This is a genomic window from Desulfallas sp. Bu1-1 (assembly GCF_015594625.1).
In the GTDB taxonomy this organism is placed as follows: domain Bacteria; phylum Bacillota; class Desulfotomaculia; order Desulfotomaculales; family Desulfallaceae; genus JADNRQ01.
Genome location: NZ_JADNRQ010000003.1, coordinates 113,732 through 171,402, shown reverse-complemented (window position 1 = coordinate 171,402; position 57,671 = coordinate 113,732). Strand labels below are relative to the sequence as shown.

Annotated in this window: 47 protein-coding genes and 1 pseudogene (1 of these 48 cut by a window edge); 15 read left to right on the top strand and 33 right to left on the bottom strand. The window is 53.8% G+C overall.

Annotated features, from left to right (window positions below; translation table 11 throughout):
- From IT084_RS05005 to IT084_RS04945, 13 genes are all read right to left on the bottom strand, one after another.
- Positions 1 to 682, bottom strand: partial view of an FtsW/RodA/SpoVE family cell cycle protein gene (locus tag IT084_RS05005; protein WP_195711710.1) — the 5' portion only. The gene continues 578 nt to the left of window position 1, outside the view; only the first 682 of its 1,260 coding nucleotides appear in the window; the start codon lies at positions 680 to 682; the stop codon falls past the left edge of the window.
- The gene (locus IT084_RS05000) at positions 683 to 1,399 is read right to left on the bottom strand and encodes a Stp1/IreP family PP2C-type Ser/Thr phosphatase (protein ID WP_195711709.1); all 717 of its coding nucleotides are present in this window, start codon (positions 1,397 to 1,399) and stop codon (positions 683 to 685) included. It lies immediately after the preceding gene.
- Positions 1,350 to 1,904: an FHA domain-containing protein gene (locus tag IT084_RS04995; protein ID WP_195711708.1), complete on the bottom strand. Its 555-nt coding sequence runs from the start codon at positions 1,902 to 1,904 to the stop codon at positions 1,350 to 1,352. The genes IT084_RS05000 and IT084_RS04995 overlap by 50 nt, the downstream gene beginning before the upstream one ends.
- Positions 1,905 to 1,906: 2 nt before the next feature.
- Complete coding sequence (locus tag IT084_RS04990) at positions 1,907 to 2,668, bottom strand: DUF3662 and FHA domain-containing protein (protein ID WP_195711707.1); 762 nt, start codon at positions 2,666 to 2,668, stop codon at positions 1,907 to 1,909.
- 50 nt (positions 2,669 to 2,718) lie between these two features.
- Positions 2,719 to 3,789 carry a 23S rRNA (adenine(2503)-C(2))-methyltransferase RlmN gene (gene rlmN / locus IT084_RS04985; RefSeq protein WP_195711706.1) on the bottom strand — a complete coding sequence of 357 codons (1,071 nt, stop codon included), beginning with the start codon at positions 3,787 to 3,789 and terminating at the stop codon, positions 2,719 to 2,721.
- Between the two features lie 133 nt (positions 3,790 to 3,922).
- Positions 3,923 to 5,332, bottom strand: coding sequence for a 16S rRNA (cytosine(967)-C(5))-methyltransferase RsmB (gene rsmB, locus IT084_RS04980; protein WP_195711705.1), 1,410 nt, complete (start codon positions 5,330 to 5,332; stop codon positions 3,923 to 3,925).
- A 30-nt stretch (positions 5,333 to 5,362) separates the two neighbouring features.
- A complete protein-coding gene (locus tag IT084_RS04975) occupies positions 5,363 to 6,130 on the bottom strand; it encodes a DUF116 domain-containing protein (protein ID WP_243276777.1) in 768 nt (255 codons plus the stop codon).
- A 2-nt stretch (positions 6,131 to 6,132) separates the two neighbouring features.
- Positions 6,133 to 7,095, bottom strand: coding sequence for a methionyl-tRNA formyltransferase (gene fmt, locus IT084_RS04970; protein ID WP_195711704.1), 963 nt, complete (start codon positions 7,093 to 7,095; stop codon positions 6,133 to 6,135).
- A 24-nt stretch (positions 7,096 to 7,119) separates the two neighbouring features.
- The gene (gene def / locus IT084_RS04965; RefSeq protein WP_195711703.1) at positions 7,120 to 7,572 is read right to left on the bottom strand and encodes a peptide deformylase; all 453 of its coding nucleotides are present in this window, start codon (positions 7,570 to 7,572) and stop codon (positions 7,120 to 7,122) included.
- A 32-nt stretch (positions 7,573 to 7,604) separates the two neighbouring features.
- On the bottom strand, positions 7,605 to 9,884 hold the full coding sequence (gene priA, locus IT084_RS04960; protein ID WP_313885423.1) for a primosomal protein N': 2,280 nt from the start codon (positions 9,882 to 9,884) through the stop codon (positions 7,605 to 7,607).
- An 87-nt stretch (positions 9,885 to 9,971) separates the two neighbouring features.
- The gene (locus tag IT084_RS04955) at positions 9,972 to 10,310 is read right to left on the bottom strand and encodes a hypothetical protein (protein ID WP_195711701.1); all 339 of its coding nucleotides are present in this window, start codon (positions 10,308 to 10,310) and stop codon (positions 9,972 to 9,974) included.
- A gap of 176 nt (positions 10,311 to 10,486) precedes the next feature.
- Entirely contained in the window at positions 10,487 to 11,944 is a 1,458-nt protein-coding gene (locus IT084_RS04950; RefSeq protein ID WP_195711698.1) for an ATP-binding protein, read from the bottom strand.
- A complete protein-coding gene (locus tag IT084_RS04945) occupies positions 11,945 to 12,649 on the bottom strand; it encodes a response regulator transcription factor (protein ID WP_313885426.1) in 705 nt (234 codons plus the stop codon).
- An 818-nt stretch (positions 12,650 to 13,467) separates the two neighbouring features.
- Between IT084_RS04945 and IT084_RS04940 the strand changes: the two genes are divergently transcribed.
- On the top strand, positions 13,468 to 13,725 hold the full coding sequence (locus IT084_RS04940) for an SHOCT domain-containing protein (protein ID WP_195711694.1): 258 nt from the start codon (positions 13,468 to 13,470) through the stop codon (positions 13,723 to 13,725).
- Between the two features lie 189 nt (positions 13,726 to 13,914).
- On the opposite strand, the gene IT084_RS04935 is transcribed toward IT084_RS04940, so the two are convergent.
- Complete coding sequence (locus IT084_RS04935) at positions 13,915 to 14,949, bottom strand: hypothetical protein (RefSeq protein WP_195711692.1); 1,035 nt, start codon at positions 14,947 to 14,949, stop codon at positions 13,915 to 13,917.
- Between the two features lie 344 nt (positions 14,950 to 15,293).
- On the opposite strand from IT084_RS04935, the pseudogene IT084_RS18970 reads away from it, so the two are divergent.
- Positions 15,294 to 15,593: pseudogene (locus IT084_RS18970) on the top strand (GGDEF domain-containing protein); the annotation flags it as partial.
- 29 nt (positions 15,594 to 15,622) lie between these two features.
- On the opposite strand, the gene IT084_RS04925 reads toward IT084_RS18970, so the two are convergent.
- Positions 15,623 to 18,085, bottom strand: coding sequence for a heavy metal translocating P-type ATPase (locus tag IT084_RS04925; RefSeq protein ID WP_195711690.1), 2,463 nt, complete (start codon positions 18,083 to 18,085; stop codon positions 15,623 to 15,625).
- 366 nt (positions 18,086 to 18,451) lie between these two features.
- A complete protein-coding gene (cysK, locus tag IT084_RS04920; RefSeq protein WP_195711688.1) occupies positions 18,452 to 19,375 on the bottom strand; it encodes a cysteine synthase A in 924 nt (307 codons plus the stop codon).
- A 77-nt stretch (positions 19,376 to 19,452) separates the two neighbouring features.
- Between cysK and IT084_RS04915 the strand changes: the two genes are divergently transcribed.
- Positions 19,453 to 19,920 (top strand): MarR family transcriptional regulator, encoded by a 468-nt coding sequence (locus tag IT084_RS04915; protein ID WP_313885422.1) that lies wholly within the window; start codon positions 19,453 to 19,455, stop codon positions 19,918 to 19,920.
- A gap of 14 nt (positions 19,921 to 19,934) precedes the next feature.
- On the opposite strand, the gene coaBC is transcribed toward IT084_RS04915, so the two are convergent.
- The 9 genes from coaBC to dapF form a co-directional block, all read right to left on the bottom strand.
- Positions 19,935 to 21,158 carry a bifunctional phosphopantothenoylcysteine decarboxylase/phosphopantothenate--cysteine ligase CoaBC gene (coaBC, locus tag IT084_RS04910; RefSeq protein WP_195711686.1) on the bottom strand — a complete coding sequence of 408 codons (1,224 nt, stop codon included), beginning with the start codon at positions 21,156 to 21,158 and terminating at the stop codon, positions 19,935 to 19,937.
- 12 nt (positions 21,159 to 21,170) lie between these two features.
- The gene (rpoZ, locus tag IT084_RS04905) at positions 21,171 to 21,389 is read right to left on the bottom strand and encodes a DNA-directed RNA polymerase subunit omega (protein WP_195711855.1); all 219 of its coding nucleotides are present in this window, start codon (positions 21,387 to 21,389) and stop codon (positions 21,171 to 21,173) included.
- 48 nt (positions 21,390 to 21,437) lie between these two features.
- A complete protein-coding gene (gene gmk / locus IT084_RS04900) occupies positions 21,438 to 22,076 on the bottom strand; it encodes a guanylate kinase (RefSeq protein WP_313885421.1) in 639 nt (212 codons plus the stop codon).
- Positions 22,063 to 22,332: an extracellular matrix/biofilm regulator RemA gene (gene remA, locus IT084_RS04895; RefSeq protein WP_195711685.1), complete on the bottom strand. Its 270-nt coding sequence runs from the start codon at positions 22,330 to 22,332 to the stop codon at positions 22,063 to 22,065. The genes gmk and remA overlap by 14 nt, the downstream gene beginning before the upstream one ends.
- Before the next feature lie 18 nt (positions 22,333 to 22,350).
- Positions 22,351 to 23,238, bottom strand: a complete 888-nt coding sequence (locus IT084_RS04890; protein ID WP_313885420.1) for a YicC/YloC family endoribonuclease — start codon at positions 23,236 to 23,238, stop codon at positions 22,351 to 22,353.
- A 268-nt stretch (positions 23,239 to 23,506) separates the two neighbouring features.
- Positions 23,507 to 24,070: a Uma2 family endonuclease gene (locus IT084_RS04885; RefSeq protein ID WP_195711683.1), complete on the bottom strand. Its 564-nt coding sequence runs from the start codon at positions 24,068 to 24,070 to the stop codon at positions 23,507 to 23,509.
- A gap of 103 nt (positions 24,071 to 24,173) precedes the next feature.
- On the bottom strand, positions 24,174 to 25,367 hold the full coding sequence (locus IT084_RS04880) for a pyridoxal phosphate-dependent aminotransferase (RefSeq protein ID WP_195711682.1): 1,194 nt from the start codon (positions 25,365 to 25,367) through the stop codon (positions 24,174 to 24,176).
- Positions 25,368 to 25,385: 18 nt separating this feature from the next.
- Positions 25,386 to 26,564: an LL-diaminopimelate aminotransferase gene (locus IT084_RS04875; protein WP_195711853.1), complete on the bottom strand. Its 1,179-nt coding sequence runs from the start codon at positions 26,562 to 26,564 to the stop codon at positions 25,386 to 25,388.
- A 132-nt stretch (positions 26,565 to 26,696) separates the two neighbouring features.
- Positions 26,697 to 27,539, bottom strand: a complete 843-nt coding sequence (dapF, locus tag IT084_RS04870; protein WP_243276762.1) for a diaminopimelate epimerase — start codon at positions 27,537 to 27,539, stop codon at positions 26,697 to 26,699.
- Between the two features lie 192 nt (positions 27,540 to 27,731).
- Between dapF and IT084_RS04865 the strand changes: the two genes are divergently transcribed.
- Positions 27,732 to 28,289 carry a spore coat protein gene (locus IT084_RS04865; protein WP_195711680.1) on the top strand — a complete coding sequence of 186 codons (558 nt, stop codon included), beginning with the start codon at positions 27,732 to 27,734 and terminating at the stop codon, positions 28,287 to 28,289.
- Positions 28,290 to 28,410: 121 nt separating this feature from the next.
- On the opposite strand, the gene IT084_RS04860 is transcribed toward IT084_RS04865, so the two are convergent.
- From IT084_RS04860 to IT084_RS04835, 6 genes are all read right to left on the bottom strand, one after another.
- On the bottom strand, positions 28,411 to 29,415 hold the full coding sequence (locus IT084_RS04860; protein ID WP_195711678.1) for a ferroxidase: 1,005 nt from the start codon (positions 29,413 to 29,415) through the stop codon (positions 28,411 to 28,413).
- A 27-nt stretch (positions 29,416 to 29,442) separates the two neighbouring features.
- Positions 29,443 to 30,594, bottom strand: coding sequence for a multicopper oxidase domain-containing protein (locus IT084_RS04855; protein ID WP_195711676.1), 1,152 nt, complete (start codon positions 30,592 to 30,594; stop codon positions 29,443 to 29,445).
- A 76-nt stretch (positions 30,595 to 30,670) separates the two neighbouring features.
- Positions 30,671 to 31,669 (bottom strand): multicopper oxidase domain-containing protein, encoded by a 999-nt coding sequence (locus tag IT084_RS04850; RefSeq protein WP_195711674.1) that lies wholly within the window; start codon positions 31,667 to 31,669, stop codon positions 30,671 to 30,673.
- A 1-nt stretch (position 31,670) separates the two neighbouring features.
- On the bottom strand, positions 31,671 to 36,254 hold the full coding sequence (locus tag IT084_RS04845) for an SdrD B-like domain-containing protein (RefSeq protein WP_195711670.1): 4,584 nt from the start codon (positions 36,252 to 36,254) through the stop codon (positions 31,671 to 31,673).
- A 90-nt stretch (positions 36,255 to 36,344) separates the two neighbouring features.
- The gene (locus IT084_RS04840; RefSeq protein ID WP_195711668.1) at positions 36,345 to 36,626 is read right to left on the bottom strand and encodes a hypothetical protein; all 282 of its coding nucleotides are present in this window, start codon (positions 36,624 to 36,626) and stop codon (positions 36,345 to 36,347) included.
- A gap of 66 nt (positions 36,627 to 36,692) precedes the next feature.
- Positions 36,693 to 39,443: a calcium-translocating P-type ATPase, SERCA-type gene (locus IT084_RS04835; protein WP_195711666.1), complete on the bottom strand. Its 2,751-nt coding sequence runs from the start codon at positions 39,441 to 39,443 to the stop codon at positions 36,693 to 36,695.
- 423 nt (positions 39,444 to 39,866) lie between these two features.
- Between IT084_RS04835 and IT084_RS04830 the strand changes: the two genes are divergently transcribed.
- The 10 genes from IT084_RS04830 (at position 39,867) to IT084_RS04785 (ending at position 53,352) form a co-directional block, all read left to right on the top strand.
- Positions 39,867 to 41,651 (top strand): NFACT family protein, encoded by a 1,785-nt coding sequence (locus IT084_RS04830; RefSeq protein ID WP_195711664.1) that lies wholly within the window; start codon positions 39,867 to 39,869, stop codon positions 41,649 to 41,651.
- Between the two features lie 135 nt (positions 41,652 to 41,786).
- Complete coding sequence (locus IT084_RS04825; RefSeq protein WP_195711662.1) at positions 41,787 to 42,146, top strand: DUF2680 domain-containing protein; 360 nt, start codon at positions 41,787 to 41,789, stop codon at positions 42,144 to 42,146.
- Between the two features lie 262 nt (positions 42,147 to 42,408).
- Positions 42,409 to 43,335 carry a DMT family transporter gene (locus IT084_RS04820; protein ID WP_195711660.1) on the top strand — a complete coding sequence of 309 codons (927 nt, stop codon included), beginning with the start codon at positions 42,409 to 42,411 and terminating at the stop codon, positions 43,333 to 43,335.
- A gap of 143 nt (positions 43,336 to 43,478) precedes the next feature.
- Positions 43,479 to 44,579, top strand: coding sequence for a M42 family metallopeptidase (locus IT084_RS04815; RefSeq protein WP_195711657.1), 1,101 nt, complete (start codon positions 43,479 to 43,481; stop codon positions 44,577 to 44,579).
- A gap of 69 nt (positions 44,580 to 44,648) precedes the next feature.
- On the top strand, positions 44,649 to 44,819 hold the full coding sequence (locus IT084_RS04810; RefSeq protein WP_195711655.1) for a small, acid-soluble spore protein, alpha/beta type: 171 nt from the start codon (positions 44,649 to 44,651) through the stop codon (positions 44,817 to 44,819).
- Positions 44,820 to 44,970: 151 nt separating this feature from the next.
- A complete protein-coding gene (locus IT084_RS04805) occupies positions 44,971 to 46,119 on the top strand; it encodes an iron-containing alcohol dehydrogenase (RefSeq protein ID WP_195711653.1) in 1,149 nt (382 codons plus the stop codon).
- A 192-nt stretch (positions 46,120 to 46,311) separates the two neighbouring features.
- Complete coding sequence (locus IT084_RS04800) at positions 46,312 to 48,015, top strand: ATP-binding protein (RefSeq protein WP_313885419.1); 1,704 nt, start codon at positions 46,312 to 46,314, stop codon at positions 48,013 to 48,015.
- A gap of 5 nt (positions 48,016 to 48,020) precedes the next feature.
- Complete coding sequence (locus tag IT084_RS04795) at positions 48,021 to 49,580, top strand: sigma-54 dependent transcriptional regulator (RefSeq protein ID WP_195711651.1); 1,560 nt, start codon at positions 48,021 to 48,023, stop codon at positions 49,578 to 49,580.
- Between the two features lie 626 nt (positions 49,581 to 50,206).
- Complete coding sequence (locus IT084_RS04790; protein WP_195711649.1) at positions 50,207 to 51,370, top strand: iron-containing alcohol dehydrogenase; 1,164 nt, start codon at positions 50,207 to 50,209, stop codon at positions 51,368 to 51,370.
- A 254-nt stretch (positions 51,371 to 51,624) separates the two neighbouring features.
- Positions 51,625 to 53,352: an aldehyde ferredoxin oxidoreductase family protein gene (locus tag IT084_RS04785; RefSeq protein WP_195711646.1), complete on the top strand. Its 1,728-nt coding sequence runs from the start codon at positions 51,625 to 51,627 to the stop codon at positions 53,350 to 53,352.
- 180 nt (positions 53,353 to 53,532) lie between these two features.
- Here the strand turns inward: IT084_RS04785 and eam are convergent, their stop codons facing one another.
- Positions 53,533 to 54,804, bottom strand: coding sequence for a glutamate 2,3-aminomutase (gene eam / locus IT084_RS04780; protein ID WP_195711644.1), 1,272 nt, complete (start codon positions 54,802 to 54,804; stop codon positions 53,533 to 53,535).
- A gap of 382 nt (positions 54,805 to 55,186) precedes the next feature.
- Here eam and IT084_RS04775 point away from each other — a divergent pair, with 382 nt between their 5' ends.
- Positions 55,187 to 55,789, top strand: a complete 603-nt coding sequence (locus tag IT084_RS04775) for a Uma2 family endonuclease (protein ID WP_195711639.1) — start codon at positions 55,187 to 55,189, stop codon at positions 55,787 to 55,789.
- Between the two features lie 2 nt (positions 55,790 to 55,791).
- Here the strand turns inward: IT084_RS04775 and IT084_RS04770 are convergent, their stop codons facing one another.
- Complete coding sequence (locus IT084_RS04770; RefSeq protein ID WP_195711637.1) at positions 55,792 to 57,582, bottom strand: sigma 54-interacting transcriptional regulator; 1,791 nt, start codon at positions 57,580 to 57,582, stop codon at positions 55,792 to 55,794.
- Positions 57,583 to 57,671: the final 89 nt, after the last annotated feature.

The window sequence follows — 57,671 nt, the reverse complement described above, 5'->3', positions numbered from 1 at the left end:
CCAAAAAGGTGGCGAAATAAATCAGCGCGGTGCCCAGGTCCTTTTGAAAAACAAGCACCAGCAGCGCAATCAGCCACATCCCCAACAACGGTCCCCATTGCTGCGCGCCGGGCAAATAATACTCCCGCCCGCCCCCCAGGCGCAGCGGAACCCGGTTTTCCACCAGGTAGGCGCCCAGAAAAAGCACCAGGAGCAGCTTGACAAATTCGGAAGGTTGAAAGTGAAACAGCTTGAGATCCAGCCAGCTTTTGGCCCCACCCAGCTCGATACCGAAGAAAACCGGCAAGAGCAGCGCCGCAATGCCGGCCAGGGCAATTAGATACTTGTAATCAGCCAGCAGGCGGTAGTTATAAACAAGGGCAGTGGTCAAGTACAGCGCCACCATACCGAAGACCAGCCAAGCCAACTGCCTGTACCCGTATGCGGGCTGAAGACGGAACAAGAAAACTATACCGGTGCCCGTCAAAAAACTAATTACCGGGGTAATATACTGGTCAAACCCGGGCCGTTTTTTCTGCCAGATATAACTTAACACCATAAATCCAATAAAAGTAACAAACGAAGCGGCTGTAACCAAAAGCCCGGCCGTTCCGGGTTCCCGCAAGTAAAGAATGATTCCCCCGGTTAGAGTATACAGAAAAGCAACGGTCAGTAATACCCGTTCCCTACTGCGGCTTCGCATTTAATCCACCGCCAGAAAAATCATGGTTATATTATCGTTACTACCGGCATTGATTGCTTCTGCATACAGGTTGCGTACCACCGCTTCCGGATCCGGCGAAGCCAGGATTAATTCTCCGATCCTGTCTTCCGCCACAAACCCGGTTAAACCGTCCGTACAGAGCAGCAGGCAATCGCCTTGCATAATATTATATTCGAAAAAATCCACTTCAACCCGCGGCCCGATACCGAGCGCCCTGGTTAAAACGTTGCGCTTCGGGTGGTTCATGGCGTCTTCCTCGGTAATGCTGCCGCCGTCCACCAACTCCTGCACCAGTGAATGATCACTGGTCAGTTTGCTGATTTTTTTGTTCCGCAACAAAAGCGCCCTGCTGTCTCCCACGTTGGCCAGGGTAAGCTTGTTCCCTTTTAGCAGGCAGGCGTTTATCGTGGTGCCCATGCCCCGGTGTTCCTCGTGCCCGGCGGCGGAACGATACACCGCTTCGTTGGCCCGCTGGATGCCGCCCGCCAGCAGTTCGCGGTCCGAATAACCCCTGCCGGAATTGTGCCGTACATATTCCTCCAATATTTCCAGGGCCAACCTGCTGGCGACGTTACCGGCCCGGTGTCCCCCCATGCCGTCGGCCACCGCAAAAAGGCCCAGCTCGGGACACGCGCACAGCCAGTCTTCATTCCTCCGGCGCACCGGGCCGCATTCGGTGATCTGACTCCACCTCATAACCCCACCTCACAAACTTCAGTGTTATATCTCCAATTTTGATTTGATCACCATTGGCCAGTACCGCGGGCCGGGTAAGGGGCACCCCATTGAGAAAAGTACCGTTTTTGCTGCCCAAGTCCTCCAACCAGTACTGCCCGTTTTGCAGGTAGATCCTGGCATGGCGGCCCGAAGCAAACCTGCCGGGCAAAACAACGTCGTTGTCATAATCCCTGCCCAGCCTCATTTCAGCGGCAAGATTGAATTCCGCGCCGCTGATGCCGTATTTATCGGGCGCAAGTTCCACCCTCAGCACACCCACTCCGTTTTCGCCGCGGGCTCGCCGGCGTAAAGGCGAAGCGCTCCCGGTCGGTATTACGGCAGTCGCTCCCCGGCGCGCCGCCCCGTTGTTCCCAAGTGAACCGGTGCGCTGCAAATCCCTGATCAGGTAATTCAGCAATATAAATATAAATACGTAAATCAACACTAAAAACGCGGTGCGTGCAATGAACAAAATAATATCCAAGTTTATTCCACCTTGAAAGCCAGCACTACTCTGCCCACCTTGATGGTATCCCCGGGCGCCAGCTCGGTTTGTTTAATCCTGACCCCATTGACATAAGTGCCGTTCGTACTTCCCTGGTCCTTGATCAGATACCGGTCGCCGCTGCGGGTGATCACGGCGTGCCTTCTGGAAACACTGTAATCGGGCAGGTAAATATCGCAAATTTCTCGGCGCCCGATGACCGCCAGGTTTCCGGCGACAACAAATTTTTTGGCCCCGCCTGCGCCTTCCACAACCACCAGCTCTGCTTTCCGGTCATGCCGGTACTGCGGCGTTTCCCGTGCGTGCACCTCCCGCACCGGGGTATATTGCAGCGTCTCTTCCGGTACCGCCCCGGCATCTTCCGCATTACCGGCGGTTTGGTCAAAGAAACTCTCCATCTTCAGTTGACCGGCCGCAACATCCTTGTCTTCCTGGAAATTGACCCTCACCGGCCCCAGCAAGGTGTATTTTTTTTCTGCCGCTCTGGCGAGTACAAATTCCTTCATTTCCGCAGATAACCGGTCAATAAGCGGTCGAACGGAATTAAAATCTTCCGGGTTCAGGTAGATTTCGTAACGGTTGGGCACGTAAATCTCATTTAGCCCGGCCCTGCGCCGGTCGCGCATTTCCCGGGCCAGCCGTTTGGCCACATCAACGGGTTGCAGGCCGCCCCCGAATTTATCCTTGAAAAATCCCTCAATATATTTTTCCAGGTTACCTTCCAGCTCCGAGAAAAAGCCCACCGCTTTCACCCCATTCCCGAGCTTAAATGATTTGAGTTAATTCTATTATATTATGAGACGCCCCGGCGGTTTCTTCCGTTTTGATCTCCGGCCAGAACCCGGCGCCTCAGCTGGCCGCAGGCGGCATTAATGTCCAGCCCCAGTTCCCGGCGCACGGTCACCGGGTAGCCGGCCCGCTCCAGTATTTCTTTGAACAGCCGCACATTTCCCGGCCTGCTGCGTCCCATGCCGCGCTCGGGCACCGGGTTGACCGGGATTAAATTAATATGGCAGTGAATGCCGGCAAGGATCCTTGCCAGTTCCCCGGCGTGTTCCCGGGTGTCATTGACGTTGTGAATCAAAGCATATTCGAAAGACACCCGGCGGCCGGTGGTCTCAGCGTAGGCGCTACAGGCGGGAAGCAGTTCCTCCAGCGGGTACGCCTTATTCACCGGTACCAGCCTGTCGCGCAATTCGTTGTTGGGAGCGTGCAGGGAAACCGCCAGCGTAATGGCCAGGCGTAGGCGCATCAAGTCGTAAATGCGCGGAACGATACCGCTGGTGGACAGGGTGATGTGCCTGTGCCCGATATTGAGCCCGTACCGGGCGTTCACCAGCTCCAGGAATTTAACGGTAGCCTCGTAATTATCCAGCGGCTCGCCGGAGCCCATGAGCACGATGCTCCTGACGCGCCGGCCCGAATCCCGCTGCATGGCCCAGATCTGGCCCAGCATTTCGCCCGGGCTGAGATTGCGCACCAGCCCTTCCAGCCCGGAGGCGCAGATTCTGCACCCCATGCGGCACCCCACCTGGGTGGACAGGCAGGCCGAATGGCCGTAGCGATACTGCATCAACACACTTTCCACCGCCTGGCCGTCGGCCAGGCCCAACAGGTACTTGATGGTACTGCCGTCCCGGGAAACTTTTTTATCCCAAACAGTGAGCCCGCCCTGGTGAAATGCGCGGGCAAGTTTTTCGCGCACTTCTTGCGGCAGGTTGGTCATTTCTGCAAAAGAGGTGGCCCCCTTTTTGTGCACCCAGTCCGCGACCTGCGCGGCCCTGTATTTTGGCAGCCCCATGGCGGTAATTTCCCTTTCCAGTTCAGCCAGGGTCAAATCCCTGATATGGGGGAGACCGGCCATTCGGCAATTCCTCCTCCGGCAAGTAGATATTTCTACGCCGATTGCGTTACTCCTCTTTGGTAGGGTCCGCCACGCCCCAAGGGGTCATGACTATTGGGATATGACAGGCTAAGCAACGCTTCCAGTGTTCCACTCATTCCAGAAACCCGCCGGATCGCCCTGCGAATCGTTGAACGGGGTGCTGCCCGCCGTTTTTCCTGAGCCTGGCGATAAAGAAACCGTCCAGGCCGTGGATATGGGGCAAGATCTGCAAATAGCCCCTGCTCATTGTGCCCGCGTGGTCCAGGTCGCCCGGCAACAGGCCGGTGAGCGGCTCGCAATGAAAATTTTGATGCGCCCGCAAAAAAGCCTCCACCTGCCCCAGGTTTTCCTCCCTGGTAATGGTGCAGGTGCTGTACACCAGTACCCCCCCGGGTTTGAGGGCGAATGCAACCGCGTTCAATATTTCGGCCTGCAGCTTCGCCAGGGCCTTGATCTGTTCCTCGCCCTTGCGCCACTTGGCGTCCGGGCGCCGGCGCAGCACGCCCAGTCCCGAACAGGGGGCGTCCACCAGCACGTAATCCGCCCAGCCCGAGTATTCCTTTGGAATTTCGCGGGCGTCGGCCAACATGGTGCGGGCGATTTTGACGCCCAGCCGGCGGCAGTTTTCCTCGATTAGCTTGACTTTATGTTCATGCACGTCCAGAGCTAAAATCTCGCCCTGGTTTTGCATCAACTGGGCCAGGTGGGTGGCCTTGCCGCCGGGCGCGCTGGCCACGTCGATCACCCTGGCGCCGGGTTCCGGGCTGACCGCCTGCCCCACCAGGATCGAGCTTTCATCCTGAACCTGAAACAACCCTTCTTGAAACGGGGGCAACCTCCCCAGAGAAATAAAACCGTCCAGTTGCAGGCAGTCCCGGGCATATCGCCCTTTTTGCGCCTTTACCCCCAGGGATCCCAGGATGTCCATCAACGTTTCGGTATCCGTTTTCAACATGTTCACCCGCACGGTGTTGGGCGCCGGCCGGTTGTTGGCCTCGCACAGGGCCGCCGTTTGTTCATAGCCGAATTCAGCCAGCCAGCGGCGCACCAGCCAGGCGGGATGGGAGTGGCGTAACGATATGCTCTCCACCGGTTGCTTCACGGGATCGGGGTAAGTTAGGTGGTCCTTGCCCCGGGCCAGGTTCCGCAGCACACCGTTGACAAATTTAACGATACCGGCGTGCCCGTGCCGGCGGGCCAGGTTGGCCGACTCGTTCACAGCGGCGGAATCGGGCACCCGGTCCATGAACAAAATTTGATAAGCGCCAAGGCGCAAAATATTCCGCACCGGAGCGGCCAAGCCGGACAGAGGGCGGCGCAGGTACTTACCCAGCGCCCAATCCAGCGTGTTCAGCATCCGCAGGGTGCCGTAAACCAGTTCGGTGGTAAAGGCCCGGTCCAGTTTACCGGCGCCGGTTTTATCCAAAACAGCCCCCAAAGCCAGGTTGGCGTAAGCCTCCCGCTCCTCCACATCAACCAGAACCCGCAGGGCCAATTCCCTGGCGCTTAACTGCTGTTTCAAACCTGATCACGTCCAAACGTATCTCTTGGTTTATTGTAAAAAAAACCTGATTGACTCTTCCACCCGCTGTACCGAAAATTTAGTATTAAAGCAGGGGCCGTTGGGTCTTAAATTGGTTACGCCCAGCACCGGTACGGGGTTGGCGTCGAGAATGCCGCTGGTCAAATCCCGCTCGCAAGCGATGGCCACAATAGCCTTGGGCCGGTAGTCGCGCACGTATTTACGGGCCAGGGTTCCGCCCGTGGCCATTCCCACCCGGATACCGTAACGGTCGCGCAGCTTTAATATATCGTTGACGCCGCACTTACCGCAACGGCGACAGTTGTCCACGTTGCCCGTCACCTTGTGCTCGCATTCGCTGTATTGCAGGCAATGCGGGGCCAAAAGCAGCAACTGGTACGGTTCGATTTTAAGTCGCCGGGCATGCACCAGGTCGTTGTTCACTTCAATAAACGATAGTTTGATCCGGTCCATATCGATTCTAAATATTTTACCCAACCCGAGCACCAGGGGGAAAAAAGTGTTCAGGGCTACCCGCATGGGCCCCTGCAGCAGGGCGAAGGGCCGCGAGCGGATAATCGTCAGCACGATCCCCGCCAGGCCGAAACTCGCCAGTAGAATGGCCAGAATCAGCACCGCCGCCAGCGCCAGCAGCACCAGCTTGTAAAACAGCGACCGTTCGGGGCTGAACACCAGGTACCAGATGGCCACCGTGAGCAGCCCCACCACCAGCAGGCTGGCGCCCAACAGGCCGATGTACAGGCGTTTTCGTTCCTGAACCTGCACCATGTTGTTCATAATCAATCATCACCCCCGGTTTGGCCCGCGCCCAGAATCGTGCCGGGGGCAACCGGATTCCCCCGTAGAAATTGGGCGGCATCCATGCTCTTTTTGCCCTGCAATTGCAATTCTTCGATAATGATCATGCCCCGGCCGGTTTGCACCAAAATGCCCCGGCCGGCGTCCGCTTCCAATACCCGGCCCGGTGGCCCGGCTCCCGCCGGGCGTTCCCCCGCCACGTTCACCCGCCAGATTTTCAGCAGTTTGTCGCCCAGGCTGGTACGCGCCCCCGGCCAGGGGTTGAGCCCCCGCACCTGGTTTTTAATGGAGCGGGCATCCCGCCGCCAATCGATTATTTCGTCCCCCCGGGTGAGCATGGGAGCATAGGAGGATTTGGCGTCGTCCTGCGGTATGGGCTGCGCACGCCCGCCCTTGATTTGCTCCAGTGCCCTGACCAGCAGTTCCCCGCCCAGCGCGGCCAGCCGGTCGTGCACCATCCCCACCGTATCGTCGGGTCCGATGGCCACCGCTTCCTGGATGATTATGTCTCCCGTATCCAAACCGGTATCCATCTGCATAATGGTGACGCCCGTTTCGGTTTCACCGTTGATGACGGCCCTGTGGATGGGCGCCGCCCCCCGGTAAGCCGGCAGCAGCGATGCGTGCACGTTGATACAGCCATAGGGCGGCATGTTCAACACGCCAGCGGGCAAAATTTGCCCGAACGCCGCCACAACTACCACATCGGGACTCAGCACGCGCAGCGTCTCAATAAAAGCGGGGTCACGAATTTTCCCGGGTTGGTAAACCGGCAGCCCGGCTTCCAGGGCAGCCGTTTTCACCGGAGAGGAGCGCATTTTTTTGCCCCGGCCTGCGGGCCGATCGGGCTGCGTAACCACTGCCGCAACCTCGTATTGATTTTTCAACAGGGCACGCAATGAAGGCACCGCAAAATCCGGCGTACCCATAAAAACAACTCTCATAACATTACTCCCCAACCACCAAAATCATACTTTTCTCAAGTTTGTTGCCTTATCGATAAACAATATCCCGTCCAGGTGATCTATTTCATGCTGCAGTGCCCTGGCAAAAAAGCCCTCGGCCTCCAGCTCGATTTCGTTGCCCTTGCGGTCAAGACCCCTGACCTTAACCCACGCCGCCCGGGTAACATCCCCCACCATCCCGGGAATACTGAGGCAGCCTTCAGCGTCGGTTTGCATTCCATCAACATCGATAATTTCGGGGTTGATCAACTCCACCAGCCCCTGCCCCACGTCCACAACAATAACTCGTTTGGATACCCCGATCTGCGGGGCGGCCAGGCCGACGCCCTTATTGGCATACATGGTGTCCCTCATGTTATCCAACAATTTTTCAATATTTCTGCCCAGCTTGGTTACGCGCTTGGCCTTCTCGCGCAGAAGATCATCCTCCGCTTCTACAATCTTATAAATGGCCAAAGATGTTCAGCCTCCTTGAAAATGTATATCCATCACATCATACTCATCGGGTCCACATCTATGCTCAGGTGCAGCCCCTTGCCGGGGGAAGCGCCGCCCGAGGCCCGCCAAAATTGTTCCATTACCCGGCGCAAACACTGGTAATCCGGGCTCCAGGCAATCAGGTGCCACCGGTAAATTTCCTTTAACCGGGCCAGCGGAGCCGGCGCCGGCCCCACTATGAATATTTTTCCCCCATCCGGCGCGTTCGCAAACCCGTCTATAAACCCGTCCAATTGTTCCCGGATTTTTTGCGCCGCCGCCTGCACGGCGGATTCATCCCTGCCCGACACCAATAGCCGCACCATTTTGGAAAAGGGCGGGTAACCCGTGGACTTGCGCAGGGCTATTTCGTGCCGGTAGAAGGCGTAATAATCATGCCCGGCGGCGGCCCGCACCGCGTAATGTTCCGGCGTGTAGGTCTGAATTAACACCTCCCCGGGCCTGTCTCCCCGCCCGGTCCGGCCGGCCACCTGGGCCAGCAATTGAAAAGTGCGTTCCCCGGCCCGAAAGTCCGGCATATGCAAGGTAATATCGGCATTAACCACGCCCACCAGGGTTACGCCGGGCAAATCCAGCCCTTTGGCGATCATCTGCGTGCCCACCAGAATATCGGCCGCGCCCCCGGCGAACGCGTCCAAAATCCGCTGGTGAGAGCCCTTGCGGGTGGTGGTATCGGCGTCCATGCGCAATATCCTCGCTTCGGGCAGAGCTTCCTGAAGCTCCCTTTCCACGCGCTGGGTGCCCGCCCCAAAGTAACCCACTTCCCGGCTGCTGCAATCGGGGCATAATTTCGGCGCCACAACGGTGTAATTGCAATAATGGCAGCGCAATCGCCCGTCAATGTGGTATGTCAGGGATATCTCGCAGCGGGGGCACTTCAGTACCAGCCCGCATTCCCGGCAAACCACCAGGGTATTCAGCCCTCTCCGGTTTAAAAAAACAATGGCTTGTTCGTTATTATGTATTTTTTTCCGTAATTTTTGCAACAGCACCCGGGAAAAAATGCTTCCGTTGCCCGCCCGCACTTCCTCGCGCATATCCACAACGCGCACCGCGGGCATACTTCTACCATCAATTCTATTGTCCAGGCTGAGCCGTTTATAAACGCCGCCGGGCAAAGCCCGGCAAAAGGTTTCCAGCGAGGGGGTTGCGCTGCCCAGCACCAGCACGCCATTATGCTTTTGCGCCCGGTACAGGGCTACCGCCCGGGCATGATAGCGGGGCGCCTCCTCCTGCTTATAAGACCACTCGTGTTCCTCATCCACTACCACGAGCCCCGGATCGGGCACCGGAGCCAGCACGGCAGAACGCGCCCCCAACACCACCCGGGCTTCGCCCCGCTCAATGCGGGTCCACTCGTCAAACCGTTCCCCGTCGGACATGCGACTGTGTAACACCGCCACGTTTCGCCCAAAGCGGGCCCGGTACAACCTGACCATTTGCGGGGTCAGGGATATTTCGGGCACCAGCGTAATGGCCTGCCTGCCGGCCCGCAATGCATGCTCAATGCTATGCAGGTAAACCTCGGTCTTGCCGCTGCCGGTTACTCCATGCAACAGAAAAACCTGGTGCCGGCCGGCTTCCAAACCCGTCCGGATCTCGCGCACGGCCCGCTCCTGTTCGGCCGTCAACCGCACTCTCTCCGTATCACCTTCTACCGGCACCGGGAACGGGTCGCGCCAGGGGATTTCCGTTTCCACCCGGAGCAATCCCCTGGCGACCAGCCTGTCGATGACGGACGGCGAGGCGCCGGCAGCAACCGCCAGTTCCCCCCTGCTCATCCCGGGGCGGGTAATGACCGCCTCCAAAACCGCCAGGCTCTTGGGCGCCCGGCGGGCCATTTCCCGGCGCAGGCCGGGCAATTCACCGGGGCCGGCGACACAGAAATACCGGGCAACCCGCCGGGCGGCGGTTTTTTTCAGTGCCGGTGCAATCACGGTTTGCAGCGCCTTGACGATGTCACAAAAATAATAACCGGCCATCCACTTGGCCAGGGCCAACTGATCAGCCCCAAAACAGGGCTGTTCGTCAACCAGCCCGGCTATTTCCTTGACGCCTGCGACCGCTTCATGCTCCCCGAAGCCAACCACAAAGCCGGTAACCCGCCTGCCGCCGAAAGGCACTTGCACCCGGTGACCAAATTGAATTCGCTGCACCAGTTTTTGCGGCACCCGGTATTGAAATGTTCGATCAAACCCAACCCCCGGCACTTCCACCAGTACATCGGCAAACAATTGCTCCGCCATCCACACCCCTCTGTATTGAAACAAACTTTTTCCCCAGGGAATATTTTTCATTAAATAAAAAAATCTTCAGTTGTTCAATATTATAATTATAGACCATAAAGTTATTTTCTCTCAATCCATTTTCTGGTTACCCGTTACCCAAGAAGTTTTCCTTGAATTCTTGTCGCCTTCCGCCGGAGGGTGCTGCGGGGCATGCACAATGGTCAAGCTGTTAAAAATTAATTCCTTTTCATATTGCAGCTGGTTATCCCGGTAATACCGCTGCCTGATTTCAACCCTGGGAACAAACACGGAAAACTCGTGAGGCACCGGCAGGTTTACCCTGCGGGCCATGGTTACCAATAAATCTCCTATTTTTATTGCCGCCACATCGGTTTGCAACTCGCAACACTGCTTACCGGTCCGCTTATCGCTCCTTTTCAACATTTTTTTGAACTTGTTAAAAATCATTTTAATCTCCCCGCGGCATTTTACCACCATATTATGACACGGGGAGTCTAGTGTGATTGCTTAAATATTGCTCCCCACAATGCTCGCAAACACCAAGCTAATAGTAGCCTCCCCGGAGAAATGGAACGGGAACCCAAAATGTTGCATAATAATTAAAACTAAAGCACAGGGATTTATTACTTGGGGATGACAAAATAAAAAGTACTTCCCTTCCCCGGCTTACTGCTGACCTCTATTGATCCGCCGTGGGCTTCTATGATTTTCTTGGCTATAGCCAGCCCCAAACCGGTTCCCCCACCTGTTCTGGCGCGGGATTTGTCCACCTTGTAAAACCTCTCCCAGATTAACGGCTGTTCTTCGGGAGGTATTCCCGGCCCCGTATCGGTAATAGACACTTGCACCATATCCTTTAATTCCGTCAAGTTTACTTTAACTTGGCCTCCAGGAAGGGTTACCCGCACAGCATTGTCCAAAAGATTAATAAGAACTTGCTTTATACGGTCTGGATCGGCTTTTACGGTATATGAACCAGGCGCAAAATCTAAGGACGCTATGATTTGCTTGTCTTCAGCCAGGGCTTGAAATTGCTCAAATACCTGGCTGACCAGATGGATAAGAGAGATTTTTTGCATTTTCATTTCTACCCGGCCTGCTTCAATTTTGCGCAAGTCCAGAATCTCGGCAACCAGCCTGCGCAGCCGGAGAATTTCTTCGTGAATATCCGCCAGGTATTTTTTGCGTTCTGCTTCCGTTCCGGCCATACCGTCTATTAGCGCTTCAGTATACCCCTGAATGATAGAAAGGGGTGTACGCAGTTCATGTGAAACATTGGCCACAAACTCACGCCTGGTTTTGTCCAGCCGCTCTAAAGTAGTAATTTTTTCTTGCAGCTCGGCCGCTAGGGCATTTAAGGAATGAGCCAGTAAACCAATCTCATCTTGTGATTTCACTTCGACCCGGCGGGAGTAATCGCCCCTGGCCATTGACTGTGCTGCTTGATGCATTTTTAGCAAAGGGCGCGATAAAGTACGGGATAACAAAAGGCTTAAAATAGTTGCTAGAGCAATGCCAATCAAACCGGCATAGAGGGTAATTCTCTGCAGAGCGCCGATACGTTCCTCAATCGGCGCCAGAGGCGAACTCAACATAACCGAGCCGGCTATTTTGCCTTCCTTGTATAAGGGCACCGCCACAGTTAATACATCTGTGTCCAAAAAATGATAGGCTCCCCGGTAAGAGATAGTTTTTCCCTGCATTATGGACTGTAAATCAGATTTCTTCCAAGGTAAATCATGATGACCTACCACATTGATCTTTTCGCCGGCAACGTTTTGCATGCTCATGCCCATGCCGATACAATGCACAATATAGCCTTGCTTGTCTATAACCATAATGTTGCCCTTAAAAGCTCCGGCCAGGGTATATAAAAGATTAACGTTCAAGTTTTGATCATGAATTTCTTTAATGGTTGATATATGTCTGGCCTCATTGGTCAGCTCTTCCAACTGCTGGGCATAGTATAATTGCTTCAACTTGGCGGTCTGGAGAACGCCGGTAAAATATAAAATTATCAATACCAGCATGACCATAAGCAGCCATAATTTTATCACGATACTTTTACGCAGGATGTTCATTTATTCCACCTCAAATTTATAGCCAACTCCCCAAACCGTCGAGATATAAGACGATTTATTACCTGATGCCTTTAGCAGTTTATCCCTTAAACGGTTTACATGTGTGTCTACCGTACGGGTATCACCCATGTAATCATAGCCCCAAATGGTTTCCAATAACTCTTCACGGGTGAAAGTGCGCCGGGGCGACCTGGCCAGTTGGTAAAGCAGCTCGTACTCTTTGGGAGTAAGGCTTACAGCCCGGCCATCAACCAATACAAGGCGCAACTCCGGGTTAATGGACAGCCCCGGAAATTGAAGGATATGAGCCTTGGCAGGCTGCTCCGAGAATGGCGCAACCTGGCTTCGGCGCAGCACCGCTTTCACCCTGGCAACCAGTTCCCGTGGGCTAAAAGGCTTGACCACATAGTCGTCAGCGCCCAGTTCCAGGCCAAGAACGCGGTCTATTTCATCGTCCCGAGCGGTGAGCATAATGATGGGTACATTGGAGTTTTTCCTTACTTCTTTACAAACCGCCCAGCCATCAATGCCCGGCATCATCAGGTCCAGGACAATTAAATCCCATTGTCCATCTTTGTACAAGTCCAAAGCTTTCTGCCCGTCGGCAGCTTCCCCGACCATAAAGCCCTCTTTTTCTAAATAAAGCCGCACTAAATCGCGGATTTTTCGTTCATCGTCCACAACCAGTATCTTAGTATTTTCCACCAACCCGGTCCAACCCCCTATTATTAGAGTCTTTAACACAAAACCACCTGGTTTCATAGATTTTCATTGAAAATAGTGTTAGTTAGAACTTTTCATGAAAGACCGGCGGCCTTGACAGCCCCAGGGCTGTCAAGGCTACCCTACGGCGCCTGGTGAATTAATTGATCTTTAAATTCCTTTGGGTATCTCTTGTGCTTCATTCTTATCCCTTTCTGCTAATTTAAAGTTTATCTTATTTGGAGATAAGACTCAAATTCTTTTAAGGGGCTATATAGAACCAACCTCCGGTGTTGATATAGTGTAAATACCGGCATGCGTAGGTTCATCCCAATACCGGATTAGCTGGTTTCGATAACTAAATAAATAACCCCTGCGTTGAACAGGGGTAGTTAGTCGATTTTTATTAGGGGATTAGTGCTTATGGCCGCGCATCATCAGCTTAATTACCCATCATCCCGCCAAATCCGTTATTTCCGCCAAAATTACCCATCATGCCTCCGAAACCCATCATACCGGAGCCCATCCTGGAACCCATCGGGCCAAAGCCGTTTTGGGTATGGAAATCACGCATATAATTGAAGTGATCTTACCAGGCTTTAGCCTGTTCCGGCGTTATACGACCGTCCTTTTGAGCTTGTTGCCACCGTGCACATCGCCAAAAGAAGTTGCCTCAGAGGCATATAGAGTTATTATAATGAACGTCACTGATTGTGACAAATTTGTTAAACTTCTGAGACCATTTTGTAAAATATTCATTCTATGATAAACCCATAAGGTGTAAGCCTTAAACGAACAAGATAAAAAGGAGGTATTTGGTTATGATGGGATTTGGATTTGGCGATGGCATTAGCTCATTGCTATGGGGTTTTTCCATGCTGTTTTCCATGCTCCTGCCTGTGATCATTATAGTTGGTGTAGTTTACTTGGTGATCAGCATGTTGGAACGAAGAAAAAAAATGTCAATTGGTAAATCTGGGGCACCGGACCCGCTGACTATCCTAAAAAAAAGGTACGCCAGCGGCGAAATATCCAAAGAAGATTTTAATAGCATGAAAGAGGATTTACTTACAAGGTGAACTTACCCAAGGTTTTAATTGCCCTTCCCCCAATTTAATTTTCCCTTTAGTAAAAACCTCATTTGCCGGGTAATAATCCACCCGGCTTTTACTTTTTTAGTTCCTTTTACGCATAAAAACCGAAACCTGGACGGTTCCGGCTCTTTCTTAAAGTTAATTTAGGTATGTTAATAGGTCGGCCTGTTTAATTTAACTCTGTCTACGTAGTTCCCCATACCTGGCAATTACATACGCCACAACCAGACCGTAAATAAAATAATTTATAATATGGAAAAGAACTGTAAGAGTATCTTTATCCATCTGCGGCATTATTTGCATCACGTGTACCATAAAACCCATGCCCCCCAGCAGCATAAAACCGGCCAGGGCCAGCCCTTTTAACCAGTATAAATCCTTCCCTGTATATTTCATATAGTGTGCCAGCAGCACTCCCCCTGCCGAGCCAACCATTAGATGGGATATAATACTGATAATAAAGCCTATAGGTGTATTAAGCTGATCCCTAGCAACAAATATTGCTCCCGATACTTGCAGTGTTGTTATCTTGACCAGGCCCATAAGTTTCCATATTTCAGAGAAACCATGCATGACCACTGTTCCGGTTGTCCCCGCCAGTGCACCTATGGCCAGGGTGTCACGAGTTATTTTCTTAACTAATCCCGTATTCGCTGTTTTTCCCGCTGAAGTATTCTCACCGGTTTTTCGTTTAATATTAACCGTAGCAAGCGACGGGAAAAGGGTTGGACTATCCAGCCACCCATTCATTTTTAGATATTTTACCATTTCATCCCTGAAATCCATTACCCGGGTTACATCCTCGATCAATATGGAACGCAATTGCTCGTCATGGCTTACCGGCTCCAGTGTGCGTGTCAGTAGGTCTACGTTCCCTTGTACCAGTAACAAGCTCTCGTTGGCAATTTGCCTGTCGCTCAACATTTGAGGGTTAATCGGGAACTGTGCATCTACGGCATGGCGGTCCAGTCCTACCAGGCCACGCTTGGCCATTTCCTCTTTTAAAACATCAATATTTTTAACTAAAAGCTCGCGATATCCTTTTAATAAAAATCTTAAATCCTGATCTTGAACATAATCCTCCAAAAAGCTTAAACGTTCTTGCGCGGTTAAGTTATATTTAATAATTTCCCATAAATTGCAACTTTCTGTTTTATTGGTATTACGCTGTTTAGTTGGCGGCTTTCTGCGTATACGTGGTATAGCCATGAATATAACCCCTTCTTTTTTATAAGAATTAAACTAAAGATATTTTTTGCTTTTTACCGGCTTTTAATCCACGTATAAAAATGAAATCAACCCCACCATGCATGCTATTTGGCGAGTACTACCATAAACCTGTCTATTTCTTTAATTGTCCTTGCACCGGAATTAGCCATTGTCACATCTATATCCGCCAGTAAATTACAGACCACCCTGATAACACCAATCATGAGGCTATGTCTTGAAATGTTCAATTAATCAGTTATCACCTTTCCCTTGTGCCAGCCAGTGGTTGCAGGAAATGGTCGAAATATGCAGAAAATGCTTAATGAGTAAACCGGTACGGGCATGAGCAAGGGGACCTTGCTCTGCAGGTTATTGCCAAAACAATTAAGACTAATGTGCGTATCACCGACGTGGTCGGTCGTATTGGCGGGGACGAGTTTGTGATTATATGTCCGGGTTTAAAAAGAGCTCAAAGCGCCGGTTTAGTACAGAGGATCAAAAAAGCTGTTGCGCATCAAGCCTGGAAATATCCTTTGAGCGTCTCGGCAGGTATTTCGGTGTACCCGGAAGATGGCCTGACAGCGGATGTGTTATTGTGCAGGGCTGATGAAAACATGTACCGCAACAAAGCCCAAAACTATTAAACTATATATTGAAGAAACTAAATCCATTTCTATGACAACCCCGGCTTGAAGCGCCGCAACCTGAGGGCATTGGTCACCACCGACACCGAACTGAAGGCCATGGCCGCCCCGGCAATCACCGGGTTGAGAAAGCCCAGGGCAGCCACCGGAATGCCCACTGTGTTATAAACCAGCGCCCAGAAGAGGTTCTGCTTGATATTCTTAATGGTGGCCCGGCTGAGCCTGATGGCGGCCACAATGCCCCTCAAATCCCCCCTCATCAGGGTAATATCTGCCGCTTCAATAGCCACGTCTGTGCCGGTACCGATGGCAAATCCGACATCAGCGGTGACCAGGGCCGGGGCGTCGTTGATTCCGTCCCCCACCATACCCACTACCTTGCCCTGCCCGCGCAGCTTTTCAACCTGTTGCGCTTTGTCCTCCGGAAGCACCTCCGCCAGCACGTTCTCAATTCCAACCTGCCGGGCAATGGCTTCGGCGGTGCGCCGGTTGTCCCCTGTAAGCATCCAAACCTCCAGACCCATTTCCTTTAAACGGCTTATAGCTTCTTTCGAATTTTCTTTAATGGTGTCCGCGACACCGATAACACCCGCCGGCTTGCCGTCCACCGCCATCAGCATGGCGGTCTTACCCTGTTCTTCAAGGTTTTCGACATCTGCGGTCAGACCGGATATGTTAATATTGTGCTCCTGCATCAGTTTTCTGGTACCCAGCAGAACTTTACTGCCTTCGATTTCCGCCACCACCCCGTGGCCGGGTATGGCCTTGAACTGCTGCGGGTCATTTAAAACGGCGCCTTTTTCTTTAGCATAATTTACAATGGCCTGGGCCAGGGGATGCTCGGAATTTTTTTCCGCCCTGCCGGCCAGCTGCAGCAAGTCTTTTTCGTACCCGCGGTACTCCGGCGCCGTGATCAGATCCGTTAATGCGGGCTCCCCCTTGGTGATGGTTCCGGTTTTGTCCAGGATGATGGCTGTCAGTTTATGGGCCTTTTCCAGGTATTCGCCGCTTTTGATCAGTATGCCGTTTTCAGCTCCTTTGCCGGTGCCCACCATGATTGATGTTGGCGTGGCAAGGCCCAGGGCGCAAGGGCAGGCAATCACCAGGACGGCGGTAAAGTTTAACAGAGATCTGGTAAAGTCGCCGGGAGCGCCATAGTAGAACCATGCGAGAAATGTAATCAGAGCCACTACTACCACAGCCGGTACGAAATAGGCGGAAATCACGTCAGCCATGCGCTGGATCGGCGCCTTGGAACCCTGGGCCTCCTCCACGATTTTGATGATCTGTGCCAGGGCGGTGTCCTTCCCCACCTTGGTGGCCTCGAACTTGAAAGTTCCCAATTTGTTAATAGTAGCTCCAATCACCTCGTCGCCGGTTTTCTTATCTACCGGAACACTTTCTCCGGTGAGCATGGATTCATCAACGGTGGAATAACCGTCTCTTACTACTCCATCCACCGGGATTTTTTCGCCGGGTCGAACCACCACCAAATCCCCCACTTCCACTTCCTCCACGGGTATCTCCATCTCCCGGCCGCCTCTGATTACACGGGCGTTTTTGGCCTGGAGGCCAATCAGTTTTTTGATGGCTTCCGAGGTCCTCCCCTTGGCGATGGTTTCAAGGGTTTTCCCCAGCAGGACCAGGGTGATGATAATGGCCCCGGTTTCGTAGTAAACTTCTGTATTTCCAATGCGTTCGGCAAAAAAGGTTGTTGCTACACTATACAGGTAGGCAGCGGTGGTTCCCAGGGCCACCAGCACCGCCATGTTGGCGCTCCGCCCCCGCAGGGCTACGTAAGCTTCCTTGTAAAAGTTAGCCCCTGCTATAAACTGAACCGGAGTAGCCAGGGCAAACTGGAAGTAGGGGTTAAAGAAAAGGGCCGGGGCCATACCGTGTAAATTCAAAACCATTGCCAGCATATAAACCACAAGAGGTGCGGAAAAAATAGCGGAAAAAATCACCAGGGATTTTTGCCGCCGAATTTCCCTTTCCCTTTCTTCCCGCTCCAGGTCAGCCGTAGTCTTGTCGTCCACTTCAGAAGCTTTGTAACCGATACCGGCCACAGCTTTTTTAATTTGCGGAACATCGATCTCCGCCGGGTTGAATTCCACCACGGCCTTTTCAGTGGCGAAGTTCACCGCCGCACGGGTGACACCGGGCAGTTTGTTGAGGCCTTTTTCGATCCTGGCGGCGCAGGCCGCGCAGCTCATTCCGGAAAGTTTCAATTCTGTACGTCCTGTCACCGGCCGGTAACCGGTTTCCTTGATCTTGTCTAAAATTTTCTCAGAGCTTACCGATTCAGATAGGTAATCCACGGTGGCGGTTTCAGCCGCGAAATTTACCCTGGCACTCTCGACGCCGGGAATTTTTGCAAGCGCTTTTTCAATGCGGCCGGCGCAGGCCGCGCAGGACATCCCGGCTATTTTAACCGTTAGTTTCTTTAATCCTTCCGGTTTAGGTCGGGTGGTAGCTGCTTGAATGTTTGCCATATAACTCCCTCCGAACTAATCAAGATTTTATAAAAAGCTTTAATAAAAGTTATTTTTAAGTAAGATACCCCGGAAAGCCGGGGCAATTCGCAACTTACAGTATTTAATTACTGGAATTGTTATTTCCCCAACCATATCCGTCCACCATCCCGCACCTCATTCGCAAAAAAAAATACAGGCAACCTCCGGGAGGGACCCGGTTAATTCCAAGTCTTCTTATAGTTATATTTTCGATCATGAAGCTCACCACCGCTAAGTCTAAATATCTTGTTAAATAACCAACGACACTGTCCACAATCCTTCTAATTTCCTGTTTTACTGCATTTTGGAATCAAATTTGCCAATTGGGTGTGATTTCTGTTATATTTACCCCTCAAACACCGGGGTGCTTAAGTATCTCTCGCCGGTGTCGGGCAGGATGGCCAAAACGGTTTTACCCGCGCCCAGTTCCCGGCCCACGGCCACTGCGGCATGCACGGCGGCGCCCCCGGAAATGCCCGTCAGAATACCCTCCTCGCGGGCCAAACGCCTGGTCATGGCAAACGCTTCCTCGTCGTCCACCGCATAGGGTGAATCCACCAGCGACAGGTCCAGGTTTTCGGGCACGAACCCGTCGCCAATGCCCTGGATACCGTGCGGCCCGGGTTTTCCGCCCGAAAGCACCGCAGATTTTTTGGGTTCCACAGCGTAAATCTTTATCCCGGGGTACTTCCCTTTCAACACCCTGGCCACGCCGGTCAAAGTGCCGCCCGTGCCCACCCCCGCCACGAAAGCATGAATTTCGCCGTCTACCTGTTCCAAAATTTCCCTGGCCGTCGTGTGTTCGTGAAAGGCCGGGTTGTCCGGGTTGGAAAACTGGTCCGGCATCCACGCCCCCGGGATCTGTCCCACCAGCTCCCGGGCTTTTTTTACGGCACCGCCGACATCATCCGCGGCTGGGGTCAATACCACCTCCGCCCCGTAAGCCCGGGCCAGTTGCCTTCTTTCCCTGCTCATGGAATCGGGCATCACCACGATAACCCGGTACCCCCGGACCGCTCCCACCATGGCCAGGGCAATACCCTGGTTACCGCTGGTGGGTTCAACAATCACGCTGCCCGGGCGGATTTTCCCCGCTTTTTCGGCAGCCAGAATCATGCCCAGCGCCGCCCTTGCCTTGGCGCTGCCGCTGGGATTGACCATTTCCAGCTTGACCACTATATCCGCGGCACAATCATCCTTTACCCTGTTCAGCCTGACCACCGGAGTGCGGCCCACCAGTTCCAGGATATTATTTTTGATATCGCTCACGGTGTCATACTTCCCCTCATCGTTGTTGACAAATGATTATAACAATCATTACAATTAAAAAAATGGAGGAAATTAATGTGAATGATTTAAACAACAGTCCCGGCCAAAACGAATCTTATCTGGCCATCAGAACGATCATTGAACTTACGCAAGCTTATGACCTTCTCGAGGACGTCATGGGCAGGCATTTTGCCCGTTTCGGCCTCTCCCAGCCAAAGTTCAACGCTTTAATGCAACTGCGCCAGGCGGGCGATCGGGGGCTGGCCCTGTCGGAACTGGGCGAGCGCATGTTGGTAAGCAGGGCCAACATAACCGGCTTAATCGACCGGATGGAAAAGGACAACCTTGTCGTCCGGGAAACCGACCCCCGGGACAGGCGCATTTTCAGGGCCAAGCTTACCCCCAAAGCGCAGAACCTGATTGAAAATATCCTGCCCATTCACGCCGCTTTTACCCGGCAAACCATATCCGGCCTGGATGCCGGGGAAAAGGAGCAGCTGATCAAACTACTGCAAAAGTTGAGAAAAAACCTTGAAAAGATGTGAATTTTAAGGTCATCTTAGTCCGCTGTATCTTTTTGACCGGCGTTTGCCCTTAATTGCAACACCTCGTCCCAGATCCGGTCGCTGAGTTCCAGCTTGTCCATCAGCGGCAGGGATTTAATGCGGCCGTCCGGGAAAATCAATTTGGCAATATTGGTATCGGTGCCGAAGCCGGCACCGGGCTGCATAACGTCATTGGCCACCAGCATATCCAGGTTCTTTTTAACCAGTTTGCGTCGCGCGTTATTAATCAGGTCCTCCGTTTCCGCCGCAAAGCCCACCAACAGCTGGTGCCGTTTATTTTTCCCCAGCTCCAGCAAAATGTCCACGTTTTTTTCCAGTTCCAGCACCAGCCCGTCATCTTCCTTCTTGATCTTTTGCGTTGCCGTCACCCGGGGGCGGTAGTCCGCAACCGCCGCCGCCTTGACCACCACGTCCACCCGGGGGTAAAGTTCCATCACCGCCCGGAACATTTCCGCCGCGGTTTCAACATGCACCAGTTTTACCCCTTCCGGGGGTTCCAGGTTGGTCGGCCCCGAAACAAGGTAAACACCGGCTCCCCTGTTTGCGGCCGCCCGGGCCAGGGCGTAGCCCATTTTACCCGAACTGCGGTTACTGATATACCGTACCGGGTCGATGGGTTCCCGGGTGCCCCCGGCGGTCACCAGCGCCGTAATTCCGGCCAGGTCGCCCTTCGGCGGGTCAAGCACCTGCCCGATTCGCTCCATAATTACCGCCACATCCGCCAGCCGCCCGGGTCCCTCATCCCCGCAGGCCTGGCGTCCCACGGACGGCTCCACGATAATGAATCCCCTCCGGCGCAAGCAACTTAAATTTTCCTGCACGGCCTGGTTCCGGTACATATACGCGTTCATGGCGGGACAGACCAGCACGGGGCAGACCATGGCCAGCACCGTCGTGGTGAGCAGGTCGTCGGCCATACCGCAGGCCAGTTTGGCCAAGATATTGGCGGTGGCGGGGACAATGACAGCCAGGTCCGCCCGGCGGGCCAGTTCAAGATGAGGATAACGCCACCCCGGTGGCGCCTTAAACGTATCCACGTGCACCCGGTTTCCCGATATTGCCTCAAAAGCCAGGGGCCGGATAAATTCCCGGGCCCCGGCGGTCATGATCACATGCACCTCCACCCCGGCCTTCACCAGATTGCTGGCCAGGTCGAGAGCACGGTGGGCGGCAATGCCGCCGGTTACCCCGATTACGATATGCTTGCCCTTAAGCATAAGGCACCCCCGCTATTTAATGCCTTGTTTCGTCCTTTTATACCGTATTTTTCCTTGAACAACTTCCTGCAACGCTGCCGAAACCGGCTTACCAAAATTTTCCGAGCTTTCTTCCGCGGCCTGCTGCAGCGCTATTTCCGTCAGCTGGCGCGCTCTTTTGGCCGCCACAACCACCAGGGTGTAACGGCTGTCAACTTTATCCATCAATTCATCCAGAGAAGGCTTGTGCATGGCCATATCACTATCCCCCCGATCATTAGTATTTATCAGTTCAATATATTACCAGTACTGTTGTAAAAATGAATCAATATCCAGTAATCCGGGACGACACCTTTCCGCGGTGATAATGGCACTAATCTTCCGGACGGCGGCAGTCACCTCGTCATTGACGACCAGGTAGTCATACTTGCCGGCCTGCTTAATCTCCTTTTCCACCCAGTTCAACCTTTGTTCGATAGCTTCGGCGCTTTCCGTTCCCCTGTTTTTGAGGCGGCGTTCAAGCTCGGCACGCGACGGGGGAATTAAAAAAATCAATACGCTGCCCGGAAACATGGTTTTTACCTGCAGCGCGCCTTGAACATCGATTTCCAGAACCACGTCCTTGCCCTGGTTGATAGCCTCTTCCACCGGGCCGCGCGGCGTGCCGTAGTAACAGCCGTATACTTCGGCCCACTCCAGAAACCGGCCACCAGCGATCATCTGTTCAAATTGCACCCGGGTCAAAAAATAGTAATCAACCCCATCCTTTTCTCCGTTCCGCGGCCCCCTGGTCGTTGCTGAAACGGACAGGTGCAGGTCGGGCATTTCCGCCAGCAGGGTGCTGCATATCGTGCCTTTACCGGAACCCGACGGCCCGGAAATGACGATTAAGTTTCCCCTGGTTTTCATATTGACCGGTCCGGTGCTACTCCTCATCATTTCCAGCGGAACCGTCCTTATTTACGAGCCGGTTGGCCACCGTTTCCGGCTGTACTGCAGATAGGATCACGTGGTCGCTGTCGGTAATGATCACCGCCCTGGTACGCCGTCCGTAGGTGGCGTCAACCAGCATGCCCCTGTCCCTGGCCTCGGTAATTATTCTTTTAATTGGCGCTGATTCGGGGCTGACAATGGCGATAATCCTGTTTGCCGACACAATGTTCCCGAAACCAATGTTAACAAGCTTTATATCCATTTCTTGTCCTCCTTGTAATTATTCTATGTTTTGTACCTGCTCCCTTATTTTTTCCAGTTCGCTTTTAACCTCGACCACAGTGCGGTTGATCAATAAATCCGAAGACTTAGAGGCAATGGTATTGATTTCGCGGTTCATTTCCTGCAACAAAAAGTCCAGTTTCCTGCCAACCGGCACATCACTTTCCAGGCACCCCGCCAGTTGGTTCAAGTGGCTCTTCAACCTGACTATTTCCTCCGCAATGTTTGAACGTTCGGCAAACAGCACCACCTCGGCGTCAAGCCGGGCCGGGTCCATGGTTCCGGCGTCGATTAGTTCCCGAACCCGCTGGCGCAGCCGTTCGCGGTACTCGTCCACCACCACCGGGGACCGCTGTTCTATTTCCTCCACGAAAACCGAGATTTGGCCGGCCCGCCGTTTAATGTCTTCGGCCAGTTGCCGCCCCTCTTGAATACGCATCGCCATCAACCCGTCCAGGGCCTGTTCCAGCGCATTTTCCAGGGCCGGCCACCATTGCTCCGCATCTTGCTCGGGTTCTTCCAGGTTAAAAACACCATTTAAGTGCAATAGTTCCGCAATTGTCACTTCGCCGGCCAGTTGCAGCCTCTTCTTAAGTTGCGCCACCGCCTGCAGGTAGGAAAAAGCCAGTTCTTCGTCAACATTAACCACCACCCTGTTGATACCGCAGAACTCCGTTTTAATATAAACATCCACCCTGCCGCGAGCAATTTTCTTTTGAATAAACCGCCTGATGCGGTCTTCCAGTACGTTCATCGACCGGGGCACCCGCAGGACAATTTCACAATAACGGTGATTGACGGATTTGATTTCAATGTTGATTTTAAGCTGGTCGGTGCATGTTTCCCCGCTGCCGAACCCGGTCATGCTTTTGATCAAATACCCCACCACCCACAAAATAGTTATACATTATAGTATTAACTTTGAAAACATAAAAATATATTTTTCTACCCGAAAAATGAAGTTCCTTCAGAATAGGGAATTGGGGTGTTATTCGCTGTAACGTAGAGAAATTCCTTTATATTCAACCAAAACTTTTTAATATAAGAGATTAGTCGTTACAACATAAAAAGCAGGGCCGGTACTGCCCCTGCTTAACGCCAGGATTCCAATTTTTCCAGACAAGACGCAAACTGTTCCATGTACATAGCGGGCTTCACGGGGTTAATCCGACAAAAACGTCTTTCAGGTTTATTTCCAACCCCGATAGAAGCGGTGATATTAACTTTTCTTCTTCATGATATGCGCCAAATAAATACCAGTTATTTTCACCGGGGATAAAGATTTCTACTGTTTTAAGATCGGGATCAATTATCCAGTATTCTTTAACGCCATGGGCAAAGTAGAGTCTGCTTTTTAACACTCTATCATGTTTAGCTGTGGATGCGGAAAGTATTTCAATCACTAAGTCGGGAGCCCCTTCAATGTATTTCTCTTTAATTATGTTAAGTCGTTCTTTGGAAATAAATAAAATATCAGGTTGCGGTTTATCAGTTTTAGTTAAAACAACATCGACCGGTGAGTATAGTACTTCCCCTAAATTATTTTTTAAGACAAACTCAGTGATCAGGTGATTTAATCTTTGGCTTACCCGCTGGTGAACGGTTTTCGGCGCCGGAACCAAGATCAATTCGCCCCCAATTAATTCATAGCGGTTGTCATCATCCAGTTTAAGGTAGTCATCATAGGTGTATAGCTTTTGATTTGTTTCAGCTTGCATGGCTACCCTCCTTTTCGCTTGATCTATGGTTAAATAATACAATAAATCTTTACCAAAAGAAAGATAACCCCGGCCAGGCGGCCGGGAACGGTTGGTCGACGGTTTATTCCAAACTGGTCAACACTTTTTCAATGCGGTCAAGCCCTTCTTTGATATTGTCCATGGAGGTGGCATAAGACAAGCGGAAGCAGGTATCATCGCCAAAAGCCACGCCGGGCACAATGGCGACGTGCATTTTCTCCAGGAGCACCCCCGCCAGGTCGGCGGCACCGTTAATTTTTACCCCGGCGTAGCTCCTGCCCAGCAGGGACTTGATTTCCGGAAAAACGTAAAAGGCTCCGCCCGGGCGGTTGCACTTAACCCCCGGAATGGCGTTCAGCCTTTCCACCATGTAATCCCGCCGCTTGACAAATTCAGCCACCATGCGTTTCAGCGACTCCTGAGTGCCTTCCAGCGCTTCCACACTGGCGGCCTGGGCGATGGACGTGGGGTTGGAAGTGGAGTGGCTCTGCAGGTCCGCCATGGCCTTGGCCACCGGCTGCGGCGCTGCGGCGTAACCGATGCGCCAGCCCGTCATGGCATGGGACTTGGAAACCCCGTTGATCACCACGGTCAGCTCCTTTAAGGCCGGGCTCAGGGAAGCGATACTCACGTGCTCGTTGCCGTCGTAAATCAGTTTTTCGTAGATCTCATCGGAAATAATGACGATGTTGTGTTTTACCAGCACTTCCCCCAGCGCCGCCAGTTCTTCCCTGGTATACACCGCGCCGGTGGGGTTGCTGGGGCTGTTGATGATAATTACCCGGGTATTGGGGGTGATGGCGCTTTGCAGTTCGCCCGGCGTCAACTTGAAATTGTTTTCCAACCGGGTGGGCACGATTACGGGCTTGGCACCGGCAAGCTTGATTTGTTCCAGGTAGCTGACCCAGTACGGGGCGGGCAGAATCACCTCGTCCCCTTCCTGGCACAGCACCTGAAAGGCGTTGTACAGGGAATGTTTGGCGCCGGCGGAAACCACTATCTGCGCAGGCTCGTAATTTAGCCCGTTGTCTTCCGCCAGTTTCTTGACGATGGCCCGGCGCAAGGCGTCTGTGCCCGCCACCGGGGTATACTTGGTCATGCCGTTCCGGATGGCCTTTATCGCGGCCTGCTTAATGTTTTCCGGCGTATCGAAATCGGGTTCGCCAACCCCGAAGTTGATCACTTTGATGCCTTCGGCGATCATTTTTTTGGCCTGGGCGTCAATGCTCAAGGTGGGTGATGGGCTGATATTCCCGGCTCTTTCGGCTAGTCGCATGTTTTTTCCCCCTGTCTTTTAAAACTTCACCGTGCCGATGTTTTTCTTCATCCGTTCCAGCGCTTCCACCAGGCGGTGTTTCTCCACAGTTAGGGCGATGCGGAAAAAGCCCTCGCCGTTCTTGCCGTAACCGGTACCCGGGGTAATCACCACACCGGCCTTGTCCAGAACCAGTTCCGCGAAGGATTCCGAGGTATGCCCGGCGGGCACCGGCGCCCACACGTAGAAGGTGGCCCTGGGTTTTTCCAGCTTCCAGCCCATGTCGTTCAGGGCGTCCACCAGTATATCACGCCGCTCCTGGTAAACCTTTCGCATCTGTTCCACGACATCCTGCGGGCCGGTCAACCCCTTGATGGCGGCGTACTGAACAGCCTGGAACTGGCCGGAGTCGAGATTGGACTTAAGGCGTCCCAGCGCCTCGACGACGCCGGGATGGCCGGCGGCCCAGCCGATGCGCCAGCCCGTCATGTTATATGTTTTGGATACCGAGTGAAATTCGATGCCTACATCTTTGGCGCCCGGAAACTGCAAAAAGCTGGGCGGCATGTACCCGTCGTACGACATTTCGGAGTAAGCGGCGTCGTGGCAAACCAGGATATTATATTCCCGGGCAAAGGAGATCACCTCGTTGAAAAACTCTTCACCCGCAACGGCGCCGGTGGGATTGTTGGGATAGTTGATAAACATCATTTTGGCCCTGCGGGCCACTTCGGTGGGAATGGCGGCCAGATCGGGCAAAAAACCTTTTTCGGGGTACAGGGGCATATAGTAGGGTTCCGCCCCGGCTAAAATGGCGCCGCCCGCGTATACCGGATAGCCCGGATCGGGCACTAGCACGGTATCGCCCTGGTTCAGGTAACACCAGGAGATATGCCCGATGCCTTCCTTGGAACCGATCAGGGACACCACTTCCGTGGCGGGATCCAGTTCCACGCCGAAACGGCTTTGGTACCAACCGGCCACCGCCTTGCGGTAGGCCGGCATGCCCACCGACGAGGGGTACTGGTGGTTGGCCGGGTTTTCGGCCTGCTGCTGCAATTCTTCAATTATATGTTTCGGGGTGGGCTTATCGGGGTCCCCGATGCCCAGGCTGATGATGTCCACCCCCGCCTTGCGTTTCTCTTCAATCAGTTTTTCGATGCGGGCAAACAAATAAGGCGGCAAGTTTTTAATTCTATGCGCTTCTTCAAACTGCAAACCCAAAGCCAAAACCTCCTTGTTCCTACAGGTTTTATTATATTTGAATAATATTACCCGGAAAGCCACCGGATCGCCTGCCACTGTGGTAATTTTTCATTCTTCTGATGGTACCACTTGCGGCATCCGGGTCTAATCTTTAATCACGTAGTCGCCTGTAAAGACTTCCTCGGCGGGGCCGGTCATATAAACATGGCCATTGCCGGCCCACTCGATATCCAGAGCGCCGGCGTACAGGTGCACCCGCACCTTTCTGCCGGTATGGCCGTTCAGCGCGGCGGCCACCGCCGTAGCGCACGCCCCGGTGCCGCAGGCCATGGTCGGGCCGGCGCCCCGCTCCCACACCCGCATGCGCACCTCATCCTTGCTCAACACCTGCACAAATTCCACGTTGGTCTTGCGGGGGAACGCCGGGTGTGTTTCGATGCGCGGGCCGAGAACATCAAGCGGTATTTCCGCCACACCGGGGACAAAAACGACGCAGTGCGGGTTGCCCATGGAAACCGCCGTCACGTAAAAAACGTCGTCGCCCACTAGCAGCGGCTCGTTGATCACCCGGCCCGCAGGGCCATGCATCGGAATTTGCTCCCGTTCCAATCGCGGCGCCCCCATGTCCACCCGGACGGCCCTGACCACCCCGCTCTCCAGCACCAGTTCGGGTACCATGATGCCGGCGCCCGTTTCCACCTCCAGCACGGTCTTTTTCACCAGCCCGCGCTCGTAGGCATATTTGGCCACGCACCGGATGGCATTGCCGCACATTTCCGCCTCGCTGCCGTCGGAATTAAATATTTGCATGGCAATGTCCGCCTTGTTACTGGATTTGATCAACACCAGGCCGTCCGCGCCGACGCCGAAGTGACGATCGCAGACCTTTACGGCCAGCCCGGCGAGGTTGCCCGGCAAATCCCTTTCCTCATCCGCGTTGACCAGGACAAAATCGTTTCCCAGCCCGTGTACTTTGGTAAAACGCAAAACCTGTATTCCTCCCCGACAATTTTCTCCCATATATTCTATACCATACTTCCCTTCCAGTCTAATCTTTCCTTCCTCAAAGTTTTAATGTATACAGGATATTTAGGTTGCGTCTTTGTTTTGAATTTTTTTGAATGCAGATGAAAACTCCCGGGTAAAATACGGTTAAATTTATAAAGAAGGGGGATATTGATGGCTGCAGAACTGGGAGCGCATGAGGTAATGCAATTGCATGAGGTTTTAACGGATACCATTGATGGAATTAATCAGTTTCAACTGTACCGGCCCCATGTTACAGACCCTCAACTGCGCACAATATTGGACAACCAAATCGGCTTTATGACTCAAGAGTACAATAATATGGTTCAGACTGTTACCCAGCATAGCAGGGGCGAAGCGGTTCCTTACCGAAGGGCGAAAAATGTGTCTCCGGCATATGGATTAAAAAATCCTTCGCCAAATGCTCCCAATATTTCACCCGATGAAATGGACGACAGGGACGTTGCCAGCGGCATGTTGGGGTGCCATAAAGCATCCGCCACGCTCAGAATGATTGCTTCGCTTGAATTCGCGGATCCCACTTTAAGACGGATGCTTCAACAAGGGGCAATTAACTGCAGCGAGCAGGCATTTGAGGTCTGGAACTACATGAACCAAAAGGGGTTTTACCAGGTGCCCACAATGAAACAAATGACTACCAGTACAATGGTAAATAGTTTTACTACGGCACAAATGCCGCAATTTAGTTAAACTGTTTAAGCAACAAAGGGTAAAATCAATATTACAAACAAAGAGCGCGGCCCATCGGGCTGCGCTTAATTTGTTGACAAACCCCCGTTGTTGAAGCTGTCGCGCGTATCCTCCGACCGGATTACATAACGGTGATTCTGGTCATCATACCTCCCGGAAACTGGTCTTTGTTCACCAGGTGATGATATTCTCTGTCATATAAGCAGTATTCGCCCGGAGTAGTAGGGGTCAATATTATATCGATTCTTTGCCCCGAGCCCAGGGTAACGCCCGTTTTCTCGTAAGTGGCATCTAATGACCGGGTTTTTAGGGGGAAACTGTCTTCGGCAACTATTCGCCCTGCGAAACCGCCCAGGTAAAACGTATGATTCTGGAACCCGGCGTTTATTATCCTTAATAACACCCGTTGTCCCACCCTGCAGTTTATTTGGGAACCGTAGGGCTGGCTGGAAATATTATCTCCCCTAATCGTATCCGGATAGGAACGACCGTTGATCACCCAGTAATCAGGTTTAAATTTAAGCATATCGTAATAAACATTCGGGAGAACGTCATTATGCATAATACTGTCGATTTCACTCAAAACCAGTATTTTTTCCACATCATAACCTGAATTCGTGCCGGCACCATAAGCAGTCATATAGTTGGGGTGGCCCGGGATATTAAAACCCTGCGGCCGTACTACTATAACCCCGTAAAGCCCCATCTGAACTTGTTTTTCAGGGTTGGTGCCGCTCTCATACAAGTATATACCGGGCTTTGTGGCCGTGAAACTGTATTCAACTATAATATCTTGTTTTTCATCCAGATAGTTAGTGAGCGATATCATTTTCCCCGAACGATACTGGGGTTGGACAGGTTCATATATAAAAGGTCCCCAGGGAATTTTTCTCACCATAACATTTTCCTGTCCCGGAAAAATTATTGAAAGCGGTTCTCCTATAGATGTTATGAAATTACGCATCAGCCAGATGATTAGTTGGTCTCCAACTGTTGCCTGTATCAAAGGACCGGGATTTTGGGGTTTGCCGAGAAAAACGTCGCCAAAGCCCCAAAATGGGATGCTCTTGTCCGGCAGGGATAATGACCCGACGGCCGCCTGGAGAATCCGTCCTACTATTGCCACGCCATACACTCCTTTCGAAAGCAGTTGCTAAAGCAATCCAACATCGGGGGAAAGTGACGGGTATATTGCTACCATAGTCATCATTCCGCCGGGAAATTCACCCCAGTTGGTGATCTGTAGTTCTTCGTGGGAGTGCAGCATAAAGTAATACTCACCGAACTCATTATACGAAACCACCCCTACCGGTATATCCCCTTTGACTCCGAGATAGGGGCTCCCGCTCCACATCGTCCACCCGGCATCGCCGACACCCATGTTCCGTAAGTTGGGCAAAGTTGTGGGGATGGGATTTTGGGGGGTATAGCCCAAACCATGCCACTGGTAGATTTGGTCACAGGTCCGGCCTGCTCCGACCAGCACGGTAAACCGTTTATAAGAGAGATCGATGCTTCCGTTTCTGAGCAGACGCCCGTCCACTGCCACAACCCTGGTGTGGGCGCCGTGCGGGTGCAAGGGGTGATTCTCAATCCCGGCTCCGACGTACCGCATCAGGATTTTCTCTCCGGGTAGCCCCATCACCATAGAACCGTATGGCTGGTGAGGAAGATAATCCACACGATCCATCAACATGGTGTCGGGTGCGCAGCGCCCGTTCAATGTCCAGTAGCGGGGCAGGTATTTACTGACAAGATATGGTTTACCATTTTCAACCGCCCGGTGCAGGTATGGGTCAATTTCCCCTGTTATCAGCAGGTATTCCCGGTCAAATTCCGTATTCGTTCCGGCACCATAAGCAGTTTTGTATTCTTTGATCTCGGGTTTGAAATCGGCGGGCCGTATCACCAGCCCCCCGTATAACCCCATGGGAACCTGCTTGTGCGGGTTGGTGGCGCTTTCATAAATAAAGGTTCCGGGGTTGGTGGGTGTGAAATTATACGACATCATGCCTCCGGGTTCGGCATGATTAACAAAGGACAAAAGCTTTCCGTCACTATACTGGGGCCGTACAGGCTGCCCCCCCGCAGTAACTCCCGGTTGACCGGGGAAAGTAATGGAAACCGGTTCGGACAATGTATTGTATAAGTTAACGGTAACTGTTTCACCCTGCTTTGCAATAATATAAGGTCCCGGTAGCTGAGCAGGGTCGGATTCACTTTTAGCAAAACCCCAAAAATAGATGCTGTTGCCATCAGGGGTACTTAAATAACCGTCTTTAGCCCAAAGGTTTATCACAGGCATTTTACTCTCTCCTTTTGGCTTGTACCCAAGTGTCCGGCCGCCGGCAGTTGTTCACTTGTTACACATATTAAAGATATCAAGGTTTGGATAAAACCCTTATTTCCGTAACCATGCCGCCGAATGCCGTCCCGGCAATGGTATTTTTATTATGATTGCGGTTGTAAAGGGGATATATTCCCGCACGCGGGGCGGTAAAGATGGCGTCTACCGTTTGACCCGCCGCAATATAGATTACGTCCCTCCCATAGCTGATGTCTTCACCGTTGTAGCCACGCAGCAGCCGGGCATCCAACCCCACGACCTTTAAAGGTATCCCCAGTACCTGAATGCAGTGCTGCTGAAACCCGATATTCACAAACCGCAGCAACACCTTTTCCCCTTCGTAAGCCTCAATAAGGGCTGAAAATGGCTGCTGGGGGAGAGACGGGTCATTTGCGGGTTTCACCGTGTCGGGATAGCTTCGCCCGCTAATCAACCAGTACTGCGGTCGATATTCCGTCCAGTCAAACGCCTGAACGCTGGCCACCAGGTGATGGGGTTTGGGATCCAGTTCTGTTAGGAAAATAAGAGCTTCCAGGTCAAACGCGGTATTTTCGTCGTTGTAAGCAAACTTTCGGCCCAGGTCTTTTTCTAATTGGGGGTGCACCGTCAAAGGACCGACCATGCCCATCTGAATGTGCTCCACGGGTTCGAAGTGGCAGTGATAGATATAAGTGCCCGGATCCAGCGGCTTATAATAGTAGGTAAAATCCCTGCCCACCGGTACGGAAAGGGAAGTCTCGGGAACACCGTCCCAGAGGGGAATTTGATTGGGGAAACCGTGCCAGTGGATGGTATGGGTGTCGTCCAAGTCCGGCCTGCCGGGAAAACCCAGGTTGGTCAGGGTTAAGTAAACCTCATCACCTTCATACACTTCCAGCAAAGGGGCCAGCAAGGTAGCTTTGCCCCGGTACTGGAAAATCTGATTTTCAGGCACACCGGTAATATCAACAAAACCAAATATATAGTGGCTGGTGCCGTCAGGCATGTTTACCCACCCGTCTGTTGCACCGAAACGCTTTTTTACTGTAGCCATCTTAAATGCTCCTTTCAAACGCCCCAATGTCGTAGCCCGCGCCCTGCGGTCTGGTATTTCCGTCAAAGTCTGTTTTTGGAGCCTGAAATGTTTCCTCTCCCCTGGTGACTTCACCAGTACCCCGGTCTATCACCGTAGTGGAACCACCGGTAAGGTGATAATCACCAGTTAGTTCTGGAACAACAGTCACTATCTTGACCGACTTGAAATCAGGTTCCATATTAAAGGCTACGGCTGTTACTTCGGTATCATATACACTCGCAAACACCGGGTCCCCGTAGACATTGTTGCCACCCCCGTCATAATGGTGTGACAGGCTGCAGTATTCAGGATTTAACAGTGCGGGTGTGCCAAACACCTCTAAATCCATCACGTTAACGGGCTGCGGGTCACCGGCAGCCCCAATACCGCTGATACCGCCCCTGCCCCCGTTAAGAGCCTGGTTAAAAGTGCCCGCTCTATTATCCCAGAAAATATTATTAAACAGGACCGGGTCACTGTAATTGGGCGAGCCCGGGCGAACATCATCGAGGTAAGCCTGGAAGGCCGCGCTGTGGCGTTCGCTTACCAGCCCGGCGGCATGGGGCAGGCCGTCACTATCCTCCGCCGTAGCAGTGGTAATGTTCTTGGCAATGGTATTGTTGGCTATTACGACGTTGGAGGCGTCATCAAGGGCGATGCCGCCGCCCAGGTCGGTGGATACATTGTTGACAATAACATTGTTATAAATATTGATCCGGTAATTCAAGGGTTGCAACAGCCGGACGCCCCCGCCGTCGTCGTTGGCGAGATTGGCCTGGATAAGATTATTGTAAATATCGACCTCCCCTGACCCGGCAGTCAGCGTTTCCGGTGGAACAGGCTGTTCTCCACCCACAAATATGCCGGCACCCTCGTCGAACGAAGCGTTGAACAGAATGCGGTTATGGTGGATTTTACCACCGGGGCTATATCCATAGTGAGAAATACCCCCGCCGTACTCAGCCGAATAATTGCCGCAAATATCGTTATATGCAATCTCATAGTTGTCGGCGCCGTTGAAGATGCCGATGCCTCCGGCCAAGCTGATACCACCGTTGTTGAGTATTCGATTGTGGTGGATCCGGATATTATCGTTGTAATTATCCCCCACATAGGCCTTGCCGATGGTAATCCCGCCGCCGAAACCACCACCGTTGCTTTGAATGATGTTATTACTAACGACCAAATGGGCACAGTGCGCATTAATGTATATGCCACCGCCTTCTTCGCCCCTGGCGCCGGTGATCTTAAAACCGTCCACCTGGGGTTTGAACGTGTCACTAAAAGCCCCCGCTTTGGCAACCACCGTTAAAACCTGTCCCCGGCTGATCTCTTTTACCTGGTCGGGCGGTACCAGTGCCGGCCCGTCAAAGTCAATACCAGCCAATTTATTAAGCCACTGGTTGGCATAGGAAAGGAAGAAACGTCCGTCGATAACGGACCCCGCGACCGCTGAGCCGTCAGGCCTTACGCCGCCCGGCCCCTGACCCTGAAGTTTGATATTTTTATACAGGATGGGGCTTTCGTAATAAGTTTCAGCCGGCACAACAACAATTGTCCCGTCGGGTTCATTGTCGATGGCATCCTGAATGGTAGTGTAGTCTGCGCCACCTTCTTTCCCCACTACCACAATATTGGGCCAGTACGCGCCTTCCCGGAGTATGTGGAAGGTAATTCCCACCGGGCTTGTTTTACCTGAGGCACTTGTTACCAACAACTGTACCGGACCCGGACCGGCAGCACTAAAACCGTGCGGCACAAGGGCCTGGATCCTCTGATCAGTCCATTCCAGGATGTCGATCTCTTGCCCGGCCAGTGTGACCTTGCCCTGCGGTTCACCAAATCCCGCGCCGGTAATACTAACCGCCCGGTTCTCGTCAACGGGGTGCATCACATCCGCATGAACGCGGCTTACCCTGAATATTTGAGGTGTGCCCGCCGGGATATTACATTGAGGAGGTTGTGCGAATTGTGCTCCCGGTGTCCCGACAAAAGCCGTTATCGGAAATAAAGCCACATCGGCGTATGTCGTTTTCCCGGGCCAGACGTCGAAGACCAGCTTTAAAGTCTGGTAATTGGGATTATAGTGTGCGTTAGGTTGATCCGGGTCTCCCGGATCATTGCCGATGACCTGGTACATTCCCGGCACCACCCCCGAGGGGATGGGTACGTTGCGGGTATAGGTGGAGGGCAGCAAAACTTCAAAAATACCGTTAATATCCGAGTGCACCGTGGTGATCAACCTGCCGGTAAAGTCTCGGATGCCCACCGGGGTATTGAGGATACCCCTTTTTTCACCGAAGTAGATAAAATTGGGATCGGTTTCCAGGTTAACATCGTCCAGCAAAAACCCCACGATGCGGCCGGGAACGGGGACGTCGGTATACAGGAAGAAGTCCGCTGTAGCATTCATGCCTTCTACAACATTGACCACTTTTTTATGGATATCAAAATCCGGTGGTATAGTGGGGAGATATGGAGGAGGGGGCATGCGATAAAGAGAAATGTTAACAAATTCGTCCCCCTGGTCCGTGTTGGTAGAGCCATCTATGTCCAACGCTTTGTATCCCGCGGGCGGCACCACTTCCACGATATACGTGCCGGAAGGAAGCGGTTTTTCCACCGCGCCGGGATGCCCGTAGTGGGGATCCCAGTAAGTTTCAAAGGCATAACCGCCGTCAAAAACGCCAGGCCTGATCTGGTTTGAAATGTTGGGAACCTCAGTACAATTTTCATCGGGATTGCCGTCCGGGTCCATACAGCCCGTGGGATGTTCCCAGGCTTCAGTAGTAACGGTGTTGATAAGGTCCCCCTGGACCACCTTACCTTCCACGTCTGTTACCGCCGCATAAAGGTTAATGGTTACACCGGGAATCCCGGGCTCGTATTGTTCAGCCACCGCAAACCTAGGGTCAGTCTCGTTGCGCATGGTGGCATAATAAACTATGCCGGAAATGCCGCCGTTAAATCCCCTGTCATACAGTCTTTTGCCCCAGTCTATCCGGTTGGTTTTGGCCGCCCACGTGAGCGCGGCAAGAGTCAATGCGCCGGGATGGGTCTCGGAGCACCTGACGTAATTGCCGCGGGCGTCCCGGCACAGAGCAGCAGGGTTGGCAGGATTAGGCACCGGAGTGCCATAGTCCGGAGTAGCCGTGGCCCCTGTGCAGGCAAAACGGGTGAAGCCCACTTCGGCCACTGCGAAACGCTCAAGCTCAAAGACCTCTTTCAGTTCGTAATTACCATGCATGTCTGTTATGGTGCTGTACTGGATACTGCCGTCCTTAAAGCGGGTGTTTACCTCGACATTGGGGATGCCGCTCTCTCCGGGGTCACGCACACCGTTACCGTCTAGGTCGTTAAATACAGTGCCCTTGATTTTGCCATACCATCTTGGAATACCAATATCGCCCAAATCGACGGTTTCACCCGGGCCCACCTGCACGGTGCGGAAGGAGATAATGTAATCCAGCGGTTCGTCCCAAATGGCCATCTGGTAAAGTCCCGGCGGCACTTTTTCAATAGTAAAGTTACCGTTACTGTCGCCACGCCCGGTATAAACCTGCTGGTCATTGGCTCCGATGTCACTGAGCGCTATCCAGGGGCGATCTACCGGGTCCCCCAGGGTCAGCGGCTTGAAAGGCGGAATAAACTCAATGATGGTGCGCACCCTGCCTGTAATTGTCCCGGTTTCCCAAGGACACGGCGGGCCAAATTCCATGGGTCTGACGAACCCGAACCATACCAGGGGCATCTTGAAGCCCTCCCGGGGGCTGTAACCGTCGTTACCTTCCTCGATCCAGGCATCTATGGTATGGGTTCCTTCAATAGTAGTCGTTTGAATCCAATCCGTGCCGTCCGGCGGGATAGCCTGCACTCCGTATTTACCGGGGGGAAGATTATCAATCAGCGCGTCCCCGTTTTCATCAGTAAGTATTTTTCCTCCGGTCCCCGGGATGGGGACGGGATTACCGGAGTCCAGAATCAAGTTGCCGAATTCATCCCGTTCATACTCCGTGCCCAGCGGGTTACCGAAGTAGTCCACCGTTACCTCGCCAACCGCGTCCTCAATTATGATCCTGAAGCCCTCCAGCCCGCTCTCCAGCGGGACATCGTCCTCGCCGTTAACCGGGTTGTTGTCGTGAAATACGTGCACCCTTATTTTGGACAGCGGCAGAGGATTTGAGTGCAGTTCAACTTCCAATATTTTATCAGTGCCGTCCATTGTCACCCAATTGCCGCCCATCTTGTAGCGGGGGGCCAGTACTGAAACCAGGTATTTGCCGTTAGGAAGCGACACTACCGGCTTTGAGGTGTCCGAAGCTTCTCCCGTGGCAACTACCGGGCTGTGACTGGCAGCGGGCTTTAATGAAGGAAACAAACTCGGGTCCCGTTCTTCCTCAGGTAGTTCGACTTGGGGATCTCCTACGTTATTTTCGTTAACTATAAATCTAAACGACGGAATGGGCTCCCCGGTAATAACATCTTTGGCCACAACAGTAAGGTTTGCGTTATTTCTTGTGCTATTAAAAGTAAAAGCAGGCTCATTAGTTAGATTATTTTTCATTTAGCAACCTCCTCGAGCCCGATTAAAGAAAATAAATTTATACTAGTTTATGAAGCTTGTTTGTATTTATTCATTTTTGATGCACAAACGTTACGATTTATCCACGCCAATCAAGGCGCCCTCCAAAACCTTGGTTATACGTCGCAGGAATTGTCCCAACTTACCCCCCTGGACATAAAACCAGAAATTTCCACCAAGCAATTTAATGCCCTTGTCAAACCACTCCTTACCGGGACAAAACCCCATGTAGTTTTTGAAACCGTCCATCAACGCATGGAAGCGGGCAATCCACCCGGAAGACCGGGAGCGGGTTATCGCCGAATGGATATTGATGTGATAAGAACGCGCAGGATTAATGGCAACCCTGCGCATTCTTTTTGTAATCTGCAATCAATAGCCATACCGGGGTCCGTAACCGGGCCTGTAATAACCCGGTACTTACACCTTCAGGTAAGTAACCCTTTCCTTCACGCGGACGCCCAGCCCGGCCAGCAGCAGGCCGGCAATTGACGGCAACGCAGCCGCGCCGAGGACCACTACCCAGTGCCCGAGGCCAAGCGGCACGGTGTGGAATACCGGGCGCAGGAACGGGACATAGGTAACCGCCACCTGTAAACAAGCTGAAAGCAGCACCGCCCCGACCAGGTGCGGGTTGGAAAACAGGCCCAGTTCCCGGATGGTTGCATGTTCGGACCGGCAGGAGAATACATAAAACAACTGCTGGAACACCAGGGTGTTGAAGGCCATGGTGCGGGAAAGCTCCATGCTGTGCCCGCCCGCCAGGGTCAGCCCGAACACCGCCACGGTCAAAAGCGCGATCACCGTGCCGCTGCTCAAGATCCGCCAGCCCAGGCCGTGCGAGAAAATGCTTTCCTGCGGGTCCCTGGGGGGACGGCGCATGATGTCCCTGTCGATGGGATCGACCCCCAGCGCCATGGCCGGTAAACCATCGGTGACCAGGTTCATCCACAGGATCTGGATGGGCAATAGCGGCAGCGGCAGCCCGCCCAGCACGGCCAGGAACATCACCATTACTTCCCCCACGTTACAGGACAGCAAGTAACGGATAAATTTGCGTATATTTTCGTAAATGCCCCGGCCCTCCTCAATTGCCGCCACAATGGTGCTGAAATTGTCGTCCGCCAGCACCATGGCCGAAGCCTCCCGGGTCACGTCGGTTCCTGCTATCCCCATGGCGATGCCGATGTCGGCCTCTTTAATCGCCGGTGCGTCGTTGACGCCGTCGCCGGTCATGGCCACCACGTGCCCGTTTTGTTTTAGCGCCCTGACGATGCGCAGCTTATGCCGCGGCGACACCCGGGCGTAAACGCGGACATCCCCGGCCACGCGGGCCAGTTCGTCGTCGCTCATGCGTTCCAGTTCCTCGCCGGTGAGCGCCCGGCCGTCCCGGCCGGCAATACCCATTTCCCAGGCCACCGCCCGGGCGGTCAACTGGTGATCGCCGGTAATCATCGCCACCCGGATGCCGGCGCGCCGGCAGGTGTGCACCGCGCTCACCGCGGCGGGCCTGGGCGAGTCGAGCATGCCGGCCAGGCCCACGAACACCAGGTTGCGTTCAACTTCCCCCGGGTCAACCCGGTCAAGGTCAATGCCGTGCGGCAATTCCCGGTAGGCAAAGCCCAGCACGCGCAACGCGCCCTCCGCCATGGAGGAATTGGCGTCCAAGATGGCGACGCGAGTATGGTTGTCCAGCGCCACCGGGCGCCCGTCCCTCAAATAGTGGGTGCACAGCCCCAGCACCACGTCGGGCGCACCCTTCACCAGGGCTTCCATTTTCCCGGAGCCGGCTTCGTAAATAACCGTCATCCGCTTGCGTTCCGAATCGAAGGGAAGTTCCTTCAAGCGCCGGTCCTTTTTCTCCAACCGTTCCCGCCAGAAGCCGGCCTTGGCCGCCATCACCAGCAGCGCGCCCTCGGTGGGATCGCCGTTAACCTGCCAGGAGACGTCTTTTTTCTCCCCCGGTCTTCTGAACAGGCCGCCGATGGAGAGATTGTTTCTGGCCAGAACGGCATTGTTGCACAAGGCGGCAATGCGCATCAGTTTGGTGAAATCAGCTCCGTTTATGATCCTTTCATCCCCCAGGAATTTTCCCTTGGGGTCGTACCCTTCTCCCGTTACCTCCAATTCCGCGCCGGCTACATGCACCCGGCGCACCGTCATCTCGTTCTGGGTCAGGGTTCCCGTTTTATCCGAGCAGATGAACGTGGCGCAGCCCAGTGTTTCCACAGCGGGCAGCCGCCTGATGATGGCGTTTCTCCTGATCATCCTCTGCACGCCGATGGCCAGGGCGACCGTCACGATGGCCGGCAACCCCTCGGGTATGGCCGCCACCGCCAGGCTGACGCCGGTAAGAAACATCTGGTAACCGGGTTCCCCGCGCAGGATGCCAACCACAACCACCACGGCGCACACGGCCAGGCAGAAAGCCACCAGCCCTTTGCCCAGCTGGGCCAACCTGCGCTGCAGCGGCGTGGGCTCCTGCTCGGCCTCCCTGATCATGCCGGCAATCTGTCCCATTTCAGTGGCCATGCCGGTGGCCACCACGATGCCCTGACCCCGCCCCCTGGTCAATACCGTGCCCATAAACAGCATGTTGCCGGCGTCGGCCGGCCCCACTTCCCGGTCCAGCGGGCGGGTGTGTTTGCGCACCGGGGTGGATTCCCCGGTCAGGGTGGCTTCCACCGCTTCCAGGTCCACCGTTTGAACCAGGCGGATATCCGCCGGAACCCTGTCCCCCGCCTCAAGCAAAACAATATCCCCGGGAACCAGCTCGGCGGCTGGAATTTTTCTCTCCAGCCGGTCCCGCACCACCCTGGCCTCGGGGGCGGTCAGTTCACGCAACGCCTCCATGGAGCGCTCGGCCCGGTATTCCTGCACCACTCCCAGCACGGCGTTGAGCAAAACAATGATGGAAATGGTGACGGCGTCGGACCATTCCCCCAAAAAACCGCTGATGGCGGTGGCCGCCAGCAGCACCAGCACCATGAAGTCCTTGAACTGGTTCAAGAACATCTGCCACATCGCTATATCCGGTCCTCGCTCCAGCATGTTCGGGCCGACCCGTTCCAGCCGGGCCCGGGCTTCCCGTTCCCCCAGCCCCCTGGCCGGGTCTACCTGCAGGCGTTCGGCCGTTTGTTCCGCGCTCAACGTTTGCCATATTCCAGGCATGTCCCTTCACCCCTCGAAGTTAATTACCTCATTACCAAAAACATATTCAAGGGACCAAGAAAAAATTACCATTATTTTGGACATGCAGGACATCACCTTCGGCTGCAAGCATTTTTTGTACTATTGATTTCGCTGCAAAAACCGTTACTTGTATCTGGCGCTCCGGCGGTATCAAGCGTTCGTTTCGCAATTTTACCCTTGAGGGGACCGCATCCAGTGCTCCACTCACTCCAGAAATCCGCCGGATCGCCTGCCGCCGTGGTGTTTTTGCAGTAAATCACTATTAAATTGTTTTCGGAAAAGAGTAAACTGTTTGACCCCCGCTTGATGCCGGTGATATACTGAATGGGGTAAATTGGTTGGACACCCGTGCAGTAAGCAGCACCATATAATATTTTTTAGGAATTGCCGGAGGAAAATATCATGCCTTTTGACGGCCTTTTTTTATATGCAGTGTGCCGGGAGTTGAATCAAAAGCTGCGGCAGGGGCGCATCGAAAAAATCTACCAGCCGGAACGGGAGGAAATTATCCTCGTCATCAGCCGGCCAGGTCAAAAATACCGGTTGCTGTTAAGCGCCAATGCCGAAAACGCCAGGGTGCACCTGACGGGGGAAACCCGGGCCAACCCGACCACGCCGCCGGTGTTTTGCATGCTGCTGCGCAAACACCTGGAAGGCGCGAAAATAAGTGAATTTTACCAGCCGGGCCTGGACAGGATTCTGGATATCCGGGTTGACGGCCGGGACGAACTGGGCCGCCCGGCGGTTAAATCGCTCATTTGTGAAATCATGGGGCGTCACAGCAACATTATCCTGGTGTCCCACCCGGACGACCTGATTCTGGACGGCATCCGGCGCTATTCCCACGCCGTCAGCCGCCACCGGGAGGTGCTCCCCGGCCGGCCCTATCTTCCACCGCCCGCATCCAACAAAGTCAACCCGTTCTCGCTGGAGGAAGAACAATTCCGGGAGCTGATCCTGGCCGGCAACCTGGACGACAGCCTGGCCGCCGTGATGCAGAAAGCCCTGGACGGGCTTGGCATCCCCACCTGCCGGGAAATAATCAAGCTGGCGGGATTGGAACAAGATATCCTTTTAAACCATTGCGGCGAGCATGAGCTGCGCACCCTCTGGCAATCACTGCAATCAATCCTCGCCGCCGCCCGGGAAAGCGGCCCGAGGGCCACCCTGGTTTGGCAACCCGGTGGAGAACCCGTGGATTTTTACCCCATGACGGTGACGCCCGGCGAGGATCTAAAATATATTGAGGGCGGGGCCAACGAAATCGCGGACCTGTTTTTTTCCCAAAAGCGGGCCCGGGAAGAATTCCGGAAACAAAAAAACCTGCTGCGGGGCTGGATCAACAAAGAGCAAAAGCGCCTGGGCAAAAAACTGGCCCTGCAGCGGGAAAGCATGGCCGGCGCCCAAAAGGGCGATTTGTACCGGCTCTACGGAGAGCTGCTCACCGCCAACCTCTACCGCCTGGAGCGGGGCATGCGTGAAATCGAACTGGTCAACTATCACGACCCGGAAGGCAAAACCATAACCATTCCGCTGTCCCCGGAACTTTCCGGTGCGGAAAACGCCCAGTCTTACTTTAAAAAATATAACAAAGCCAGAAACACCGCCAAAGCGGCCGGTCAAATGGCCCGGCTTACCCAAGAAGAATTGGAATACCTGGAAAGTGTGGCCGCATCGCTGGAAATGGCCGAAAATATGCAAGACCTGGAAGAAATCAAGCGGGAACTGGTCAACCAGGGTTACATTAAAGAAAGCGCCCCCCGGACCGGCAAAAAGCGGGAAAAGGACGCCGGACCGCAATCCAGGCCGCTGCGGTACATTTCCAGCGACGGGTTCGCCGTGCTGGTGGGCAAAAACAACCGGCAAAACGACACCCTGACTTTAAAAACGGCCGAAGATCACGATATCTGGCTGCATGCCTGTAAAATTCCCGGCTCACACGTAATCATCCGCACCGAAGGCCGCGAAGTCCCCGAAAGAACACTTTTGGAAGCAGCCGCCCTGGCGGCCTATTTCAGCAGGGCCCGGGAATCAGGCAAGGTGCCCGTGGATTACACCCTCCGCAAGTACGTAAAAAAACCGGGTGGCGCCAAACCGGGTTTTGTGATTTACGAAAAACAAAAAACCGTTTACGTCGATCCGCGGCCCGACGCCATGCGGGCAGCATCCCAGGATATACCGAAATAGAAAGACATGCCGGCGGTGCAATACTATAGCCACTGCCGGCATGTTTATTTTTTACACGTAATTTATAAACTCATCCCACACTTTTGCCACAATTTTAGCGCATAATTGTAAAAAAAGAAAGGAGGGGATGTTTTAATGAAGAAAAAGATTGCCGTGATTTTAACCACGCTGGCCCTGGCCGCCACCATGGCGGTGCCCGCCTTCGCGGACAACGCGGCCGACGCCAAAGCCTGGTTCGAACAACGGTTTAACGCCAAAAAGGCGGCGGTGGACCAGGCCGTAAAAGACGGGCGCCTGACCCAGGAGCAAGGACAGGCTTTGAAAGAGCATTTCGACGCCATGTACAAGCTCCACGAACAAAACGGCTTCACCTGCCCGTTTGGAACCCCGGGTCAAGGACCCGGCTTGGGCCGCGGCGGCATGGGGTTCGGCCGGCATGGCGGCATGGGATTCGGTCCCGGCGGCATGGGTTTTGGCCAAAATGTTCAGCAGTAAGTAAAACCGTTTCCAACAACATAAAAAACATAACCATGTGTTATGCCGGGTGCGCTGTAAACGAGCGCACCCGGTTTTTTTATCACTATAGGGCTGATAAGTTTGCTGAAAGCTTAAAGACGGAACATATTTGACGCGCCGCCGCAGGACTCCGGGCGGTAACGGTAGAATTAAAAGGGGGAATTAAGCGGCAAGCGGGAAAGCATTCCCGGCCGTCCGTGAACATATGAATACAAAAAATACTTTGAAAGCTGGTAAAGGCATGATTAAATCCGAACAATTCAAAGGGTTGGGCTTTATTTTACTGGCGGATTTGCTCTGGGGCCTGTCCGGAACGGTGGCAAAACACCTGTTTAACCAGCAGGTCAGCCCCTACGACCTGGTCCAGATCAGGCTGATTTTAGCGTTTCTTTTCCTGGGGACTTATCTTGCAATCGCCAATCCCCGCTCCTTGAAAATTGAACGCAAGGATGCCGGGTATTTCATCATCTTCGGCTTATTCGGCGTCGCCACCGTTCAGTTTACCTACCTTTACACCGTCAGTGAAACCAACGTGGCCACCGCGGTTTTCCTGGAATACCTGGCCCCCGTTTTCATCCTTTTATACGGCCTATTGACCCGCAAAGAAATCATCAGCCTGTTCAAGGTACTGGCACTCATTTTGGCCACAACCGGCGGGTTGTTGATTGTCAAGGGCACTACGGGCGCGGGCATGGCCGCAACCACGGCCGGTCTGATCAGTGGCCTGGCCTCGGCCGTCTCCTTTGCTTTTTATACTTTATACGGCAAATACGGGCTCGGCAAATATTCCCCTTGGACCCTGATGTTCTGGGGAATGGGCGTAGGAGGCGCGGCCTGGGCTCTGTACAGACCACCCTGGATCACTTTCACTTCCTACGGCGCCGGGGACTGGATTTTCTTTTTTTATATCGCTGTTTTTGCAACGGTTTTACCCTTTGGTTTCTTCTTTAAAGGTTTGAGTTACCTTACCCCCGTGGTTACCGGAATAACCAGCACCATGGAACCCGTTCTGGCCGGGTTGACAGCCTATATCATTCTGGGCGAAGTTCTGACAGGCATGCAGCTTCTGGGGTGCGCAATGATTTTAACCGCCGTGGTGCTGGTACAGCTAAGGACGGAACGGCAAGCGGCTTTCAATCAACCCGTTGACGAACAAACAACCGGGTAAGCGGGTATATTAAAGGGTATAATTATAACACAGAAATTCCCCTGCCGCTTGGCGCGTCACCAGAGGCAATTGCAGAGGCGATCCGGAGGCTTTGGAGTTTTATGGAGCCCCGTTATAGCCCAAACCAAGGGAGTTGAACATAAATGAAAATTGGGGATATCAACAAGATTAAAGAGCAATTGGGGGATTTATTGCAGGAACTGGTGGAAGTTCCCGGTGTTACCGGCTTTGAGGACGGCGTCCGGCAAAAAATCGCCAGCCTGCTACAGCCGGCCGGAGCGCAAATCAGCACCGACCACATCGGCAACCTGTACGCCACTATTCCCGGCCAAAACGGCGACGACGGCCATCCCCACGTGATGTTTTGCGCCCACATGGATGAAGTCGGGTTCGTGGTGAACAATATTGACCCCGACGGGTTCATATACCTGTATCCCCTGGGCGGTATTCCCGGTTACCTGGGACCGGGTGAATGGGTGGCGCTGCATACCGAAAACGGCGAAGTCCACGGCAGCGTCGGCATCCACCCGCCCCACCTGCCCGTATCCGGGTGCCGGGAAATTTTTGTGGATATCGGCGCCCAAAGCAGGGACCAGGTATTGCAAACGGGCATTTCGGTAGGCACCACGGTCACTTTCAGCCACAATTTCCAGCGACTGAACATAGACCGGGTCATGGGCAGGTGCCTGGACGACCGGATGGGTTGCGCCGCGCTTGTTCTCCTTTTACGGGAGCTTGCGAAAAACAGGCCCCGGGCTACCGTTACCGGCGTGTTTTCCAGCACAGAAGAGCACGGCATGCTGCCCGGCAGCGGGCCGGCGCCGGTGCAAGGCTCCCGGGGCGCGATGGTGGCGGCCATGAAACTGCGCCCGGGCTTCGCCGTGGTGGTGGACAGCATGGTGTGCAGCGACATACCAGGCATTCCCCCGCACTTGCGCCAGATCCGCCTGGGCGGCGGCGTGGCCCTGCGCCTGGTGGACGACCTGGCCATCATGCGCCCGCAAATGCGCTCGTTCTTGAAAAAAGTGGCGGCCGGGGCCGGCATCGCCGTGCAGGAGGGCATATCCCGCTCCTACACCGACGCATCGGTGATCCAGCTGGCAGACGTCCCGGTGGCCACGCTGGGCATACCCCTGCGTTACGCCCACTCGCCGGCACAAGTCGCCGACCTGGGCGACATAGCGCAAACCTGTTTATTGATGGAGGCCATTGTACAAAACGCGGACCGGTTCCGGGCGGTATAGGATCACCGGCTTGACACATACTAAAAATGGACCTGCCGGTCCCTATAAACCCAAAGGAGGTAGGCTAATATGGCCAGAAGGAACGGGGTTATGTCCGACCGACTGAAGATGGAGTTAGCCGAAGAACTTGGGGTTGCCGATATTGTGCGCAGGGAGGGCGGATTCGGCAGCGTCTCGTCCAGGGACTGCGGAAATCTTGTCCGCCTGGCCATCGAGAGGGCAGAAAGATCAATGGTATAGGGACGGCGGTCTAAGGGATGTGCCTGGCGCATCCCTTGTAGTTTTTCTAAAATATACAATTACAAATTAGTTGTTCAGCCACTTAAAAAAGTTTTACAATAGAGCTGTACCATTTTGGCACAAACCAAATGCGTTAAAGCGGAGGCTATCAATGAATTTATTTAAATTCGTCGCTCCCGAGATAATTTTTGGCATAGAAGCAATCAGCCAGGTAGGTGAAAGCGCCCTACGCCTGGGCGCCAAAAAAGTGTTCGTGGTCACCGACTACGGGGTACAAAGGAACAGCTGGGTCAATAAAGCCCTCTTTTATCTCGAGCAGGCCGGACTGGAATACAATGTATGGTCGGACATCACCAGCAACCCCAAGGACACCGAGATAACCAGGGGGGTCGAGGAATACCTCGCTTCGCAATGCGACGCCATTGTGGCCGTGGGGGGAGGCAGTCCCATTGACGCGGCCAAGGCGGTTGCCATCCTCGCCACCAATGGAGGCAAGATTCAGAACTATGAAGGTGTTAATAAAATTACCAGGCCGCTGCCGCCCATGATCATGGTTCCCTCCACCGGCGGGTCCGGTTCCGAAGTCTCCCAGTTCGCCATCATCGTGGACAAGCAGCGCAAGAAAAAAATGGCCATTATCTCCAGGTCGCTGGTGCCCGATATCGCCATCATCGACCCGCAGCTGTTGCAGACCAAGGATGCCCGTCTGACGGCGGCCACCGGAATAGACGCCCTCAGCCACGCCATTGAATCATACGTCTCCCTGGCCGCCAACCCGCTGACGGATGTCATGGCGCTGGAAGCCATCAGGCTGATATCGGAAAACCTGCGGGAATCGGTGGCCTGCCGGACCAACATGCAGGCCAAATCAGCCATGGCCATGGCCAGCCTGCAGGCGGGCCTGGCCTTCTCCAACGCCATCCTGGGCGCCACCCACGCCATGACCCACCAGGTGGACGGTCTTTTGGACCTGCACCACGGTGAAACCAACGCCATCCTGCTGCCGCACGTAATGGAATTCAACCTGATCTCCTGTGCGGAAAAATATCGCCAGGTGGCCATCGCCATGGGTGAAAACGTGCAGGGGTTGAACAAGCAGGACGCGGCGTGTAAGGCCATCGAGGCCGTGCGGCGCCTGGTGCGGGATATCGGCATCACCTACGGGCTATCCGCCATGGGCTTGAAGGAAGAGGATATCCCCGAGTTGAGCAAAAATGCCCTGGAGGACGCCTGTATCGTCACCAACCCCAGGGATGCTACCGCGGAGGACCTGGCGCGAATTTTTCACAAAGCGTTATAACCCCCGGAGCCCGTCATAGCCCCGAAGCCATGACCCCGAAAGGGCATAGAGTAATGCCCGGCAGTGTTTTGCAAGCGTTAACCGGCAGTAGCTTTATGCGCGATAATGATAGTTGCAAAGTGAGCGATTGATACCACCGGAGCAAAAGATAAAAGTAACGCAAATTTGTTTTTAGGAAAGGAGGCGGGGCCAGTGGAAAACCAGCACCTGATCAACGAAAAAATGCGCCTGATCGAACACCTGACCGGCGTCAATTCCTCAAAAATCAACTACTACACCGAGGTTAAAAAGAGGAACGAGGAAATCATCAAACAGAATAACCGCCTGGAAATTATTCACCAGATCATCAAGGACATCAACATTGACATGTCCCTGGCGGACATCATCGAGCGGGTCTACCAGCGCCTGCCGCTGGTCATACATTGCGAATTTCTCGGCCTGGCCCTGATGCAGGACGACAATCTGGTGATGACGGCCATGGTGCCCAGCTGCGACTGCACCGGCCGGCCCGTGCCATTCAAGTCATTGCTTTGGCACGCCATCCGGGAAAGAAAAAGCATGGTCTACTCGCTTGACGAGGAGCAGCGGGCGGTTCATGATTGCCCGCCAATCAAAAAACTTGACCTGGCATCACTGGCCCTGGACCCGTTGATCGTCAAGGGCAACGTAATCGGAGTGCTGATGATCGGCAGTTGCACGGAAAACGCCTACCGGGAGGACGAGGTCAACTTCACCCGCCAGCTTGCCGACCAGCTGGCCATTTGCATTGAAAACGCCCGCCTTTATGAACAGGTGCTGAAAAGCAAAATTGAATGGGAGGAAACGTTCCGGGCGCTGACCGACCCGGTCCTGATCATCGACCAAAATTATAACATTGTTCGCTGCAACAACCGGCTGGACGGCCTGCCCGGCAAAATCACCGGCAAACCGGAAAAAAGCAAGTGTTACAGTTACGTGTGGGGCCGGGATGAAAAATGCGAGTTTTGCCTGCTGGATGAAGTCAACAAAAACCGGGCCCCGGCCTACCGCCGCATTCAGTTGGAGTCCGGCAAAACCTTTGACGTGCATTATTACCCGGTGTTCAAGGGCGACCGGGAAATTTATTCCGTAATTCATCACATCAAGGATGTTACCGAACAAATTAAAATGGAAGCGCAGCTCATGCAATCGGGCAAGCTGGCCGCCATCGGGGAAATGGCGGCGGGTGTGGCGCACGAGCTGAACAACCCGATGACGGTGATTATCGGCAATTCACAAATGATTATGCGGGACGCCGGGATGGATGAAGGCAATTTGGAACTGTTGCGGGATATTTACAACTGCGGGCTGCGGTGTAAGAAGATTATTCAAAACTTGCTGACCTTTTCCCGGCAGGACCCGCGTCCCAAGTCCCGCACCAGCCTGAACGACGTGGTGGAAAGGGTATTGACCCTGATCCGGTATCAGATTAACCGTAATAACGTGGATATTGAACTCAACCTGGACCCGAATCTGCCGGAAGTACTGGCCAATGAACAGCAGTTGGACCAGGTGCTGATCAACTTCCTCTTGAACGCCCGGGATGCCATGGAAAACCGCCGTCAACATAAAAAAATAATTATTTCCACCGGGGTGAGAAAAACCGGGGACGGTGAATACGTGGGAGCAACGGTTACGGATAACGGCGAGGGCATCCCGCCGGAAAATATCATGAAAATATTCAACCCCTTCTTTACCAGCAAGGAGGCCGGCCGGGGCACCGGGCTTGGTTTATCGGTCAGCCTGGGCATAGCCGAGGCGCACGGGGGAACGATTGAAGTCGCCAGTAAACCGGGCCGGGGCAGCAGCTTTACCCTGCTCATTCCGGTGGACCCCCATGCCAACGCAACAACGCACATACGGTACCAGGGGAGGTGATTTTATTGCCCTGCAGCAAAAAAATTCTGGTAGTTGACGACGAAGTGGAGGTGGGCAGCTTTTTTCGCCGCCTGCTGGAAAGAAAGGGCTTTAACGTCAGCCTGGCGCATACCGGCGCCGAAGCCAGGAAAAAAATCGAATCCACGGATTTTGGCGCCGCGCTGATCGATTTAAAACTCCCCGACACCGGCGGGCTGGATCTCTTGCAATACTTAAAGAACCACCAGCCAAATTGCGAAGCCATCATCATGACCGGCTACGGCACCACCAGAACCGCCGTCAAGGCGATCCAGCTCGGCGCCTTTGATTACATTGAAAAGCCCTTTGAAGATATTTCCGAAATAGAGGAACTGATCGACAGAGCGCTGGATTTTGGACGCCGGGCCACCGGCAAAACCGGCGGGCAACCGGAATGGCAGGCCATCGCCGAACAGACCGGCTTTATTGTGGGCAATACCCCGAAAATGCTGCGCCTGGCAACTGTCGCGGATAAAATCGCCCGTAAAAATATCAACGTGCTCATCCAGGGCGAAACCGGCACGGGAAAAGAGGTGCTGGCCCGGTTTATCCACGCCGCCAGCCCCCGCCACCGGCAAACCTTTATTGCGGTCAACTGCGGCGCTCTCCCCGAAAACCTGCTGGAAAGCGAACTGTTCGGCCACGAAAAGGGCGCCTTCACCGGGGCATCCTGCCTGCGCCGGGGGATTTTTGAGATCGCCGACAACGGTACCCTTTTCCTGGATGAAGTGGGCGAAGCCAGCCTGTCCATTCAGGTTAAACTGCTCCGGGTACTGGAAACGGGTGAATTTTTACGGGTGGGCGGCGAAAAACCCGTTAAAACCGACGTCAGGGTCATTGCAGCCACCAACGTCGATTTGGAACAGGCGGTCCGGGAAAAGCAGTTCCGCGAGGACCTGTTTTACCGGCTGGACGTGGTCAGGCTGGATTTACCGCCTCTGCGGGAGAGAAAAGAAGATATTCCCATGCTGGTAAATCATTTTATCAACCGCGCCGGGGATAAGGAATCAAAACCGCTACAGGTATCCCCCGAAGCAATGCGAATATTGATGAAATACAACTGGCCGGGCAATATCCGGGAGTTGGTGAATATCGTAGACCAGGCCATTGCGCTGTGCGACGGGAATATGATCCTCCCTGCGCACCTACCGAACAAAATTATTTCCGCCGTTTTCGGTTCCGCCCATATCCCGGTTACGGCCGGCCAGGGAAACGGCGGTTTTTCGGGAACCCCCCGTACACTGGTGGATATACTTGACGAAGTGGTAAACAATGCCGAATTTACAGAAACTTTGAACAAGGAAAATATTCTAACAGCATACCGGTTAAGCAAGCAACTGGAAGAAAAATTGCTCAAGCGCATGGAAACCCTGGGCGTTCCGGGCCCGCTTCCCCCCAGCATGGAAGAAGTGGAAGTGCGGACCATCACCCGCACCCTGGCTTACTACAGCGGCAACATAACCACCGCTGCCCGCTCCCTGGGCATCGGGAGAAACACGCTCTACAGAAAAATGAAAGAATACGGCATTAAAGCCACCACAAACTGACATGACCTTTTTAACCCCGGCGGCAATAAACATGGCATTGGCCCCTAAGCAGGCACGGACGGCATCATTACGTCCGCGCCGATTACTTTTGATCAAAAGGTTGATTTCGCTGCAAAAACCGGTACTTGATCTGGCGATCCGGTGGTTTCTTCCGCTCACTTCGCAATTATCTTCGTAGTGGTTAAAGAACTGTTTGTTAACGCTTACAAAACCCTGCCGGAGCAATACTTTACGCCCTTTCAGGGTCAAGCTCTGGGGATATGACGGGCTAAGCACCGCACCCAGTGCTCAGTTCGCTCCAGAAAACCACCGGATCGCCTGCCGCTGTGGTATTGTTGCAGTTAAGTCAATGTTAAGTATAGGGAATTATGCCACGTATATACGCCCCGCCCGTGTTCCGTTTTGGGACCCTTGTCCCGGAATAGAACTTATTTTTTAACTTTTCAAGCAATCCCAGTGTCATTTTGGATCAATTTCAACTAAATTCACAATATTTGTTTTTCTGTTTTGCCTTGACGTATCGGGGAAAACTAAGTTTGGCATGCCTCTTGCGTTAAAAATACTCAAAATAAATTAAATAATAGGGAAAATTAATTTTCCCTGAAAAATCAAGGAGGTATTTTTTCATGGCACTGGGAGAACAAGTTTACGGCTACTTTATCCCCACGGTCAACCTGATGGGCATCGGAGCGCACAAGGAAACTACCAACCAGGTAAAAGTGCTGGGCGGCAAAAAGGCGCTGATCGTTACCGACGCGTTTCTGGCCAAATCCGGTATGGCCGGCGAGATCAAGGACCTGGTGGAAGCGGCCGGGGCCGAAGCCATCGTATGGGGCGGCGCCGAACCCAACCCCACCGACATCAACGTGCACGACGGTCTTAAAGTATTCCAGAACAACAACTGCGATATGATCATTTCCCTGGGCGGCGGCAGTTCTCACGATTGCGCCAAGGGCATCGGCATTGTGGCCACCAACGGCGGCCATATTCGCGACTACGAAGGAGTGGATAAATCCAGCAAGGCCATGCCTCCCTTTATCGCCATCAACACCACCGCGGGTACGGCCAGCGAGATGACCCGCTTTTGTATCATCACCGACACCGACCGCAAAGTTAAAATGGCCATTGTCGACTGGAGGGTCACCCCGAACGTCGCCATTAACGACCCCCTCCTGATGGTGGGCATGCCCCCGGCACTCACCGCCGCCACCGGCATGGACGCCCTGACCCATGCGGTGGAAGCCTATGTTTCCACAGCCGCCACGCCGGTTACTGATTCAGCGGCCCTCATGGCCATCAAGTTAATCTCAAAATACCTGCGCAGCGCGGTGGCCAACGGTACGAACATGGAGGCCAGGGACAAAATGGCTTACGCGGAATTCCTGGCGGGGATGGCTTTCAATAATGCCAGCCTGGGTTACGTCCACGCCATGGCGCACCAGCTGGGCGGCTTCTATAACCTGCCCCACGGCGTGTGCAACGCCATTTTGCTGCCGCACGTCTGCAACTTCAACCTGATCGCATCCCCCGAGCGCTTCGCCGATATCGCCGCGGCCATGGGGGAAAACATTGAAGGTTTAAGCGCCAGGGATGCCGCCGACGTAGCCATCGAAGCCATCCAGCAGCTTTCGGTTGACGTGGGCATACCAACCGGGCTCAGCACACTGGGCGTCAAGGAGGAAGACCTGCAGGTAATGGCTGAAAACGCCATGAAAGATGCCTGCAGCCTGACCAACCCGCGCCTGGCCACCCTGGAGGACGTAATTCAAATTTATAAAAACGCCATGTAATTTAACCCGCAATATTGTCCCGGTTTGGAACGCTTGTTCCAGAAATAAACGCCATCGTTGTGCCGTTTTAAAGCACAACGATGGTGCTATTATAAACCCGGCAGTGTAATATATAAGCCACCGCGGCGCGGGTCCGTTACCGGAGTCTTCAGGCACGATTCTTGCTTAATTATATTCATAATTAAACATCCGGTTTGTGAAATATTAAACTTATAGAATTTAAAATTATTAATGACTAAGAAAGGGGTTATAAAATGTCAAAGTTTATCCGGGTTAACATGACTACCAGAGAATTGGCCATTGAAGAAGTACCGGAGCAATACCTGGCGCTGGGCGGCCGGGCATTAACTTCCCAGCTGGTGGCCGACGAAGTGCCCCCCACCTGCGACCCGCTGGGGCCGTTCAACAAGCTGGTCATCGCCCCCGGCCTGCTCTCGGGTACCAGCGCGCCGTCCTCCGGGCGCCTGTCCGTGGGCGGCAAGAGCCCGCTCACCGGCGGCATCAAGGAAGCCAACGCGGGCGGCATTACTTCGCAGAAACTGGCCAACCTGGGGATCAAGGCCATCATCGTTGAAGGCAAGCCAGCCGGTGGCGATTTCTCCCTGCTTAAAATCACCCCGGAAGGCGCTGAGCTGATCCCCGCCGGCGATCTGGCCGGCAAGGGGACCTACGAGGTGACCGCCATCTGTCGCCGGCGCTACGGCGATAAAGTTGGTGTCATTACCATCGGCCCCGCCGGTGAAATGCTCATGCTGTCCGCCGGTGTGACCAATAACGACAGCGACGGCAACAGCAGCCGTTACGCCGGGCGCGGCGGCCTGGGCGCCGTGATGGGCTCCAAGGGCCTGAAAGCCATCGTGGTGGACTGCCCCAAAACCTTCGACGCGCCGGTCAAGGACCCCGAGCGGTTCAAGGCGGCGGCCAAGAAGTTCGCCAAAATCCTGCTGGACCACCCGGTCTGCGGCCAGGGCCTGCCCTCTTACGGCACCAACGTACTGATGAACATTATCAACGAGGCTGGAGCGCTGCCTGTACGTAACTTCAGATTCGGGCGCTTCGACAAAGCCGGCGAAGTAAGCGGTGAAAAGCTGGCCGAGGTGGCCGTCGCCCGCGGCGGCAAGGCCACTCACGCCTGCCATCCCGGCTGCGTCATGCGCTGCTCCAACGTGTATCCCATGCCGGACGGCAAGGTCTGCGCTCCCATCGAGTACGAAACCGCCTGGTGCTTTGGACCAAACCTGGAAATCGGCGACCTGGACGTGATTGCCAAATTGAACTATATCTGCAATGACGTGGGGCTGGATACCATTGAAACGGGCTGCACCCTGGGCGTGCTCATGGAGGCGGGCGTGATCCCCTTCGGTGACGGCCAGGCCGCCATCGCCGCCCTGGAGGAAGTGGGCAAGGGCACCCCGCTGGGCCGGATTATCGGCAGCGGCGCCGCCAACGCCGGCAAGGTGTTCGGCGTCACCCGGGTACCCGCCGTCAAGGGCCAGGGCATCCCGGCCTACGACCCGCGTTCCTGCAAAGGCAACGGCGTCACCTACGCCACCACCCCCATGGGCGCGGACCACACCGCAGGATACGCCGTCACTGCCAACATCCTGAAAGTCGGCGGCTTCGTGGACCCCACCAAGAAGGACGGCCAGGTGGAATTGTCCCGCAACCTGCAGGTGGCCACCGCCGCCGTGGACTCCACGGGCCTGTGCCTGTTCGTGGCCTTTGCGGTACTGGACAACCCCGAGGGCTTGCCCACCATCGTGGAAATGCTCAATGCCCAGTACGGCACCGCGCTGACGGTGGATGACGTGGCCGCCCTGGGGCAAAACGTGCTCAAGGTTGAGCGCAAGTTCAACCGGGAAGCCGGCTTTACCAGGGCCGACGACCGGCTGCCCGAGTTCTTCACCACCGAAGATTTGCCGCCGCATAATACCAAGTTTGACGTAAAGGCTGAAGAACTGGACGAGGTGTTCAACTTTTAATTAATATATTGTTTAATGTTTATCAGCCATTTTTAAAAGCCCCCCCTATTTGTGACTATTAATTTTCCCACCTCTCGGTTTAAAACAATCTGCCCCAGGCGTCCCGCGGGACCCTGGGGCTTTTTTTTTCAGCCAGGCATATTTCCGGCGCTTTATTACCTTAATAAACGGCATTATTGATTAAACGGCGTAATTGGGACAGCGGAAAACCTTACCCTCCCAGGTCCGGATCATTACATGATCTTTCCCCATGGATAACAGGTACTGCGGAAGCAGGGGGGTCTTACCGGCGCCGCCGGGCGCGTTGATAATATATTGCGGTATGGCCAGGCCGGAGGTATGTCCCCGCAAGTTCTCCATAATGTCCAGCCCTTCCTGGATGGCCGGCACGAAATGAGTGGTGCCCTTGACGGGCTTGGCGTGGAAAATATAGTACGGTTTAACGTGAATTTTAAGCAGTTCATGATTCAGTTTTTTCATCACATGCACGTCATTGTTGATCCCCTTGAGCAATACCGCCTGGTTGCCGAGCTGAATGCCCGCCTTGGCCAGCATCCTGGTGGCTCGTAGCGCCTCGTAAGTAACTTCCTTGGGATGATTAAAGTGGGTGTTCAGGTATAGCGGGTGATGCCTTTCCAGCATATCGCAAAGCTCCTGCGTAATCCGCTGGGGCATGGTCACCGGGATGCGGCTGCCGATACGTTTTATTTCCACGTGTTCGATACTGTCAAGCTCGGTAAGAATCCAATCCAGCCAGTCATCCGACAAAGTCAGCGGGTCGCCTCCCGTAATCAGCACATCGCGAATTTCCGTATTTCGCCGGACATAATCTATAGCAGCCATAATCTCTTCCACCGGGGCCGGTTTATCCACTTCGCCGATATTGCGCCTGCGCTGGCAATGGCGGCAAAACATGGCGCACTGGTTGGTTACATTAATAATCAACCGGTCGGCGTAACGCCGGGTTACGCGCGGCGCCGGAGAGGTGAACTCCTCCCCCATGGGGTCTTCCTTGCCCCAGTTGTCCTGGAGTTCCAGAATGCTGGGCAACCCCTGCATCCTCACCGGGCACTCGGGGTTGCCGGGATCCATAAGGCTCAGGTAATACGGCGAAACCGCCCAGCGATATTTCTTGCTGACCAGTTCAATCTGACCGGCCTCTTCGTCCGTCAATGGTATTAATTCCCTTAACCTTTTTACGCTGCTGATCCTGTTGCGCATTTGCCAGTGCCAGTCCAGCCAATCTTTCTCCGTGGCACCGAAATATTCCAATATACGCCTTTTCCTTTGCTGGTACTCGCTTTCCAGCTTAAAACCCGTGGGTATAGTTTGGGATTTCTCCAGGTAATCGCTGATGCGCTGCTTTAATTCTTCCGCCCTTTTTAATGCCAGCTGGCGCTTTTCATAATCAAAGTAGCTCATATTGCTTTTTTTGCTGCTGGATGCGTCCATTCATTCACCTCCATCTGCATTACATTTTTCATATAAAGATACATATTTTTGCAGCAACTTGTATTACATTGTAAGTTGTTTGTTGCCCCGCATGTATTGGTTACATTTTTATTTTACTAATTTTAATTGACAGATGGAAGTTATTTATTAAAAAATTTTTATGATTTTTATGGGTTATTTGGAACAAATCCCCTCTTGTCTGCAACCAATTTAATTATTTTTCAATAACATTATTTTCGGTATCGCCAGAACCCCAAAAACCCTGCATCAACAAATCAAAACACATTATCCCTTTGTTGATTTCGCGGCTAATGCGACTTGTTTTACATTTTATCCGAAAAACAGTAAAATTTAAGAAAAAAAACACCGGGTGGTGGTGACAGTGAGTAAACCAGCCACAGACAACCGCCTTTATAGTTACAGCGACTATTTGACCTGGCCGGCAAATGAGCGCTGGGAGATTATTCAAGGCCGGCCGCGGGTCATGTCGCCCTCGCCGGGCCTCAATCACCAGGTGGTTTTGCTGGCGCTGGCCAGCCAGTTTTACAGCCAGCTGCAGGGCAAGGCGTGCCGGGTGTTCATTGCCCCGTTTGATGTGCTGCTGGCCGATCCGGACACGCCCGACCAACAGGTTACCAATGTTGTGCAACCCGATTTGTTTGTAATTTGTGATCAAAGTAAACTGAGCAGGCGGCGAGTTAAGGGTGCTCCTGATTTGATTGTGGAAGTGCTTTCACCTTCCAGCGTAAAGCATGACCGGTACGAAAAATTTCTGCTTTACGAACAGGCGGGAGTGCGGGAGTACTGGCTGGTGGAACCGGAAGCCAAACTGCTCACTGTTTTCCGTTTAAATGAAAATGGCCGCTACGGGCGGCCCGATCTGTACGCCGCAAGTGGCCCGGTTTGCGCCGGTGTTCTGCCGGAACTGGTTGTTGACCTGGAGACAGTGTTTGCCGGTGTGGAATCACCTGAGGATTTGCCATAAAACTATTTGGTTTCACCCAGCCGGTATTTGTTGATTTTCCGGTAAATGGTGGCCCGGCTGATCCCCAGCGCGGCAGCGGCCCGCATTTTACCCTCGTCCGTCCAGCCGTAGAGTTCCAGCGCCCTGGAGATGACTTCCTTTTCCAGCTGTTCCAGGGGTTTGATTTCCACCGTGTTGACGGGCAGGGACCGTTTTTTCTCTTTTTCGTCACGCAGGCGCGGGGGCAGGCTCTCCGGTAAAATCCGCGGCCCCTCCTCCAGGTTGATCGCGTATTCCACAGCATTGATCAATTCCCTGATGTTGCCGGGCCAGGGATATTCCAGGCACAACTCAAGCGCTTCTTTGCTGAAACCCTCTATTTTTTTACCCAGCAACCTGGAGAACCGCCGCATGTAATGATCCAGCAACCGGGGGATATCCTCGCGCCGCTCGCGCAGCGGGGGGATCACCAGGGGGATTACGCTGAGCCGGTAATACAGATCCTCCCGAAAACGGCCCCGGCGCACCATATCCTGCAAGTCGTTGTTGGTGGCGGCAATCACCCTGATATCCACGGGAATAACCTGGGTGCCGCCGACCCGCTCAATTTGCCTTTCCTGCAACACGCGCAACAGTTTAGCCTGCAAATATAGCGACATGTTGCCAATCTCATCCAGAAAAATTGTGCCGCCGTTGGCCAGTTCAAATTTGCCCGGTTTGCCGCCACGCCGCGCCCCGGTGAATGCCCCTTCTTCGTAACCAAACAATTCGCTTTCCAGCAAGTGCTCCGGTATGGCCCCGCAGTTAATGGGCACAAAGGGCTTGTGGCTGTGCGCGCTGGCGGTATGAATGGCCCGGGCAAAAACCTCCTTGCCGGTGCCGCTTTCTCCCACGATCAGCACGGTGGAGTTGCTGCGGGCGATCTTGGCGGCCTTGGCCTTGACTTCCAGGATGGCCTTGCTTTCACCGATAATATCGTTAAAATCCAGCATATCTTGAGCGGTAATAATCTGGTAGGCCAGCTTCTGGGCTTCCCTGAAATCCCTGAATGTGGCCACCACCCCTGCGCCGGTGTTGTCCCCGGAACGGATCAGCCTGGCGGTGACCAGCAAGTGCAACCGCTTGCCATGAAAATTGATGAAATATTCCCGGGCGTTAAACCCCTTCCCTTCCCTGAGCACGTCCAGCAGGGGTACGTTGCCCAGTGCTTCCTTCACCGGCAATCCCATCACATTTTCCTTTTTAATCCCGAACATGCGCTCCGCAGTACGGTTGAAGTGGGTGATTACCCCCCGCTCGTCGATGGCCAGCACCCCTTCGTAGACGGAATCCAGCACCGCTTCCAGCTTGCCCGCCATTACGATTTTTTCCCGGACCATCTCCCGTTCCAGGACTTTACTGGCAATCAAGTCAGCCATCCGGCCAACAAAGTCGATCAGCGTTTCAGTATTGGCGGTCAGGTTTTTTTTCTGCTCCTCGTCAAACGCCACCAGGCTGATGGTACCGATCACCTTGTCTTCCGCCTTGATGGGGTAAACAATATAGGCCCGGTAAAAACAAGTCCCCGAAAGGGGACACTTCAGGCATATGGAATGGAATCCCGGCTCGTTGATAAAGACAGGCTCGCCGGTTTGCAAAACATGCTTGTTGACCAGGCCGCGCAACAGGCGGTTGCCCACACCGGCGCGAACTTGACCCGTACCCGCCACCCGGACCAGGTCGGCGTCGATGATTTCAACCTCCACCTTCAGGGCGGCGGCGATGGCGTCCGATACCCGCTGCTCGGTTTCCTTCACCTGCATCAGGCTAAGCATTTTTCTAATCCTCCAGATATCTATTGATCTATATTCTATCATATGGCGCCCGGCCCGAGTTCGTAATCGACATATAAAAAAGGAGGCAC

What these genes read in the sequence shown, in the direction of transcription:
- rpoZ (WP_195711855.1), bottom strand. Translation starts at nt 21,389, where the DNA reads ATGCACAAGCCTTCTCTGGATGAATTGATGGATAAAGTTGACAGCCGT.
- eam (WP_195711644.1), bottom strand. Translation starts at nt 54,804, where the DNA reads ATGGACGCATCCAGCAGCAAAAAAAGCAATATGAGCTACTTTGATTAT.
- IT084_RS04820 (WP_195711660.1), top strand. Translation starts at nt 42,409, where the DNA reads ATGATTAAATCCGAACAATTCAAAGGGTTGGGCTTTATTTTACTGGCG.
- IT084_RS04825 (WP_195711662.1), top strand. Translation starts at nt 41,787, where the DNA reads ATGAAGAAAAAGATTGCCGTGATTTTAACCACGCTGGCCCTGGCCGCC.
- remA (WP_195711685.1), bottom strand. Translation starts at nt 22,332, where the DNA reads ATGGATATAAAGCTTGTTAACATTGGTTTCGGGAACATTGTGTCGGCA.
- IT084_RS04865 (WP_195711680.1), top strand. Translation starts at nt 27,732, where the DNA reads ATGGCTGCAGAACTGGGAGCGCATGAGGTAATGCAATTGCATGAGGTT.
- rlmN (WP_195711706.1), bottom strand. Translation starts at nt 3,789, where the DNA reads ATGGCCGGTCTCCCCCATATCAGGGATTTGACCCTGGCTGAACTGGAA.
- IT084_RS04855 (WP_195711676.1), bottom strand. Translation starts at nt 30,594, where the DNA reads ATGCCTGTGATAAACCTTTGGGCTAAAGACGGTTATTTAAGTACCCCT.
- gmk (WP_313885421.1), bottom strand. Translation starts at nt 22,076, where the DNA reads ATGATGAGGAGTAGCACCGGACCGGTCAATATGAAAACCAGGGGAAAC.
- IT084_RS04950 (WP_195711698.1), bottom strand. Translation starts at nt 11,944, where the DNA reads ATGAACATCCTGCGTAAAAGTATCGTGATAAAATTATGGCTGCTTATG.
- IT084_RS04785 (WP_195711646.1), top strand. Translation starts at nt 51,625, where the DNA reads ATGTCAAAGTTTATCCGGGTTAACATGACTACCAGAGAATTGGCCATT.
- IT084_RS04880 (WP_195711682.1), bottom strand. Translation starts at nt 25,367, where the DNA reads ATGCGACTAGCCGAAAGAGCCGGGAATATCAGCCCATCACCCACCTTG.
- IT084_RS04830 (WP_195711664.1), top strand. Translation starts at nt 39,867, where the DNA reads ATGCCTTTTGACGGCCTTTTTTTATATGCAGTGTGCCGGGAGTTGAAT.
- IT084_RS04885 (WP_195711683.1), bottom strand. Translation starts at nt 24,070, where the DNA reads ATGCAAGCTGAAACAAATCAAAAGCTATACACCTATGATGACTACCTT.
- coaBC (WP_195711686.1), bottom strand. Translation starts at nt 21,158, where the DNA reads ATGCTTAAGGGCAAGCATATCGTAATCGGGGTAACCGGCGGCATTGCC.
- IT084_RS04975 (WP_243276777.1), bottom strand. Translation starts at nt 6,130, where the DNA reads ATGAACAACATGGTGCAGGTTCAGGAACGAAAACGCCTGTACATCGGC.
- IT084_RS04835 (WP_195711666.1), bottom strand. Translation starts at nt 39,443, where the DNA reads ATGCCTGGAATATGGCAAACGTTGAGCGCGGAACAAACGGCCGAACGC.
- IT084_RS04805 (WP_195711653.1), top strand. Translation starts at nt 44,971, where the DNA reads ATGAATTTATTTAAATTCGTCGCTCCCGAGATAATTTTTGGCATAGAA.
- IT084_RS04925 (WP_195711690.1), bottom strand. Translation starts at nt 18,085, where the DNA reads ATGGCAAACATTCAAGCAGCTACCACCCGACCTAAACCGGAAGGATTA.
- IT084_RS04940 (WP_195711694.1), top strand. Translation starts at nt 13,468, where the DNA reads ATGATGGGATTTGGATTTGGCGATGGCATTAGCTCATTGCTATGGGGT.
- fmt (WP_195711704.1), bottom strand. Translation starts at nt 7,095, where the DNA reads ATGAGAGTTGTTTTTATGGGTACGCCGGATTTTGCGGTGCCTTCATTG.
- IT084_RS04790 (WP_195711649.1), top strand. Translation starts at nt 50,207, where the DNA reads ATGGCACTGGGAGAACAAGTTTACGGCTACTTTATCCCCACGGTCAAC.
- IT084_RS04810 (WP_195711655.1), top strand. Translation starts at nt 44,649, where the DNA reads ATGGCCAGAAGGAACGGGGTTATGTCCGACCGACTGAAGATGGAGTTA.
- IT084_RS04935 (WP_195711692.1), bottom strand. Translation starts at nt 14,949, where the DNA reads ATGGCTATACCACGTATACGCAGAAAGCCGCCAACTAAACAGCGTAAT.
- IT084_RS04770 (WP_195711637.1), bottom strand. Translation starts at nt 57,582, where the DNA reads ATGCTTAGCCTGATGCAGGTGAAGGAAACCGAGCAGCGGGTATCGGAC.
- IT084_RS05000 (WP_195711709.1), bottom strand. Translation starts at nt 1,399, where the DNA reads ATGAGGTGGAGTCAGATCACCGAATGCGGCCCGGTGCGCCGGAGGAAT.
- IT084_RS04815 (WP_195711657.1), top strand. Translation starts at nt 43,479, where the DNA reads ATGAAAATTGGGGATATCAACAAGATTAAAGAGCAATTGGGGGATTTA.
- IT084_RS04955 (WP_195711701.1), bottom strand. Translation starts at nt 10,310, where the DNA reads ATGATTTTTAACAAGTTCAAAAAAATGTTGAAAAGGAGCGATAAGCGG.
- IT084_RS04840 (WP_195711668.1), bottom strand. Translation starts at nt 36,626, where the DNA reads ATGCGCAGGGTTGCCATTAATCCTGCGCGTTCTTATCACATCAATATC.
- IT084_RS04845 (WP_195711670.1), bottom strand. Translation starts at nt 36,254, where the DNA reads ATGAAAAATAATCTAACTAATGAGCCTGCTTTTACTTTTAATAGCACA.
- IT084_RS04850 (WP_195711674.1), bottom strand. Translation starts at nt 31,669, where the DNA reads ATGGCTACAGTAAAAAAGCGTTTCGGTGCAACAGACGGGTGGGTAAAC.